Annotated in this window: 50 protein-coding genes (2 of these 50 cut by a window edge); 13 read left to right on the top strand and 37 right to left on the bottom strand. The window is 64.7% G+C overall.

All coding sequences use genetic code 11. The features are described 5' to 3' along the window. The 8 genes from QU595_RS08280 to QU595_RS08245 all read right to left on the bottom strand — a co-directional run. On the bottom strand, positions 1 to 334 hold the start of the coding sequence (locus tag QU595_RS08280; RefSeq protein WP_315920598.1) for a LysR family transcriptional regulator. The gene continues 548 nt to the left of window position 1, outside the view; 334 of the gene's 882 nt are visible here — the first part of the coding sequence; it begins with the start codon at positions 332 to 334; its stop codon lies off the left edge, out of view. Positions 335 to 336: 2 nt separating this feature from the next. After that, positions 337 to 1,398, bottom strand: a complete 1,062-nt coding sequence (locus tag QU595_RS08275; RefSeq protein ID WP_410000482.1) for a YeiH family protein — start codon at positions 1,396 to 1,398, stop codon at positions 337 to 339. 135 nt (positions 1,399 to 1,533) lie between these two features. Continuing rightward, entirely contained in the window at positions 1,534 to 2,220 is a 687-nt protein-coding gene (locus QU595_RS08270; RefSeq protein ID WP_315920596.1) for a D-lyxose/D-mannose family sugar isomerase, read from the bottom strand. A gap of 14 nt (positions 2,221 to 2,234) precedes the next feature. Beyond that, a complete protein-coding gene (locus QU595_RS08265) occupies positions 2,235 to 2,990 on the bottom strand; it encodes a heme ABC transporter permease (RefSeq protein ID WP_315920594.1) in 756 nt (251 codons plus the stop codon). An 83-nt stretch (positions 2,991 to 3,073) separates the two neighbouring features. Continuing rightward, on the bottom strand, positions 3,074 to 4,849 hold the full coding sequence (locus QU595_RS08260) for a glucan ABC transporter ATP-binding protein/ permease (RefSeq protein WP_315920592.1): 1,776 nt from the start codon (positions 4,847 to 4,849) through the stop codon (positions 3,074 to 3,076). A gap of 223 nt (positions 4,850 to 5,072) precedes the next feature. Then, the gene (locus QU595_RS08255; RefSeq protein WP_315920591.1) at positions 5,073 to 13,631 is read right to left on the bottom strand and encodes a GH36-type glycosyl hydrolase domain-containing protein; all 8,559 of its coding nucleotides are present in this window, start codon (positions 13,629 to 13,631) and stop codon (positions 5,073 to 5,075) included. Positions 13,632 to 14,017: 386 nt separating this feature from the next. Beyond that, the gene (gene hutG / locus QU595_RS08250) at positions 14,018 to 14,839 is read right to left on the bottom strand and encodes an N-formylglutamate deformylase (protein ID WP_315920589.1); all 822 of its coding nucleotides are present in this window, start codon (positions 14,837 to 14,839) and stop codon (positions 14,018 to 14,020) included. A 122-nt stretch (positions 14,840 to 14,961) separates the two neighbouring features. Beyond that, the gene (locus QU595_RS08245) at positions 14,962 to 15,306 is read right to left on the bottom strand and encodes a RidA family protein (protein ID WP_315920587.1); all 345 of its coding nucleotides are present in this window, start codon (positions 15,304 to 15,306) and stop codon (positions 14,962 to 14,964) included. Between the two features lie 195 nt (positions 15,307 to 15,501). Between QU595_RS08245 and aztA the strand changes: the two genes are divergently transcribed. The 4 genes from aztA (at position 15,502) to QU595_RS08225 (ending at position 18,722) form a co-directional block, all read left to right on the top strand. Further along, positions 15,502 to 16,329: a zinc ABC transporter ATP-binding protein AztA gene (gene aztA, locus QU595_RS08240; RefSeq protein ID WP_315920585.1), complete on the top strand. Its 828-nt coding sequence runs from the start codon at positions 15,502 to 15,504 to the stop codon at positions 16,327 to 16,329. Continuing rightward, the gene (gene aztB / locus QU595_RS08235) at positions 16,329 to 17,204 is read left to right on the top strand and encodes a zinc ABC transporter permease AztB (protein WP_315920583.1); all 876 of its coding nucleotides are present in this window, start codon (positions 16,329 to 16,331) and stop codon (positions 17,202 to 17,204) included. Before aztA ends, aztB begins: the two co-directional genes overlap by 1 nt. A gap of 30 nt (positions 17,205 to 17,234) precedes the next feature. Then, complete coding sequence (gene aztC / locus QU595_RS08230; protein ID WP_315920581.1) at positions 17,235 to 18,158, top strand: zinc ABC transporter substrate-binding protein AztC; 924 nt, start codon at positions 17,235 to 17,237, stop codon at positions 18,156 to 18,158. A 225-nt stretch (positions 18,159 to 18,383) separates the two neighbouring features. Beyond that, positions 18,384 to 18,722, top strand: coding sequence for a TIGR01244 family sulfur transferase (locus QU595_RS08225; protein ID WP_315920579.1), 339 nt, complete (start codon positions 18,384 to 18,386; stop codon positions 18,720 to 18,722). A 74-nt stretch (positions 18,723 to 18,796) separates the two neighbouring features. On the opposite strand, the gene QU595_RS08220 is transcribed toward QU595_RS08225, so the two are convergent. Next, complete coding sequence (locus tag QU595_RS08220; protein WP_315920577.1) at positions 18,797 to 19,267, bottom strand: Lrp/AsnC family transcriptional regulator; 471 nt, start codon at positions 19,265 to 19,267, stop codon at positions 18,797 to 18,799. A 115-nt stretch (positions 19,268 to 19,382) separates the two neighbouring features. Here QU595_RS08220 and hppD point away from each other — a divergent pair, with 115 nt between their 5' ends. After that, complete coding sequence (hppD, locus tag QU595_RS08215; protein WP_315920575.1) at positions 19,383 to 20,495, top strand: 4-hydroxyphenylpyruvate dioxygenase; 1,113 nt, start codon at positions 19,383 to 19,385, stop codon at positions 20,493 to 20,495. Between the two features lie 14 nt (positions 20,496 to 20,509). Here hppD and QU595_RS08210 read toward each other — a convergent pair whose 3' ends face one another. The 3 genes from QU595_RS08210 to hmgA form a co-directional block, all read right to left on the bottom strand. After that, positions 20,510 to 21,046, bottom strand: a complete 537-nt coding sequence (locus QU595_RS08210; RefSeq protein WP_315920573.1) for a DinB family protein — start codon at positions 21,044 to 21,046, stop codon at positions 20,510 to 20,512. Positions 21,047 to 21,070: 24 nt separating this feature from the next. Further along, complete coding sequence (locus tag QU595_RS08205; protein WP_315920571.1) at positions 21,071 to 22,084, bottom strand: fumarylacetoacetate hydrolase family protein; 1,014 nt, start codon at positions 22,082 to 22,084, stop codon at positions 21,071 to 21,073. 136 nt (positions 22,085 to 22,220) lie between these two features. Beyond that, positions 22,221 to 23,534 (bottom strand): homogentisate 1,2-dioxygenase, encoded by a 1,314-nt coding sequence (gene hmgA / locus QU595_RS08200; RefSeq protein WP_315920569.1) that lies wholly within the window; start codon positions 23,532 to 23,534, stop codon positions 22,221 to 22,223. A 103-nt stretch (positions 23,535 to 23,637) separates the two neighbouring features. Here hmgA and QU595_RS08195 point away from each other — a divergent pair, with 103 nt between their 5' ends. Continuing rightward, a complete protein-coding gene (locus QU595_RS08195; RefSeq protein WP_315920567.1) occupies positions 23,638 to 24,084 on the top strand; it encodes a MarR family transcriptional regulator in 447 nt (148 codons plus the stop codon). Here QU595_RS08195 and QU595_RS08190 read toward each other — a convergent pair. From QU595_RS08190 to QU595_RS08175, 4 genes are all read right to left on the bottom strand, one after another. Then, positions 24,037 to 24,591, bottom strand: a complete 555-nt coding sequence (locus QU595_RS08190) for an HPP family protein (RefSeq protein WP_315920565.1) — start codon at positions 24,589 to 24,591, stop codon at positions 24,037 to 24,039. The two genes, QU595_RS08195 and QU595_RS08190, sit on opposite strands and share 48 nt — an antisense overlap. A gap of 119 nt (positions 24,592 to 24,710) precedes the next feature. Next, entirely contained in the window at positions 24,711 to 25,745 is a 1,035-nt protein-coding gene (tdh, locus tag QU595_RS08185; RefSeq protein WP_315920563.1) for an L-threonine 3-dehydrogenase, read from the bottom strand. Positions 25,746 to 25,755: 10 nt separating this feature from the next. Then, positions 25,756 to 26,946 (bottom strand): glycine C-acetyltransferase, encoded by a 1,191-nt coding sequence (locus QU595_RS08180; protein ID WP_315920561.1) that lies wholly within the window; start codon positions 26,944 to 26,946, stop codon positions 25,756 to 25,758. Positions 26,947 to 27,067: 121 nt separating this feature from the next. After that, positions 27,068 to 27,496, bottom strand: coding sequence for a MarR family winged helix-turn-helix transcriptional regulator (locus QU595_RS08175; RefSeq protein WP_315920559.1), 429 nt, complete (start codon positions 27,494 to 27,496; stop codon positions 27,068 to 27,070). A 91-nt stretch (positions 27,497 to 27,587) separates the two neighbouring features. Between QU595_RS08175 and QU595_RS08170 the strand changes: the two genes are divergently transcribed. Continuing rightward, the gene (locus QU595_RS08170) at positions 27,588 to 27,995 is read left to right on the top strand and encodes a hypothetical protein (RefSeq protein ID WP_315920557.1); all 408 of its coding nucleotides are present in this window, start codon (positions 27,588 to 27,590) and stop codon (positions 27,993 to 27,995) included. A 25-nt stretch (positions 27,996 to 28,020) separates the two neighbouring features. On the opposite strand, the gene QU595_RS08165 is transcribed toward QU595_RS08170, so the two are convergent. Beyond that, entirely contained in the window at positions 28,021 to 30,066 is a 2,046-nt protein-coding gene (locus QU595_RS08165) for an NADH:flavin oxidoreductase (RefSeq protein ID WP_315920555.1), read from the bottom strand. Positions 30,067 to 30,131: 65 nt separating this feature from the next. On the opposite strand from QU595_RS08165, the gene queF reads away from it, so the two are divergent. After that, positions 30,132 to 30,593, top strand: a complete 462-nt coding sequence (queF, locus tag QU595_RS08160; RefSeq protein WP_315920553.1) for a preQ(1) synthase — start codon at positions 30,132 to 30,134, stop codon at positions 30,591 to 30,593. Between the two features lie 10 nt (positions 30,594 to 30,603). Here queF and QU595_RS08155 read toward each other — a convergent pair whose 3' ends face one another. After that, the gene (locus QU595_RS08155; RefSeq protein WP_315920551.1) at positions 30,604 to 31,137 is read right to left on the bottom strand and encodes a hypothetical protein; all 534 of its coding nucleotides are present in this window, start codon (positions 31,135 to 31,137) and stop codon (positions 30,604 to 30,606) included. A 4-nt stretch (positions 31,138 to 31,141) separates the two neighbouring features. Beyond that, on the bottom strand, positions 31,142 to 31,612 hold the full coding sequence (locus QU595_RS08150) for a DUF3828 domain-containing protein (RefSeq protein WP_315920549.1): 471 nt from the start codon (positions 31,610 to 31,612) through the stop codon (positions 31,142 to 31,144). 132 nt (positions 31,613 to 31,744) lie between these two features. On the opposite strand from QU595_RS08150, the gene mutL reads away from it, so the two are divergent. Together mutL and QU595_RS08140 are read left to right on the top strand one after the other, a co-directional pair. After that, on the top strand, positions 31,745 to 33,592 hold the full coding sequence (gene mutL / locus QU595_RS08145) for a DNA mismatch repair endonuclease MutL (RefSeq protein ID WP_315920548.1): 1,848 nt from the start codon (positions 31,745 to 31,747) through the stop codon (positions 33,590 to 33,592). Positions 33,593 to 33,672: 80 nt separating this feature from the next. Continuing rightward, positions 33,673 to 33,906: a DUF2093 domain-containing protein gene (locus QU595_RS08140; protein ID WP_315920547.1), complete on the top strand. Its 234-nt coding sequence runs from the start codon at positions 33,673 to 33,675 to the stop codon at positions 33,904 to 33,906. 16 nt (positions 33,907 to 33,922) lie between these two features. Here QU595_RS08140 and lpxK read toward each other — a convergent pair whose 3' ends face one another. From lpxK to QU595_RS08085, 11 genes are all read right to left on the bottom strand, one after another. Further along, positions 33,923 to 34,948 (bottom strand): tetraacyldisaccharide 4'-kinase, encoded by a 1,026-nt coding sequence (gene lpxK, locus QU595_RS08135; RefSeq protein WP_315920545.1) that lies wholly within the window; start codon positions 34,946 to 34,948, stop codon positions 33,923 to 33,925. After that, positions 34,945 to 36,261, bottom strand: coding sequence for a lipid IV(A) 3-deoxy-D-manno-octulosonic acid transferase (gene waaA / locus QU595_RS08130; protein ID WP_315920543.1), 1,317 nt, complete (start codon positions 36,259 to 36,261; stop codon positions 34,945 to 34,947). Before waaA ends, lpxK begins: the two co-directional genes overlap by 4 nt. Continuing rightward, positions 36,258 to 37,049, bottom strand: coding sequence for a lysophospholipid acyltransferase family protein (locus QU595_RS08125; RefSeq protein ID WP_315920541.1), 792 nt, complete (start codon positions 37,047 to 37,049; stop codon positions 36,258 to 36,260). The genes waaA and QU595_RS08125 overlap by 4 nt, the downstream gene beginning before the upstream one ends. A gap of 2 nt (positions 37,050 to 37,051) precedes the next feature. Continuing rightward, on the bottom strand, positions 37,052 to 37,297 hold the full coding sequence (locus QU595_RS08120; RefSeq protein WP_315920539.1) for a DUF4170 domain-containing protein: 246 nt from the start codon (positions 37,295 to 37,297) through the stop codon (positions 37,052 to 37,054). A gap of 75 nt (positions 37,298 to 37,372) precedes the next feature. Next, positions 37,373 to 38,170: a 3'(2'),5'-bisphosphate nucleotidase CysQ gene (locus tag QU595_RS08115; protein WP_315920537.1), complete on the bottom strand. Its 798-nt coding sequence runs from the start codon at positions 38,168 to 38,170 to the stop codon at positions 37,373 to 37,375. Further along, positions 38,157 to 39,500 (bottom strand): TldD/PmbA family protein, encoded by a 1,344-nt coding sequence (locus QU595_RS08110; protein ID WP_315920535.1) that lies wholly within the window; start codon positions 39,498 to 39,500, stop codon positions 38,157 to 38,159. The genes QU595_RS08115 and QU595_RS08110 overlap by 14 nt, the downstream gene beginning before the upstream one ends. Before the next feature lie 103 nt (positions 39,501 to 39,603). Continuing rightward, on the bottom strand, positions 39,604 to 40,446 hold the full coding sequence (locus QU595_RS08105) for a patatin-like phospholipase family protein (RefSeq protein WP_315920533.1): 843 nt from the start codon (positions 40,444 to 40,446) through the stop codon (positions 39,604 to 39,606). Further along, positions 40,443 to 41,834 (bottom strand): pitrilysin family protein, encoded by a 1,392-nt coding sequence (locus QU595_RS08100; protein WP_315920531.1) that lies wholly within the window; start codon positions 41,832 to 41,834, stop codon positions 40,443 to 40,445. The genes QU595_RS08105 and QU595_RS08100 overlap by 4 nt, the downstream gene beginning before the upstream one ends. A 275-nt stretch (positions 41,835 to 42,109) precedes the next feature. Next, positions 42,110 to 43,465 carry a pitrilysin family protein gene (locus QU595_RS08095; RefSeq protein ID WP_315920529.1) on the bottom strand — a complete coding sequence of 452 codons (1,356 nt, stop codon included), beginning with the start codon at positions 43,463 to 43,465 and terminating at the stop codon, positions 42,110 to 42,112. A gap of 91 nt (positions 43,466 to 43,556) precedes the next feature. Further along, a complete protein-coding gene (rsmD, locus tag QU595_RS08090; RefSeq protein WP_315920527.1) occupies positions 43,557 to 44,111 on the bottom strand; it encodes a 16S rRNA (guanine(966)-N(2))-methyltransferase RsmD in 555 nt (184 codons plus the stop codon). Continuing rightward, a complete protein-coding gene (locus QU595_RS08085) occupies positions 44,112 to 45,899 on the bottom strand; it encodes a pseudouridine synthase (RefSeq protein ID WP_315920525.1) in 1,788 nt (595 codons plus the stop codon). A gap of 177 nt (positions 45,900 to 46,076) precedes the next feature. On the opposite strand from QU595_RS08085, the gene QU595_RS08080 reads away from it, so the two are divergent. Continuing rightward, positions 46,077 to 46,523 carry a nucleoside deaminase gene (locus QU595_RS08080; RefSeq protein ID WP_315920523.1) on the top strand — a complete coding sequence of 149 codons (447 nt, stop codon included), beginning with the start codon at positions 46,077 to 46,079 and terminating at the stop codon, positions 46,521 to 46,523. A gap of 12 nt (positions 46,524 to 46,535) precedes the next feature. Here the strand turns inward: QU595_RS08080 and QU595_RS08075 are convergent, their stop codons facing one another. The 3 genes from QU595_RS08075 to QU595_RS08065 form a co-directional block, all read right to left on the bottom strand. Then, positions 46,536 to 47,240 (bottom strand): hypothetical protein, encoded by a 705-nt coding sequence (locus tag QU595_RS08075; protein WP_315920521.1) that lies wholly within the window; start codon positions 47,238 to 47,240, stop codon positions 46,536 to 46,538. Positions 47,241 to 47,421: 181 nt separating this feature from the next. Further along, positions 47,422 to 50,403, bottom strand: a complete 2,982-nt coding sequence (gene ileS, locus QU595_RS08070) for an isoleucine--tRNA ligase (RefSeq protein WP_315920519.1) — start codon at positions 50,401 to 50,403, stop codon at positions 47,422 to 47,424. 246 nt (positions 50,404 to 50,649) lie between these two features. Then, on the bottom strand, positions 50,650 to 51,459 hold the full coding sequence (locus QU595_RS08065) for a MipA/OmpV family protein (protein WP_315920518.1): 810 nt from the start codon (positions 51,457 to 51,459) through the stop codon (positions 50,650 to 50,652). Positions 51,460 to 51,644: 185 nt separating this feature from the next. On the opposite strand from QU595_RS08065, the gene QU595_RS08060 reads away from it, so the two are divergent. Next, a complete protein-coding gene (locus tag QU595_RS08060; RefSeq protein WP_315920516.1) occupies positions 51,645 to 52,217 on the top strand; it encodes an HdeD family acid-resistance protein in 573 nt (190 codons plus the stop codon). On the opposite strand, the gene QU595_RS08055 is transcribed toward QU595_RS08060, so the two are convergent. Next, positions 52,214 to 53,197, bottom strand: coding sequence for a bifunctional riboflavin kinase/FAD synthetase (locus tag QU595_RS08055; protein WP_315920514.1), 984 nt, complete (start codon positions 53,195 to 53,197; stop codon positions 52,214 to 52,216). The two genes, QU595_RS08060 and QU595_RS08055, sit on opposite strands and share 4 nt — an antisense overlap. Positions 53,198 to 53,203: 6 nt before the next feature. Continuing rightward, positions 53,204 to 54,064, bottom strand: a complete 861-nt coding sequence (locus QU595_RS08050) for a TIGR01459 family HAD-type hydrolase (protein ID WP_315920512.1) — start codon at positions 54,062 to 54,064, stop codon at positions 53,204 to 53,206. Between the two features lie 288 nt (positions 54,065 to 54,352). Between QU595_RS08050 and QU595_RS08045 the strand changes: the two genes are divergently transcribed. Continuing rightward, positions 54,353 to 54,871, top strand: coding sequence for a CAP domain-containing protein (locus QU595_RS08045; protein WP_315920510.1), 519 nt, complete (start codon positions 54,353 to 54,355; stop codon positions 54,869 to 54,871). 50 nt (positions 54,872 to 54,921) lie between these two features. Here the strand turns inward: QU595_RS08045 and QU595_RS08040 are convergent, their stop codons facing one another. Then, complete coding sequence (locus tag QU595_RS08040; protein WP_315920508.1) at positions 54,922 to 56,454, bottom strand: DHA2 family efflux MFS transporter permease subunit; 1,533 nt, start codon at positions 56,452 to 56,454, stop codon at positions 54,922 to 54,924. A 249-nt stretch (positions 56,455 to 56,703) separates the two neighbouring features. Continuing rightward, positions 56,704 to 57,552, bottom strand: partial view of an HlyD family secretion protein gene (locus QU595_RS08035; protein ID WP_315920506.1) — the 3' portion only. The gene runs 366 nt beyond the window's last position; 849 of the gene's 1,215 nt are visible here — the last part of the coding sequence; its start codon lies off the right edge, out of view; the stop codon is at positions 56,704 to 56,706.

Raw genomic sequence — 57,552 nt, 5'->3', positions numbered from 1 at the left:
CGCGGATGAATTTCGGCAGCCAATAATTGCCGACGGTCTGGCTGGCGGCTAGGCCGAGGGAGCCGACCTTCATTCCGGCGAGATCGGCCAGAACCAGTTCAGCGGAAGCCGCACGCGCCAGCACGGCCTTGGCTTCCGCCAGAAACAAACGACCCGCGTCGGTCAGCGCGATGCGCCGACCGACGCGGTCGAACAGTTTGGTGGCATAGCGGGCTTCAAGAGCGGCCACCGCTGCACTGGTGGCCGATTGCGTCAGGTTGAGGTCGCGCGCCGCGCGGGTCACATGCTCACGTTCGGCGACCGCAACGAAGATCCGCAATTGCTCCAGCGTCATCCTTATCCCGCGAGCTTCACCAGCATTAGGCTGAAGCAAGCGATAAAGATAAATGCCGAAAGAGCAAGCAGCAAAGGCCGCAGGCCGCGCGAGCGGATGGCCGAGACGTTGGTTTGCAGGCCCATGGCGGCCAGACCGACCGACAGCATGAAGGTGGTCAGCAGCACGATTACCTGCTTCACTTCCGCCGGGATCGTGACGAAGCTGTTGATGATGACGACGCCGACGAAGGCGACGACGAACCAGGGCATCGGCGGCTTGGCGGCAGATTCGCTCTTGCGGCTGCGGGCGGCCAGGATGCCGAGCGTGATGACCACAGGCGCCAGCATGGTGACGCGGGCGAGCTTGGCGATGGTGCCGATCTCGCCGGACTGCGGGCCGACCTGGAAGCTGGCGCCGATGACCTGCGCGATCTCGTGGATCGAGGCACCGGACCACAGGCCGAACTGATGCTGGCTGAAGCCGAGGAACGGCTCGAGCAGCGGGTAGCCGAGCATGGCGATGGTGCCGAACACGGTCACTGCTGCGACGGCGTAGGCCACGTCCTCGTCATTGGCGGAAGTGACCGCATTGGTCGCAACGACGGCGGAGGCGCCGCAGATCGACGTACCGGCCGCGATGAGCTGCGCCAGCTTGCTGTCCACGCCCAGCGTGCGGCCGAGCCAGACGGTAAAGCAGAAGGTCGCGCCCAGCGTCAGCGCAACGATGCCGACGCCCGACACGCCGATCGAGGTCAACTGGGTCACCGTCAGCTGGAAGCCGAGCAGGACGATGGCGTAGCGCAGAATGTTGCGCTGGCAAAAAGCGATGCCGGGCTTTGCGTGGGCGGGAGCGCCGACCAGGTTGCAGACGACCATGCCGACAAGCACCGCAAGGATCATCGGGCTGAAGATGCCGAGACCCGGAAGATTGCGGATGGAGAAGGCGGAAGCGGCGACGACGCAGGCGAGCACGATACCGGCCCAGACGGTCTGCTTGCCGAAACCGGCCGCCATGGCCTGGTTCTTGTGCGAACGATGGATGTTCGGCCGCGTGTCGTCGGCAGTTGGCGAGATTGAGGACATTGCGATACTCCAAAGCTGTTGGCCTTGGAATCGCATTCTTCCAATCAATATTCCAACGCATTATAAGTGTCGAAACGTTCGCTTTAACCGAACGATCACGCGAAAACTCCGTTTGGGCGGAGGCAGAAAAACGCCCTATCCTACCCAGCGCTCGTAGTCCGAAACGAGCAGATGAAGCGGCGCCACATCTTCTTCCACATCCGCGAAGCGGCCGATCGGTTCGCGGAAGATGTTGTCGGTGAGATCGTCGTTGACGGTGGAGACTTCACCGATCAGCACATCCTTGCCTTCCGCCCAGAAGGCATGCCAGACGCCCGGCAGCAGGGTCACGCTCTCGCCCGGATCGAGCTTCAGCAGGCCGCCGGCCGGCAGCTTGCGGATGGTGCCGTCCACGGGCACGGACACTTCCGCCGAGGGATCGATGCCGCCATCGGCGTCGGGCATGAAAAGCTCCAGCACCAGCTTGCCGCCGCCGCGGTTGATGATGTCTTCGGCCTTGATGACATGGCGATGCATCGGCGAAAGCTGGTCCTTGCGCGAGATCATGATCTTCTCGGCATAGAGCATGCCCGCGCCCTTCTTCATGTCCTCGAAGCGGCCGTTGCGGACGGTGAACAGGAACAAGCCAAGCTCATCGAATTTGCCCTGTCCGTAGTCGGTGATGTCCCAACCGAGCCTTGCATCGAAAATGCCGGCAGAGCTTTGCCGGCGCGCCTTCATCTCGTCCGGGGTCCAATAGGCGAAGGGCGGCATGACATAGCCGAAGGACCGGATGAAGCTGTCTGCTTCGCGAATGACCGTGTTGATTTCGGAGCGTTTCATGACGGGCTTCCCTGTCAGGATTCAGCGCGGCGGGCAGCCAGCCGCCGCATGGCCGCGACACGGCGCCGGTTGATTTCCGTGCGTATCGCCATCAGGTGCAGGGTAAAGAAGAGCATCGTAAAGCCCAAGGCCATCACCAGAAGCGGCCGCAGCAGGCTGGGATCGATGGTGGGACCGTCGAGCCGGAACACCGAAGCCGGCTGATGCAGCGTGTTCCACCATTCGACAGAGAACTTGATGATGGGAACGTTGATGAAGCCAACCAGGGTTATGATGGCGGCCCCCCATGCCGCGCGGCCCGGATCGTCGATCGCGCGGGTCAGCGCGATGATGCCGAGATACATCAGGAAAAGCACGAAGACCGAGGTCAGCCGCGCATCCCAGACCCACCAGGTGCCCCACATCGGCTTGCCCCAGATCGAGCCGGTAATCAGCGCAAGGGCGGTGAACACCGCACCGATGGGAGCGGCCGATTTCAGCGCGACATCGGCCAGCGGATGGCGCCATACCAGCGTGCCGAGCGCCGAAAAGGCCATCAGCGTGTAGCACATCATGGCAAGCCACGCGAAGGGCACGTGGATATACATGATGCGTACGGTGCTGCCCTGCTGGTAGTCTTCCGGGGAGGCGAAGCTCATATAGAGCCCGGCCGCCAGAAGCAGCGTCGAGACCACCGCAAGCCATGGCACCAGCCGATCGGCCAGCGCGACGAATCGCGTGGGGTTGGCAAAGTCCGCCCAGCTCGACGGGCGCGCGCTCATATCGCTCATGCGCCGTTACATAGACCGCCGCCGCGCCGGCGGCAATCACGGCAATCGGATGCGACGGTGAAGTATTGCCGCACAGGGGCCGATCAGGCGGCCTCGTCGCGGATCGATACGCTGGACAGGCGACGAACCTCGTCGTCGTTGAGCAGGCCGCCGGCGCGCAGCAACGAAGCGAAGCGGCCGTTGCGCATGGAGAGTTCCGTGAAGCCGCCCATCTCGACCACCCTGCCCTTGTCCATGAACACGACGAGGTCGGCGTCGCGCACGGTGGTCAGGCGGTGGGCGATGATGAAGGTCGTGCGATTGCGGCGCAGATCGTCGATGGCTTCCTTGACGCGCCCCTCGGTTTCGACGTCGAGCGCGCTGGTGGCTTCGTCCAGAACCAGGATCGGAGCGTCCTTCAGAACGGCGCGCGCGATGGCGATGCGCTGACGCTCGCCGCCGGAAAGCTGCCCGCCGCGCTCGCCCACGATGGTGTCGTAGCCGCCGCTCTTGGAGAGGATGAATTCCTGCGCGACGGCAGCTTCGGCCGCGGCGTGGACATCCTCATAGCTGGCATCGGAGCGACCGATGCGGATGTTGTCCTCGATCGAGCGATTGAGCAGGCCCGCATCCTGGAACACGGTGGCGATCGAGTGGCGCAGCGAAGCCCGCGTGACCGTGCGCGTGTCGATGCCGTCGATCAGGATACGGCCGCGCTCGGGAGCGTAGACGCGCTGCAGGAGATTGATGAGCGTGGTCTTGCCGGCGCCCGTCGGTCCGACGATGGCCACGGTCTGCCCGGCGTTGACTTCGAACGACACATCGTCCAGGCCCTGACCCGAATTGGGGAACTCGAAGCCGACATTCTCGAAGCGGATATGACCGGTGACCGCGCCAAGCTCGCGCAGGCCCTCGGGCTCGGCTTCCTCGATCGCCGAGTCCTCCATCTTGTAGAAGTCGACCAGCTTGGCGCGGGCTTCGGAAATCTGGTTCACGAAGGCCGACACCTGGTCCAGCCGCGCGATCAGGAGCGTGGCGAAGCCGGTGAAGGCGATGACGTCGCCGATACGCAGTTCGCCATGGCTGACGAGATAAGCGCCGATCATCAGCACCACCATCATCGAAATGGTCGAGGACAGGCGATGCAGCGCGCTGGCCAGCGCCCACCAGTCGAGAACCGGGTACTGGGCGTTGAGCAGATCCTTGATGTGCTTGCGCAGCGTCTCAGCCTCGTGGCCGATGCGGTTATAGCTCTGGAGGACGGCAACGTTGTTCACCGAGTCCGTCACATGGGCAAAGACGGTGTGGTAGTGCCGCTCGACGTTCGCCTGACCTACCTTGGTCTTGCGCATGACGAGGCGACCCACGGCGAAATAGACGACGCCGAGCACCAGCAGCACCGCCGACATGCGCAGGTCCATCGTCAGCGCGGTCGGCACCAGCAGCAACAGCGCGACGGCCGTGGACAGGTGCTGGCGCATGAATTCCAGCCACAGGGTGAAAAGGGCTTCCACCGCACGGATCAGCGTGTGCAGCGAATTGGAGGTGCCGCGTATATGGTGCCAGGCCAGCGGCATGGTGATGACGCGCTCGAAGGACGAGCACAGCACTTCGCAGCGGCGCTGGTGCGCGAAACGGTCGGCGCCACGTGCCACGAGCACGAAGGCAACGATGTTGAAGGCACCCAGCCCGGCCCACATTGCCAGGGGCGGCACGGCATCGATGCGGTTGGAAATGGCATCGATCACCCGGCCGAACATAATCGGCTCCAGGATAGTAACTGCTGCCAGGGTGACGTTAGCCGCACAAAGGAACGCTACACGCTTCTTCTCGGAAGCAAGATAAGCGAGCGCTCTCCAGTAGATTTGCAGAAGGGACACTCGACTACTCCGCGAAACTATCCGTTTTGCACCGTATCATCGGTGTGGATACGTATATTCAGTCGGATGACAAAACAATGCTCCCGCACCCCGTCCGTTCCGATTCCGCGAACAAAACATGACAACGGATCGAAATTTGGCGTGATCGGTTAACGGTTTGAGATAAAAGGTGAAATGCCAGTCCTGCGGCAAAATTGCGGCAGCGGCGCGCGCTGCCGCAATTTTAGTCATCGGACCTGACGCCCGCCGGTATCTTGACGACGATCTCGAGCTTCGAACCGGATTTCGGCTCAAAGGACAGGCCCTTGACCTTGTTTCCATTGACCTCGAGCGTGATGGACCTGGCGCCCTTCGCGCGCACGACCCGGATCGAGCAATCGGCGTTCGCCAGCTTCAGCCTGGCGGAATAGCCGTCCCAATGGGAAGGCAGCCTGGGATCGATTTCGATGCGCTTGCCGCGCCGGTTTATGCCGAGAATGCCCTCCACGGCCGCGCGGTAGAGCCAGCCTGCCGAGCCCGTGTACCAGGTCCAGCCGCCGCGCCCGGCCTTGTCGCCGGAATAGATGTCCGCGGCCACCACATATGGTTCGACGCGGTAGTGTTCGGCCGCGGCCTCGTCCGCCGCGTGGTTCACCGGATTGAGCATGGAAAGGCAGCGATAGGCTTCGTCGACCTGTCCCATCCTGGCCAGCGCGATCACGAACCAGGTCGCAGCGTGGGTGTACTGACCGCCGTTCTCGCGCACGCCCGGCGGGTAGCTCTTGATATAGCCCGGATTCTTCTCCGTCTTCGAGAAGGGTGGCGTGAAGAGCTTCACGATTTTGGCATCGTCATCGACCAGCATCTTCACGGCACTGCCCATGGCCGTGCGGGACCGTGCCGGATCGCCCTCGCCCGAGAGCACGCTCCATGACTGGGCGATGGAGTCGATCTTGCATTCGTCGGAACTGCGCGAACCCAGCGGCGTGCCGTCGTCGTAGCTGCCGCGCCTATACCACTCGCCGTCCCAGGCGCTGTTTTCCAGCGCCCGCTTCAACGAGGCGACGTGGGCTTCCCAGGCGTCGGCGCGCTTGTCGTCGCCCTCCGCCTTTGCGACCGCGATGAAGTCCACCAGCGTGCTGAGCAGGAACCAGCCGAGCCAGACGCTCTCGCCCTTGCCTCCCTCGCCCACGCGGTTCATGCCGTCGTTCCAGTCGCCGCCAAGGATCAGCGGCAGGCCGGCGGGGCTGCTGCGCTTGATGGCAAGCTCGAGCGCCTTCGCGCAGTGCTCGTAAAGCGAGGCGGTCTTCTTCGAGGATTCGGGCGTGAAGAACGCGTCGTGCTCCCCCGGCTCCAGTTCCGGCCCGTCTATGAAGTGCAGTTTCTCCTTCAGGATCGTCTTGTCGCCCGTCGCTTCGAGATAGCGAGCGGTGCCATAGGCCAGCCAGACGACGTCGTCCGAGATCATGGTCCGCACGCCTGCCCCGCTGCGCGGCAACCACCAGTGCTGGACGTCACCCTGAGGGAACTGCCGTTGCGCGGCGTTCAGGATCTGCTCGCGCGCCAGCGCGGGATCGTGCGCCATCAGCGCCAGCGTGTCCTGCAACTGGTCGCGGAAGCCGAAAGCCCCGCTGGCCTGGTAGAACGCCGAACGGGCCCGGATGCGGCAGGCCAGAGCCTGATAGGGCAGCCAGTGATTGACCATGGCGTTGAGGCCGTCATCCGGCGTCTCGACCTGGATCGTGTCCAGGAACTGGCGCCAGTCCTTCTCGTTGTCGGCGAGCCGCTGGTCGAAGTTCTTGGCGCGGTGCGTCTTGATCAGGGCCGTGGCCTCCGCGGCGGAACCTGCATCGCCCAGCAGCCAGAGCAAGGTGACGTTGCCGCCCGCCGCGACCTCGATGTCGCGGGCGATGGCCGCGCAGGGATCGTCGCCCGCCTCGACCCTGCCGGACAGCGCCGCTCCGGCGAGAGCGGCCTGTGGCCTGCGGCTGTCGCCATGGCGCCCGATGAACTCCTGCCGATCGGCCGTCACCGAGTCCGGTGCGCGATCGGAAGCCAGGAAGGCGAACCGGTCGCCGAAATCCAGTCCGTAGGGGTTCTGCGCGAACAGCGCCCCCGTCGCCTTGTCCAGCGAGGGGATGATGGTTGCGGCGGTTTTCGACCTGTGGCTGCCCAGGACCCATTCCGCATAGGCATATATGCGCAGCCTTGCCGGTTTCGCGCCTTCATTCTGGATGCGCAGCCGCGTGATCCTGACGGGGTCCGCGGGATCGACGACATGGGTCAAGTCCATCGACAAGGTGTCGCGCCGGGTGCGGAAGGTGGAGAAGCCCTGCCCGTGCCAGATCTCATATGTCATCGCAGGATCGCGAACCACGGTGGCGAGCGGCGAGAACGTGTCGCCGCTGTCCAGGTCATGAACGTAGATGCCCTCTCCCGGCCGGTTCGTCACCGGATCGTTCGACCAGGGCGTGATCTGATAGTCGCGGCTGTTGCGGCTCCAGGTGAAGGCGGCTCCCTCCGCCGAGACATGGAAGCCGAAGCCTTCGTTGGCGATGACGTTGATCCAGGGCTGCGGCGTCGTGCGCCTTCCATTCAAGCGCGTGACATAATGGCGGCCGTCGCCGGCGAAGCCGCCGAAGCCGTTCCAGCGGTTCAGGCCGTCCCCGCCCGAACCGAGCGTCTCCAGCTGCCTCGATCCGCCATGGGAGGAATCCGGCCGATCCTTGCGCGCCAGGGCACCGCCGGGCTGCGCTGCATCGCGGGCCTGGATGGCTGCGGTGTCGGCGCGTTCGATCTGGTCGAAGATGGTGCCGTTGCGGGTGTGCAGCACCACGCGGGCCACGGCCAGCAACGTCCTGTAGGTCGGCTCGTCCATCAGGTCGCGGCGCACCGTGAAGATGTGCTGGCGCGGCCCCAGTTCGCCGCCGCGCAGGCGGCTGTTCTCGGCCAGCGACTCGATGGCGTGCTGAAGGTCCTGGACGTAGGACGACGCCTGCTCGTTGACGATGACCAGGTCGGCGGTCATGCCGCGCGAACGCATATATTCCTGGAAACGCAGCGCCTGGGCGACGATCTCGATGTCGGCGATATCGCCGATCCGCACCGCGAAAATCGGAAAATCGCCGGAAATACTGGTCGGCCACAGGCTGGACTGCTTGCCGAGCCCCGATGCGATGACTTCCGACGGCACCCGCAGGAACGGATCGGGATAGATCAGGTAGCGGGCGAGTTTCTGCACGTTTGCCGCGTCGGTCAGGCTGAGGCCGAGGTGGCGGGTCTGCACCTGCGAACGGGTCCACGCCAGCATCGACTGGCGGGCGAAGCTCTCGGCATGGTCGAGACGCCCCCGGGCTTCCTCCAGCTCCTCGCGATTGGTGCCGAAGGTGGTCCAGTAGGTCAGGGCGATCTTCTTGTTGGCCGGAACACGCACCCGCCGGCGCAGGGAGACGATCGGGTCAAGGGTGAAACCGGCATGTCCGCCCAGGCGTGCACCGCTGTCGAAGGCTGCCGCCTCTGCAAGGGTTCGTCCCCGGCCGATGAACGCACGGCGGTCCGTCTCCGCCTCCGTGTCGCGCGCGAGGCCCGACGGGTCGGTGACGAAATGCGCCAGCGCTACATCGGGTTCGCTGGCTTCCCTTTTGCGGCGGGTGGCGAAGATGGCGTTGTTGTCGGGCGAAATCTCCGTTTCCACGAACATCTTCGAAAAGGCCGGATGCGCGTTGTCGGCGTCCTCGGAGCCCAGCACCAGTTCCGCGAAGGAAGTCACCTCGATATGGCGATCGGTTGAACCGTCATTGTAGAGCGTGACGCGCCTGCCCTCGCCGTTGCCCTCGGACACGACGATGCATTCGACCTCCGAACGCAACGTGCCGACCGTTTTGACGAAGCTTGCCTTGTCGTCGGAAAAGAGCGTCTGCGCGACTTCGTTCGGCGCCCGCTTCGGCTCGGTCGTCGCCGACCACCAGTCGCCGGTGTCGACGTCGCGCAGGAAGATGTAGGAGCCGAGCTTGTCCTCGGTGGGATCGGGCTGCCAACGGGTGATGGCGGTGTCGCCGCAGCGCGAATAGCCGGAACCCGTCGCCGTGACCATCACCGAATAGCGGCCGTTGGAAATCAGATTGGTCGCCGGAAGCGCCCATGCCGGGTCCAGGATGATGCGCGAATCCGGGCTTTGCACCTCGGTATCGTCCTTGGAAGACCGTTCCTCGGCCTCGGTGCGGACCGTGTCGGCCGGGATTTCGCGCGGCGCCTTTTCCTGCAAAAGCAGTTCCGCCGATTCAATGACCGGGTCGCTGTGGAAGCGGTCGCGCAGCCGGCCCTCGAACACGGCGTCCGCTATGGCGGCGATAGACATGCCGGAATGGTGCGCAAAATAGTTCAGCACTACCGCGCAGCGGGCTCCCTCGGGCACGCGCTGGGGGGTAAAGTCCACCGCGTCGTAGTAGCCGTGGCGGCCCAGTGCGCCGATGCCTTTCAGGCGCCGCAGGTTCTCGACCGCCTCATGCGGCATGAACTGCGCCGCCAGGATCGTCGCATATGGCGCGATGACCGTGTTCTGGCCAAGACCGCGCTTGAGACCGAGGCCCGGCACGCCGAAATTGGTGTATTGGTAGTTCATTTCCCGGTCGCGGGCGTTGTAGGCCGCTTCCGAAATGCCCCACGGCACGTTCTTTTCACGGCCGTACTGGATCTGGCGCTTGATGATGAGCTTGCTTGTCTGGTTGAGCAGGCTGCCCTGCGGTTCCTTCATGACGAGCGGCGGCATCAGATATTCGAACATCGAGCCGGACCACGACATCAGAGCGCCGCGGAAGCCGATCTCGACGATGGGACGGCCGAGCTTGAACCAGTGCTCGGTCGGCAGGTCGCCCTTGGCGATAGCGAACAGGCTAGTCAGCCGGGCCTCGGACGCCAGCAGGTCGTAGCAGGCTTCGTCAAGCTGGTGCTCCTCGACCCGGTAGCCGATGGACAGGAGTTTGCGCTCCGGGCGCATCAGGAACGAGAAGTCCATCTCGAACGCGAAACGGCGCGTGCGCTCGCGCAGTTCGAGCAGCTTGGCGCGCAACGCCTCGACCGCCTTGTCGTCGCTGTGCGCGTCGCGGACATGGGCTTCGCAGGTCGCTTCCAGCCGTGCGGCCCAATCGGTCAGCACCTCGCTGCTGGACGATGCCGCTTCGGTATGGATGGCGGCGGCAAGCTTGCGGATCTCGCCAGCCAGCACGGCCAGGTTGATCGTGCGGATCGAAGCCATTTCGGGCTGGGCCTTGATCGTGCGCACGGCGCGCCGCATGCCGTCGAGACGGTCGGCAAGGCGCTGCCTCAGCGGCCGCAACTGCCGGCGGTCGTCGGGGAGTTCGTCAAGGCTTTCGTCGAGAATGGCGACCGTGTCGAGGATGCCCTCGAAATCGCCCTGGAGGTGGACGGACGGCGCCTCGGCCCATTCGGCACAGGCGGCGGCCACCGCTACCAGGTGACCGGCCAGATTGCCGCTGTCGACCGCCGAGATGTAGAGCGGATAGAGCGGCTTCAGCGTGTGGGTGTCGTACCAGTTGTAGAGATGGCCGCGGCTGCGCGGCATGTTCTCCATGGTCGCAAGCGTGGCGTCGATGCGGGTAACGGCATCGGACAGGCTGATCCAGCCGAAATCGCGGGCCGACACCACCGACAGCAGATAGACGCCGATATTGGTCGGCGAGGTGCGCGGTGCCACCACGGGCACCGGGCTTTCCTGGAAGTTGTCGGGCGGCAGGTGGTGGTGTTCCTCCACCACGAAACTCTCGAAATAGTGCCAAGTCCGCCGCGCCGCGATGCGAAGCGCGAACACGTCGCGCGGCAGGATGTGCAGCCGGTCCTCGGTTTCGGCCGAACGGCTGATGAGCCAGGCGAAGGCCGGCGAGCCGATCCAGAACACGGCAAAGAAGAAGGCGACGAAGGCACCGGTGGAATCGGCAAGCACCGGGATGGCCAGGCCGACCAGGCCGATGATGACCGCGCCGAACATGAGGCCGTAATAATAGCCGAGGCCGTCGCCGGAGCCCCGATGGGCCTGGGAAGCCGTGCGCCATTCCAGCAGGCTCTTGCGCGAGACGAAAAGCCGGTAGAGCGTGCGGCCGATGGCGTCGCACATCATCCAGGCCAGATGCGCCATCAGGACGATTTTCAGCGCGACCATGGCGGTGCCGAAGGCGATGTCGCGCGCGAGCGCCGAAAAATGGCCGCGCGGCGTGGAATCACGGCTCTTCGGGAGCAGCGAATTCACGATGTCGAAGGTCGGCGCCATGAACAGCGACAGGATCAGCAGCGCCTGCCATTGGGCGGCCTGGGTGAAGGGCAGCAGCGTCCAACCGGCGATCGACGCCAGCACCCAGAATATGGGCGTGAGCGAACGGCGCAGATTGTCCACCATCTTCCAGCGCGACAAGGCCGGCACGCCGGAGCGCGGATCGAGGATGAAATTGAGAAGCTGCCAGTCGCCTCGCGCCCAGCGATGATGGCGCGAAGCGTCCACCGAATAGCGGGTCGGGTAATCCTCGACCAGCTCCACGTCGGTGACCAGCGCCGAGCGCGCCAGGGCGCCTTCGAGCAGGTCATGGCTGAGGATGGTGTTCTCCTCGATGCGGTCCTTCAACGCCGCTTCGAAGGCATCGACGTGATAAAGCCCCTTGCCCGTGAAGGAGCCGTCGCCGAACACGTCCTGGTAAAGGTCCGATACGGCAAAGACATAGGGATCGAGGCCGCGATTGGCCGAGAAGACGCGCTGGAAGAACGAAGCGTCGTCGCCCGTGGTCAGCGAGGGCGTGATGCGCGGCTGGAGGATGGTGTATCCGGACGTCACGACCCGCCTGGCGGCATCGAAATGCGGACGGTTGAGCGGATGGTACATCTTGCCGACGAGCTTGGCGACCGCGCCGCGCGTGGTGCGTGTGTCGGCGTCCAGCGTCATGACGTAGACGACATTTTCGGGCAGCGGGGATTCCAGCGGCAGGAAGGTGGTGTCGCTGTCGCCGCGCAGGAGCAGGTTCAACTCGTGGAGCTTGCCGCGCTTGCGTTCCCAGCCCATCCAGCAGCCCTGCGAGGGATTGTAGAGGCGCCTGCGATGCAGGAGATAGAAGCGCGGAAGCCCTTCGGTCGGGTAGCGCGCATTCAACCGCGCGATCTGGGTGCGGGCGAAGTCAAGGATCTCGGTGTCGGTGGCGCTGAGTTCCTGCTGGCTGTCGGGCCAGTCCGAAAGCAGGGCGAAATAGAGTTCGTCCGACATGTTGGCGAGGTAGTGCACCTCGATGTTGCGGATGTTTTCCTCGACGTCGTCGCGTGAGCCGATCAACGAGGGCACCACGACCAGCGTGCGCGCTTCCGCCGGGATGCCGTCCTTGTATTCGTAGCCGATCAGCCGGGTCGGCTTCAGGAACAGCAGAACCACGGTGTTGAAGAAGGCCAGCGCGCCCTCGCTGGCCGGAACGGAGAACAGCACGAGCATCAGCGCGATGGCCGCCGGCGACAGGCCGAGGACGACCAGCGCGGACCCGGTCGCCCACAGAAGCAGGATCGTCAGCGCGAAGACGGGCACCACCAGACCGAGCCAGCCGCTCTGGCGGAAGGAGCGCTTGAAGTGCTCGGCAAGGCTCGGCCGGTAGCCGATTGCCCGCTCCAGTTCCGGACGGCGCGGTCCGACCACGAAGAAGCCGACATCGGCAGGCTCGGCCGATCCGCTTGTGGCGCGCTCGCCCCCGGCCATTTCGGTGGCTCTTTCGGCGACGGAATATTCGGACTGCTCGGAGCGCCGCGCCAGTTGCTCGATCTCGCGCCGGTACTGGTCGCGGGAGGCGAAGTCGAGCGCATTGAAATTCGTCCGCTCGCGCAGGAGCGCGTCGATGCGGCTGACCTCCTCGAACCAGACCGTCCAGTCGACGTCGTTGATGAGGCGCAGGCCGCGGATGATGTTGCCGGTGGTCACATTGCCGCTTGAGAGCGTCTGGTGCTCGGCAATGGTGATTTCCTCGGCGTCGGTTCCGGACTTCTCAAGCTCGTCTTCGAGCCATTCCAAGGCTTTGCCGGCATTTTGCGAACCGTCCCGCAAACGGTAGAGCAATTGCGTGGCGAAGGTGGTGTCGCGGGCATGCGACGCGTAGGGCGCCAGGATGGACTTGTCGTCGTCCTCGGTCAAAGCGAGCACGCGGTCCGCGACCTCGTTGGCGATCATCCGCATGTCGCGGGTCCGGTGGACCCTGACTGCCAGGCGGCGCAAATTCTCGATCAGCACGAAGCGCAACAGCGACGGCAGCGCCCAGATTTCGCCGATGCGCATCGGTTCGACGGACTGGAAACCTTCGACGATCGCCTTGAACATATGGGCCGAGACGGAGCTGTCGGAATGCTCCACATAGGCCCATGCCACCGCAAGAGCGCGGGGTATGGTCGTTCCGTCGGGCAGTTTGAGGGTAGGAAGCTGGCGATAGAAGCGCTGAGGCAGGTCGCGCTTGATCTGGTAGATCGTTTCCTCGACCAGATAGTTGTTGTCCAAGAGCCACTGCGCGGCCGGCGTGATCGTCTCGCCACGCCCCTGCGCCGCATTGGTCAGCCGGTAGACCTCGAGGATTTTCTTGGCGTTCTCGCGGATGCGGGCCTGGAAGTCGAAGGGCAACAGTCCGGCCAGTTTGACGACCTCGCTCTTGGCGAGGTTTTCGCCCAGGTTGCGCAGGCGGTCTTCGGGCAGGAATTGCGAGCGGATGGGCTCTTCCAGCGTTGTCGGAACATGCGCGCCTGTCTTTTCGATCTGCGCGGGGCTGGTCTGTATGTTCATTAATCAATCCATGCGGCGGGGGCGCCCCGGCAATAGCGCGGAACGCGTTCCTGTAACCGATTTAAACATAATTGGTTGCATCGCAACAAAAGTCGGCGAGACCGTCTTTTCGTCCCGAACTCACAATAGCAGGCGTTGTCCCCCCGGCAACCTTCGAGCGTTCGCTTTTGCGTGCGCCGGGCGGATGGAGAGGCAAGGATTCAGGCTTTTTCGTGTTCCGGCCCCTTGACCCCGCGTTATTTGACGGGCTCGGCGATAACGCTTGGAAACAGGTTTTAACGGTCGGCCGCATGTCGCCGCAGCGGATCGGCATCAGCGCCGCCCGACGCCTTTCCGGGGCGGCATCGCTTGGCCGCAACAGAAGCCCTGTGAACGGCCGAAGGATTTCAGCCGTTTGCCCAGGCAATCGCAGACTGAAGGATGGTCAGGAGCTTTTCGCGGATGGGAGTGGCAAAAGCGGCTTCATATTCGCTTGGCCAGTTCTCGGGGCTTGCCTTGTCGCCCGGCTCGCGCATGTAGCCGCGGCAGGCCAGTTCCATCTGCAGGGCGTGCACGCCCTTGTCCGGCTGGCCGTAGCGGCGGGTGATCCAGCCACCCTTGAAGCGGCCGTTGACCACGTAGCTCACACCGGTGTCGGCCAGTATGCCGCGCACCTTTTCCTGCAATGCCGGATCGGTGCTTCTGCCGTCATTGGTTCCGAGATTGAAAACCGGCAGCGTGCCTTCGAACAAGCGGGGCAGAACCGAACGTATCGAATGGCAGTCATAGAGCACGATCCGGTCATGCGTTGCCCGCAGCCGGTCGATTTCCGCCTGCAGGGCGGCGTGGTACGGATCGAAATAGGTCCGTCGCCGCTCCTCGATCTCGGCGGCGTCGGGCTTGTCCTCCTCGTGGCGGTAGAGATCGTCACCGTCGAAGGTTTCGGTCGGGCAAAGGCCGGTCGTCGTCTGGCCGGGATAGAGCGAGGCGCCGGAGGGATCGCGATTGAGATCGATCACCGTGCGGGAAATGCCGGTGCGCACGACCGTTGCGCCCAGTCCGGAGGCGAAGTCGTAGAGCTTCTCGATCCACCAGTCGGTGTCGCAACGCGCGGTCCACGGTGAACTGAGCCGGCTCTCGAGGTCCGCCAGTTCTGTCCCAGTGTGCGGAATGGACAGCAAAAGCGGAGCCGTTCCGCGAACAACCGTGAGCCAGGGTGTATCCGTCATGCCAATCCTCCGGAAATGTCGGGAGAGGCATAGGCGGCCTTCACCGACGAGGTGATGCCGCCGTCTGCCGTCCCCTCTCCTTCACGGATGGCGGCGCGCTGCACGCCTTCCGCCTCGGCTGCTTAGATAGCGGCCGTGACGATGATTTCGACGTTGTATTCGGGACCGGCCAGCTTGGCCTCGCCGGTGGCGCGCGCGGGCGTGTGGCCCTGCGGCACCCATGCGTCCCATTCCTTGTTCATTTCGGCGAAATTGGCCATGTCGTCCAGCCAGATGATCGCCTGGAGGATCTTGGTCTTGTCGGTGCCGGCCTTGGCAAGCAGTCCGTCGATCGCGGCCAGGATGCTGCGGGTCTGGACGGCGACGCTCTGGTTCGGCGTGCCGACCTGCCCGGCCAGATAAACCGTGTTGCCGTGAACGACGGCCTGGCTCATGCGCGGCCCGACATCGATGCGACGAATGCTCATTGCAGCTTCCTTCCTGCTGAATTCCTGCGATGCGCCTGTTTAGGTTCGCACAGGCCCAGGGGCAAGCAGCATGGGAAAAAATCCGATGCGACAGCGGCGATGCTCCCCAGCAAAATTGGCATCGGTCGATTGACTAATGTAATAACATCACATATCCAACCTGGACGCTCCCACGCATGGGCCTGGAAACGTTCGATGCCGCAATCCTGCCTGACATTTCGCGACCTGACGCTCGGCTACAACAGCCATCCGGCCGTGCATCACCTGAGCGGGTCAGTGAAGAAGGGATCGCTGACCGCGGTCGTCGGCGCCAACGGATCCGGCAAGTCCACGCTCATGAAAGGCATCGTCGGCGTGTTGAAGCCGATGTCCGGCGGTATCGAGCGTAAACCGGACATTCGCGTCGCCTATCTTCCGCAGCAATCGGAACTCGACCGGACTTTTCCGGCGCGCGTCGTCGATCTCGTGTCGCTGGGCCTGTGGCCCCGGCGCGGTCTTCTCGGGCGCCACACTGCCGAGGATCGCCACTCCGTTCGCGAGGCGCTGATGGCTGTCGGGCTGGAGGGATTTGAAAAGCGCGGCCTGGACACCTTGTCCGGCGGCCAGTTGCAGCGGGCCCTGTTTGCGCGCGTTCTGGTGCAGGATGCCGACCTGATCCTGCTCGACGAACCGTTCAATGCCGTCGATGCCAAGACCGTCGTCGACCTCGTGGCGCTGATCAGGCAGTGGCACGACGAACAGCGCACGGTCATGGTGGTCGTGCACGACATGGACCTGGTGCGCAGGAATTTTCCGGAGGCGCTTCTGCTCGCGCGCCGCCCGGTGGCCTGGGGAGAAACGATCGAGACGTTGCGGCCGGAGAACCTGCTGCAGGCGCGGCACTTCCATGAAGCCTGGGAAGACGAGGCGCCATGGTGCGAGCCTGTCGCGCACGATCATGCGCATTCGCACGCATCCGATCGTTCGGAACACGATCATTCCAGCCATGATCATGGCAAGGACGCAGGTTCGAGGGCCGCGTGATGGTCGGTGCCTATGACCTGCTGATTGCACCATTCGCGGATTTCGGCTTCATGCAGCGCGCCTTGTTCGGCTCGCTGATGCTGTCGCTGGGCGCCTGCCCGGTCGGCGTCTTCCTGATGTTGCGGCGCATGAGCCTTTCCGGTGACGCCATGGCGCATGCCATTCTACCCGGCGCGGCGGTCGGCTTCCTGTTCTACGGGCTCGAAATCCTGCCCATGACCGTTGGCGGGCTTGTGGCCGGCGTGGTCGTAGCGCTTGGCGCGGGCGCGGTTTCCCGCTTCACCGTGCAGCGGGAGGACGCTTCCATGGCGGCCTTCTATCTCATCTCTTTGGCCATCGGCGTGCTGATGGTGTCTATCAGGGGGTCCAGCGTCGATCTCATGCATGTACTGTTCGGCACGGTGCTGGCGCTGAACGACGAGGCACTGATCCTGATCGGCGGCATCGTGGTCGTGACGCTCGCCGCCCTTGCCGTGTTCTGGCGCGCGCTGGTCGCCGAATGCCTGGACCCTTTGTTCCTGCGCTCGGTGAGCCGCCTGGGCAGCCCGGTCCATTTCATTTTCCTCGGTCTCGTCGTGCTCAATCTCGTCGGCGGGTTCCAGGCGCTCGGCACGCTGCTTTCCGTCGGCCTGATGATCCTGCCCGCCGCCGCAGCGCGCTTCTGGACGGCACGGGTCGAGACCATGTGCGCGCTGGCAGTGGCGATCGGCTTGGCCGCCAGCATCGCCGGACTTCTGCTTTCCTATCACCTGTCGCTGCCTTCGGGGCCGGCGATCATCCTGTCCGCCGGCGTCGTCTATCTCGCGTCGACGCTGTTCGGCACGCGTGGCGCGCTGCGTACCCGCATCGTGCGGCATCGCCATCGTACGGCTTGATTTCCCAGGAACGTTCTAGGAGGACTTCGAATGCTGAAGGCCGTTGCACTCGCTCTCGCCGTGAGCGTTATAACATTAAGCAGCTCAGCTTTCGCCGCGCCGCTCAAGGTGGTGGCGAGTTTCACCGTGATCGCCGACTTCGCCAGGAATGTCGGCGGAGATCGCGTCGACATCACCACGATCGTCGGGCCGGACGGCGACGCGCATGTCTACGAGCCCAAGCCGGCCGATGCCGTGGCGATGGCAAAGGCCGATGTGGTGCTGGTGAACGGCCTGCATTTCGAGGGATTTCTGAAGCGCCTGGTCGACACCAGCGCCACCAAGGCCCGGATCGCGGAGCTGACCAAGGGCGTGAAGCCAATAGAGTTCAAGCCAGAATTCGCCGATTCCGCCGACCATGACCACGCGGAAACCGGCCACGAAGCCATCGACCCGCACGCCTTCCAGTCCATCCCGAACGCGAAGATCTATGTGAAGAACATAGCCGATGCCTTCTGCGCGGCCGACGAGGCCGGGTGCGGCACCTACAGGGCCAATGCCCAGGCCTATACGGAGAAACTGGACGAGATGGACGCCGAGGTGCGCTCCGCCATCGCATCGATCCCGCAGGACAAGCGCGTGGTGATCAGTTCCCACGACGCCTTCGGCTATTTCGAGCACGAGTACGGACTTACCTTCCTCGCGCCGCAGGGCATTTCCACCGACGCGGAACCCTCCGCCGCCGACGTCGCCAAGCTGATCGAGCAGATCAGGAAGGATAAGGCCGCGGCAATCTTCGTGGAAAACGTCACCAATCCACGTCTGATCGAGCAGATATCATCCGAGACGGGCATCAAAGTGGGCGGCACGCTCTTTTCCGATGCGCTGTCCGGTCCGGACAGGCCGGCATCGACCTATGTCGACATGATGCGCAACAACATGAAGCAGATCAAAGGCGCCATTCTGGGAAGCTGACCGGGGCCTAGATCGAAGAAGCGAGAGGCGCCGTGCCTCCCGCCTCTCGCACTGCGATATCCCGCGCACTACATTGTTGTCGCGGCCCTTCAGAAGGCTCGTGCGGCCATTGCGGCGTTAGGCCGCTGCCCGCGGCTTTCGGCGTTGCGCGAAGCGGCCCGGAGTGGCATGACTGCCGCCCCGCCGGGCGCGTCCGGGCAGACCACAACAGATTGCGAGGATCGCATGGAATTCCGTCAGATCACCGACAACTATTCGGTTTCGGGTCAGATCACTCCCGGCGATGTCGCGGCCATCAAGGCCGCCGGCTTCAAGAGCGTCATTTGCAACCGGCCGGACGACGAGCAGCCGGGCCAGCCGTCGCACGGAAACATCCAGACGGCGGTCGAGGCGGCGGGGCTGGCCTTCCGCTTCATCCCGGTCGTCAGCGGGCACATCACGACCGACAACGTCGAGGACCAGGCGCACGCGCTGGAAGAACTCGAAGGACCGATCCTGGCGTTTTGCCGCTCGGGCGGGCGCTGCAGCAACCTCTATGCGCTGATCCAGCAGGCCAAGGGATAAGCCTGTCCGCTGAAAACCCAAACGGTGCAGGAATCCGGCGGCGCGTCTCTCCGAGGCGCGCCGTTTCGATTCGGTTAGATCGGCAACGCGCCCGTTTCTTTCAGCGTTTCCAGGACGATCGCCGTCTTGACGTGCTGGACCGATTCATGCGGCAGCAGCACGCCGTTGACGAAGGCGGACAGCGACTTCAGGTCGGGGGTCACCACTTTCAATATGTAGTCCATCTCGCCGGTCAGCGCGTGCGCTTCCTGCACCTCGGGCAGACGCGCGACCAGTTCGCCGAACCGGCGCGCATTGTCGCGGTTATGCGTGGCCAGCGTCACCGAAATCATGTTGACGAGCGGAAAACCCAGCCTGTCGCGGTCCAGCACGGCCCGATAGCCATGGATATAGCCATCCTCTTCCAGGCGCTGGCGGCGGCGTGAGCATTGCGAGGCGGACAGGTTCACCCGTTCCGACAGGTCGTTGTTGGTGAGCCGCGCATCCTTCTGCAGTAGCGCCAGTATCTTGCGATCGAACTGGTCAACCCGTTCATCCGAGGCCATTTCACCCTCATTGATGCATGAACCATGCGAAGTTTGAGCATCCGAGGCACGCGAATGCAAGCATCATGCGGGCTGCGGCGCGTAGAATGATCCGAACCGATGAGGAGGATCGATCATGGGCCCCTTCCCGCACGACGCGCCGCCGGCAAAGATCAGCGCCGCAAATCCCGCCGGCACGGACGGTTTCGAATTCGTCGAATTCGCGCATCCCGAACCGCAGAAATTGGCGCAGCTTTTCACCTGCATGGGCTATGTCGCGGTGGCCAGGCACCGAACGAAGGCCATCACCGTCTGGCGGCAGGGCGACATCAACTATGTCGTCAACGCCGAACCCGGTTCCCACGCGATGAAGTTCGTGGAGAAGCACGGGCCATGTGCCGCATCAATGGCCTGGCGCGTGGTCGATGCCCGGCATGCCTTCGATCATGCCGTTTCGAAAGGCGCAACGCCGTATGAAGGCAAGGACAAGGCGCTGGACGTGCCGGCAATCGTCGGCATCGGCGGCTCGCTGCTCTATTTCGTCGAGACCTATGGCGAGAAGGGATCGGCCTACGACGCCGAGTTCGAATGGTTGGGCGAACGCGACCCGAAGCCGGAAGGCGTCGGCTTCTATTATCTCGACCACCTCACCCACAATGTCTATCGCGGCAACATGGACAAGTGGTGGGACTTCTACCGCGAACTGTTCGGCTTCAAGCAGATCCATTATTTCGACATCGACGGGCGCATCACCGGGCTGGTCAGCCGGGCCATCACCTCACCCTGCGGCAAGATCCGCATTCCGCTCAACGAGTCCAAGGACGAGACCAGCCAGATCGTCGAATATCTGAAGAAATACAAGGGCGAAGGCATCCAGCACATCGCCGTGGGCACGGAGAACATCTACGATGCCACCGACCGGCTGGCCGGCAACGGGCTGAAGTTCATGCCCGGTCCTCCGGACGCCTATTACGAGAGAAGCCACGACCGCGTGCATGGCCACGACGAACCGGTCGAGCGCATGAAAAAGCACGGCATCCTGATCGACGGCGAAGGCGTGGTCGATGGCGGCACCACGAAAATCCTGCTGCAGATATTCTCCAGGACCGTGATGGGCCCGATCTTCTTCGAATTCATCCAGCGCAAGGGTGACGAGGGATTCGGCGAAGGCAATTTCCGTGCGCTGTTCGAATCGATCGAGGAAGACCAGATCCGGCGTGGCGTGCTGAAGGTACAGGCGGCCGAATAAGGCCGGTCGAGCGGTTAGAGACCGAGCCGCTCGATCTCCGTCTTCCTCAGTTTCAGATCGTAGCCGAGGAAGAACTCGTCCAGTTGCGGCGGCTTGACGGACGTGCCCGAAAGCATCGCATGCACCTGGCCGCGATGGTGTATCTGGTGGATGAAAAGATGCGCCAGCAGATCGCCGATCCGCTCCGGGACCTGCCCGTCCTCGCGCCGATCCGTGACCACCCGCCGCTCGAGATCGCCGGTGGAGATACGGCTACAAAACGCCGCCAGCCGCCAGTCGGCAGCCGATTGCGCCCGAGACAGTTCCTGCGGGTCAGCCAGCGGGACGAAATCGTCATGGGCGGCAGCTCCCAGCCCGCCTTCCTCCAGGAAGTCCAGATAAAGCAGATCGACCGCCAATAGATGATTCAGCGTCTCCCTTATCGAGGGGAAGAAGCTGACGCGCATGGCTTCGAATTCGCCCGGTTCCAACGCGAGCACCGCGCGGTAGAGACGGTCATTGGACCAGCGGTTGTTGCCCGCCATCCTGCGGAAATGCCCGACGAGATCCATGTTTCGGCCTTTGCGACGGACCGCTCAGCGTTCGTATTTCTCTACTTTCTGCTCGATGGCGCCGAAGATCGAATGACCCGCGCGATCCTTCATTTCGATACGCACCGTGTCTCCGAAGCGCAGGAACGGCGTCGCGGGCGCACCGCTTTCGATCGTTTCGACCACGCGCATCTCGGCGATGCAGGAATAGCCGGCACCGCCCTCGTCGACCGGTTTCCCCGGACCGCCGTTCAGCTTGTTCGAAACGGTTCCGGAGCCGACGATGGTGCCGGCAGCCAGCGGGCGGGTCTTCGCCGCATGGGCGATCAGGGTCGGAAAATCGAAGGTCATATCCACGCCGGCATTCGCCCGGCCGAACGGCCTGCCATTGAGATCGACGTTCAAGGGCAGGTGCAGCTTGCCGCCGTCCCACGCCTCGCCCAGTTCGTCCGGCGTCACCGCCACGGGCGAGAACGCCGAGGGCGGCTTGCCCTGGAAGAAGCCGAAGCCCTTGGCCAGTTCGGCCGGGATGAGCCCGCGCAGCGAGACGTCGTTCACCAGCATGACGAGGCGGATCGCGTCACGCGTCTGATCGACGCTCGCGCCCATTTCCACATCGTCCACGACGACGGCGACCTCGGCCTCCATGTCGATCCCCCAGGCCTCGTCGGCAAGGCGGATAGGATCGCGTGGGCCGATAAAGGTGTCCGAGCCGCCCTGGTACATCAGCGGATCGGTCCAGAAGCTTGCGGGCATTTCGGCGCCCCGCGCCTTGCGGACCAGTTCCACGTGATTCACATAGGCTGAACCGTCCGCCCATTGATAGGCCCGCGGCAGCGGCGAATGGGCGTCGTGCTCATGGAAGCGCTGCGCCGGCACCGCCCCGTGCTCGAGGGATTCGCCGAGCGCCGCAAGGTGCGGCGAAATCCTCGACCAGTCGTCCAGCGCCGCTTGCAATGTGCGCGCCAGGAAGGAGGCGTCGGTACAGCGCGTGAGATCGCGGGAAACAACGGCCAGCTTTCCATCGCGCGTGCCGTCCTTCAACGTTGCCAGCTTCATGTGTCTCCCTCTCGCACGGTGCCTTCTGCACCGGTCCCTACAACAAAGCCGCCGCGTGCGATCGTCAAGTCGCTTCCACTATTTCCGGAGGGAGGCGGTCCATTCGCCTCGCCACCGGAGCGAAGGCGCGGGGCGCTCAGGACCAGTCACCCTCCGGCGTGCCGTTGAACCGCTTCTTCAGCCCCTTCCAGCAGTCGATATAGTTCCGCTGCAGCGTGGGAGCCTCCGCGGCATAACGGGTCAGCATCTGCGGGAAGCGGGTTTCGAACATGAAGGCCATCGTATGGTCGAGCTTATGCGGTTTCAGCTCGGCCTTCGAGGCCTTTTCGAAGCCGGACGTATCGGGGCCGTGCGCCAGCATCATGTTGTGCAGGCTGATGCCGCCCCGGACGAAGCCCTCTTCCTTGGCGTCGTACTGGCCGTGGACCAGGCCCATGAACTCGCTCATGATGTTGCGATGGTACCAGGGCGGGCGAAACGTGTCTTCCGCCACCAGCCAGCGCGGCGGGAAGATGACGAAATCGACATTCGCCGTGCCCTCCTCGCCGCTGGGCGCCGTCAGCACGGTGAAGATCGATGGATCGGGGTGATCGAACAGGATCGCTCCGACCGGCGAAAAGGTCGATAGATCATATTTGTAGGGCGCGTAGTTGCCGTGCCATGCCACCACGTCCAATGGCGAATGGTCGAGTTCGGCGACGTGAAAAGCCCCGCACCACTTCACGACCAACCGGCACGGCGTTTCCTTGTCCTCGAACCATGCGCATGGCGTCTTGAAATCGCGCGGGTTGGCGAGACAGTTCGCGCCGATCGGACCCCGGTCGGGCATGGTGAATTTGGCGCCGTAATTCTCGCAGACATAACCGCGCGCCTCGGGATCGAGCAGTTCCACCTTGAAAACCAATCCGCGCGGCAGCACCGCGATCTCGCCGGGCCGCAATTCCATCACGCCCATTTCGGTGACGAAGTTCAGCCGCCCGACTTGAGGAACGACCAGCATCTCCCCGTCGGCATTGAAGAAATGATCGTCCACCATCGATCGGTTGGCGACATAGACATGCGCCGCCATGCCGCTTTGGCCGAGCGCGTCGCCCGCCGTGGTCATCGTCCGGACACCGGCGAGGAAATCGGTCGGCTCGGATGGCACTGGCAGCGGGTTCCAGCGATACTGGCCGAGCGCCAGCTCGTGATCTTCGAGGTTCGGCGCCGTCTTCCAAAAAGGATAGGCGGTGCTCCGGAAGCGGCCGGTATGCTTGACGCTGGGGCGAATGCGGTAGAGCCACGACCGCTCGTTGGTGCCGCGCGGCGCGGTGAAGGGCGAACCCGAAAGCTGTTCTGCGTAGAGACCGTAGGCGGGACGCTGCGGCGAGTTCCTGCCTTGCGGCAGCGAACCCGGCAAGGTTTCCGTTTCGAAATCATTGCCGAAACCCGGCATGTAGGAAAAGGCCATAGCCACCTCCCGTGGACGAAGTAACCAAATCGGTTACATTCGTAACCATTGAAAATGTAACTATCAAACGACGCGTTCCGGGCCTCGCCGGCCGGAGGGATCAATGGACAGGGAAACGCTCGAGCTCGGAAAGTTCCTGCCTTATCGGCTGTATCACCTTGCCGACCTGGTCAGCCGCGAGTTCGCCAGGATCTACAAGGACCGGCTCGGGTTGACCCGTCCGGAATGGCGCACGCTCGCCGGCCTTGGCGAACATGGCACGATGACGGCCACCGCGCTCGGCGAGCAGTCGGCGATGCACAAGACGAAGGTGTCACGGGCCGTCGCCAAACTGGAGCGGCGGCATTGGCTGACCCGGAAGGTGGACGAGCAGGATCGCCGCATCGAGCACCTGACGCTGACGAAAGCCGGGATGGTGGCCTATCGCGAGATGGTGCCGCTGGCACGGGCGTTCGAGACGCGCTTCCTCGAACACCTGGCGCCCGAGGAGCAGGCGGCGCTCCTAAACGCGCTCACCCGCCTTGAGGTCGTTTTCGGAAACGGGCGTTGAGCCCGGTTCCGGCCGGCGGGGATAGTGAGCGCGCGGCGGAAGCCGATGGTGCATCACCGCGAGCCCGATCAGGCTGCAGCAGCCGATCAGGATGGTGCCGAACAGCGAAGCGCTTTGCAGCGGCGCGCCCAGGGCCACGAGCGGCACGGCGCCCGCCGGCGGATGCGTCACCCTGAAGATCGACATCAACGCAATCGCGCAACCTACCGCAACGGCAGACATTTCCCACTGTCCCGGAAACAGAAGGGCTGCGGTTACGCCCATCAGCGTCGCCAGCAAATAACCGCCGAAAACATTTGCCGGCTGCGCCAGCGGGCTTCCGGGCTGACCGAACACCAGGACCGCGGTGGCGCCCAGCGGGGCGACCAGCAGCGGCAGGCCGGTCAGCGAGGCGAGGCCGCCGACTGCGCCAATCCCGATAAATGCGCCAAGTCCGGACTTTGCATGGGCGAGAACCGGCCCGGTAGGTTCGTGTCGCGCGGTGAGGGTTCGAATATGACGGCGCATATGTGGAATCCAGCGGCAAGGGAGCGACTGTCTACCACTACGCTACGTCGGTTTTCAACGCGCCGACGTGTGAATTTCTACACCCTGAGTGAAATAATTTTCCTCTTATGGCGCTAAAATCACCAATCCATTACTACTTTTCCGGCGTCGCCGCTTTTCATGGCCTCGAAGCCGGAAATGTAGTCGTCGGCGCCGATCCGATGCGTGATCAGACCGCTCACGTCAAGCGGCCCCTGCACCAGTGCGATCATCTTGTACCAGGTTTCGAACATTTCCCTGCCGTAGATGCCCTTCAGCGTCAGCATCTTGAAGATGACCTTGTTCCAGTCGATCTCGAAGCCGGTCGGCGCGATGCCGAGGATGGCGATCTTGCCGCCGTTGTTCATGGTGTCGATCATGTCGCGGAAGGCCGCCGCCGAGCCGGACATTTCGAGCCCGACGTCGAACCCCTCGGTCATGCCTTCTTCACGCATGACGTCGCGCAGCTTCTCCTGCGACGCATCGACCACGTGATGCACGCCGAGCTTCCCTGCCAGCGCCAACCGGGTCGGATTGATATCGGTGATGACCACCTTGCGGGCGCCGACGCATTGCGCCACCAGCGCGCCCATGATGCCGATCGGCCCTGCGCCGGTCACCAGCACGTCCTCGCCGACGAGATCGAAGGACAGCGCCGTGTGCACCGCGTTGCCAAGCGGGTCGAAGATCGCGGCCACCTCGTCCGGGATGTCGTCGGGGATCGGCACGACGTTGTGCTGGGGGATGGCGACATATTCGCCGAAAGCGCCGGGGCGGTTGACGCCGACGCCCTGCGTGTTGCGGCACAGGTGCCCCCTGCCCGCGCGGCAATTGCGGCAATGGCCGCAGACGATATGGCCTTCGCCCGATACCCGCTGCCCCACCTTGTACTCGGTGACGGCCGAGCCGACCTCCGCGACCGTACCGACGAATTCGTGGCCGGTCACCATCGGCACGGGCACGGTTTTCTGCGCCCACTGGTCCCAATTGTAGATGTGAACATCGGTGCCGCAGATCGCCGTCTTCCTGACCTTGATCAGCACGTCGTTGGGGCCGATCTCGGGAACCGGAACCCGCTCCATCCAAATGCCCGGCTCGGCCTTGGCCTTCACCAGCGCGCGCATCATGTTGGACATTCTTCGCTCCTTACGAAATCACGCCCAGTTCGCGGCCGACGTCGCCGAATGCCTGCACCGCCCGGTCGATATCCGTGCTGGAATGCGCGGCCGACATCTGCGTGCGGATGCGGGCCTGGCCCTTCGGCACCACCGGAAAGGAAAAACCGATCACATAGATGCCGCGCTTGAGCATCCTGGCCGCCATTTCCTGCGCGAGCGTGGCATCGCCCAACATCACCGGAATGATGGGATGGCCTTCGCCCGCAAGCGTGAAGCCGAGTTTCGTCATCGATGACCTGAACCGTTCCGCATTGGCATATAGGCGCGCGCGCAGGCCGTCGCCATTCTCGACCAGGTCGAAGACCTTCAGGGACGCGGCGGCGATGGCGGGCATCAGCGTATTGGAGAACAGATAAGGCCGCGAGCGCTGCCGCAGCCAGTCCACCACCTGCCGTTTGCCCGAGGTGTAGCCTCCCGAGGCGCCGCCAAGAGCCTTGCCCAGCGTGCCGGTGATGATGTCCACCCTGCCCTCGACCCCGCAATGCTCGGCCGAGCCGCGCCCATGTTTGCCGACAAAGCCCACCGCATGGCTGTCGTCCACCATCACCATCGCTCCGTATCTTTCGGCCAGATCGCATACGCCCTTCAGGTTGGCGATGATGCCGTCCATGGAGAACACGCCATCCGTGGCGATCAGCTTGAAGCGGCTGCCTTCGGCCTTCCTCAGCTCTTCCTCGAGGGCCGCCATGTCGTTGTTGGCGTAGCGGAACCGCTTCGCCTTCGACAGCCGCACGCCGTCGATGATGGAGGCATGGTTCAGCGCATCGGAGATGATGGCGTCTTCTTCGCCGAGCAGTGTCTCGAACAGGCCGCCATTGGCGTCGAAGCAGGAGGAATAGAGGATGGTATCCTCCAGGCCGAGGAAGGCGGAAATCCGCGCTTCGAGCTGCTTGTGCTCCTCCTGCGTGCCGCAGATGAAACGCACCGAGGCCATGCCGTAGCCATAACGATCGAGCGCGACCTTGGCGGCGTCGCGCAGATCCGCGCTGTCAGCGAGGCCGAGATAGTTGTTGGCGCAGAAATTCAGGACTTTTTCGCCGCCGGCCACCTCGATCTCGGCCGATTGCATGGAGGTGATGACGCGCTCGGACTTGTAAAGGCCTGCCTTTTTCAGCGCATCGAGCTCGGCATCGATATGGGAAAGGAAATCTGCGGTCATGGTGATCCTTTCGAGGCGCTGCGGCTTTTCAGAACGGTCCCCCTCGCCGACCTGACTCTTGATCGCGTGGCTGAAAAAATCCACCGTAAAACGAGGCTTCAATCCGGATGCCGCGCAATCCTCAATCCCCGACATTCGCCCGCATGGCCGAAAGCACTGCTGCGAACTCGGCCAGTCTCGCCTCGTCCAAGCCGGCGCGAAGCCTTTTGTCGAAGGCGATCGCGGTGCCGCGCAGCTTCATGAACAGCGCTTCTCCCGCCGGTGTCAGTTCCACCTGATGGATGCGCCGGTTGTCCGGGGCGCGACGGCGGGTCAGCAGTCCCTGGCTCTCCATCGCGTTGAGATGATGGGTCAGCGTGGCACCCTGAATGCCGATGACGCCCGCCATTTCGCGCTGGTTCGCCGAACCCCGCGTCTTGACCGCGAGAAGCGTCAGCCAGACCGGCAGGCTGGCCCCCGCTTCCGCCATCGCGGCATCGAAAGCCTGCGACACCGCGCGGGCGGAGCGATGCAGTTCCAATCCTATCGGTGGGCGCAGGGGCGTCGTCATATGGCGACCGTAGCATACAATCGTCGTCAAACCAATTGACATCAAACAATTTGATATCTAATGTTATGCGAACGAACAGAGGAGACGGACAATGCAATATGTCTACATCGTCGTCCTTGGCCTTCACGTCATGGCCGGCGTTTTCTGGGCCGGCACCACGATCACCCTCGCGCGTGATCCGGACATCAGGGTGGAGCGGTTCTTCGGGCCGCAGATGAGCTCAGCCGTGGTCGTTTTCATAACCGGCGCGCTGCTTTGGTACTTCTTCCATGGCGCTTATTTCGGCGGCATGGAAACGGTTCTCGCCATCGGCATTGCCTCGGCGATCGCGGCGGCCGGTGTTCTCGGCGCCGTCGTCGGCCCGGCGAGGCGGCAGCTCGCCGGGGCCGATACGCAAACGGAAGCTCAGCTCCGCGCGCGCATGATCCGCGGCGAGCGGATCGCGGCACCGCTGCTCGGGCTCACCGTGCTGTGCATGGCGGTGGCGCGGCTGTTCTGATCGCAGTTCCTGAGCGCCGCCCTTTCTAGATCCTGATGCCATAGCGTATGCCGTCATAGATCGCGGCATGGATGTTGCGAGACGCCACCGCATCGCCGATCCGGAACACCACGAAGACGCCTTCCGGATTGCGGGCCGGGAAGATATCGCCGCCATTGACGAGTTTCTCGTAGTCGATCGCACCGGCATTCCGCGAGAGCGGTTTCAGCGCCAGATAAAGATCGTCCAGCGGCAGCGTGCCGTGCTCGACCACGACCTGATCGACATGGCGTTCGGCTTGCCAGCCTTCGGCGAAGTCAGAGCCCAGCGTGGCGACCAGCCGGTTGCCCTCGCGGCGAACCGCCTTCAGCCGGGTGTTGATGGTGACGGTCACGCCCTTTTCGTGGAAGGCGCGCATATAGGGCACATGGTTCATGCCGCCCATTTCCGGCGCGAAGAAGCGCTCGGGCGAAACCAGTTCCAGCTTCGAGCCGGCATCGGCGATCAGTTCGGCCGCACCCATGCCCTGGTGGCCGCCATTGTCGTCATAGAGCAGCACCGTCTCGCCAGGCTTGACGCTGCCGGCCATGATGTCCCAGCTCGAGGTGACGAGTTCGTCGCCCGTTTGCAGCGGCGGGTTCTGCGGCAGGCCGCCGGTCGCCACCACCACGACATCCGGCGACAATGCGAGCACGTCGTCCTTCTCGGCCCAGGTATCGTAGCGGATTTCGACGCCCAGCCGCTCCAGTTCCTCCAGCCGCCAGTCGATGATGCCGATCAGCTCCTTGCGGCGGGGATTTTGCGTGGCCAGCCGTACCTGCCCGCCTGCCTGTCCGGACGCTTCCAGCACGGTCACGTCATGTCCGCGTTCGGCCGCCACGCGGGCCATTTCCAACCCGGCCGCCCCAGCTCCGACCACGACCACCTTCCTGGCCGGCCCGTCGGTCTTGCGCAGGACATGCGGGATGGATGCCTCCCGCCCGGTCGCGGCATTGTGGACGCACAGCGCCTCGCCGCCCTCATAGATGCGGTCGAGACAATAAGTGGCGCCGACGCAGGGACGGATGCGGTGCTCCTGCCCTTCCATCACCTTCCTGACGATGTGGGGGTCGGCAATATGCGCGCGCGTCATGCCGACCATGTCCAGCTTGCCGGTCGCGATCGCGTGGCGCGCGGTCGCCACGTCGGAAATGCGCGCGGCGTGGAAGGTCGGGAACTTGGTGGCCGCCCTCACCTCGCCGGCGAAGTCGAGATGCGGCGACGAGCGCATGCCCGTCACCGGGATGACCTTGGTCAGCGCGGCGTCGGTCTCGATCGTGCCGCGGATGATGTTGAGGAAATCGACCTTGCCGGAATTGGCCAGAAGCCGGGCGATCTCGATGCCCTCCTCCTTCGACAGGCCGGTCGCCATATCCTCGTCCGCCACCATGCGGATCCCGACCACGAAGTCCGGGCCGACGGCGGCGCGAACGGCATCCAGGACCATATGCGTGAAACGCAGCCGGTTTTCGAGCGAGCCGCCATATTCGTCGTCGCGATGGTTGGTGGCGGGCGACCAGAAGCCGTCCATCAAATGGCCGTAGGATTCGAACTCGATCCCGTCCAGGCCGGCAGCCTGGCAGCGCTGGACGGCGGACGCGTAGTCCTGGACGATGCGCTCGATGTCCCAGTCTTCCGCCGTCTTCGGGAAGGCGCGATGCGCCGGCTCGCGTACCGGCGAGGCGGAAAGAACCGGCAGCCAGTCGGCCTTGTTCCAGCCAGTGCGGCGGCCCAGATGCGTGATCTGGATCATCACCTTGCAGTCGTGCTCGTGACAGGCATCGGCAAGCTCGGCCAACCAGGGCACGATGCGGTCATCGTAGAGATGCAGGTTGCCGAAGGCCGGAGGGCTGTCGCGGGAGACGACGGCCGAACCGGCCGTCATGGTCAGCGCCATGCCGCCCTTGGCCTTTTCGGCGTGATAGAGCCGATAGCGCTCCTTCGGCATGCCGTCTTCCGAATAGGCCGGCTCATGGCTCGTCGACATGACCCGATTCTTCAATGTCAGGTGCTTCAACTGATATGGTTGCAGAAGCGGATCGTTGCTGGCCATCGTAATCCTATCTATATCGATGCTGGCTGCGCAGCCCGGAATTCGCCCCAACCGGAGCCCATCCCATGACCGCGACGAAAGACCTTACCCAACTCGGCGCGCACGTCGAGACGCCAGACAGCCCGGATCGTGCGGTCCTGGAAACCGTGCCGTTCGCGCGTGGCGACGGGCCGCCGGCAATCGTGCGCTTCACCTGCCCGGAGTTCACGTCGTTGTGCCCGGTGACCGGACAGCCGGATTTCGCGCATATCGTCATCGACTATGCGCCCGACGCGTTGCTGGTGGAATCGAAATCGCTCAAGCTTTTCCTGACCTCCTTCCGCAACCATGGCGGCTTCCACGAGGAATGCACCATCATGATCGGCCGCCGCATCGTGGCGGCGACGAAGCCTTTGTGGCTGCGCGTGGGCGGCTATTGGTATCCTCGCGGCGGCATTCCGATCGATGTCTTCTGGCAGACCGGCGCGCCGCCGAAGGATGTCTGGCTTCCGGATACGGGCGTGGCGCCCTATCGCGGACGCGGCTGAAGCCGTCCGCTCACTGGCACTGGTACTGGCTGAGAGCCCATTCGCCCGTGACGGAAAGCAGGTCGGAAATCTTCCACTCGTCGCCGACCTTCGCCAGCTTCCATTCCAGCCGGTGCGGCGCGCCGGCCTCGATGAACTGGACCACCACTATGGCCCGGTCGCCATTCACGGATTGCAGCATCCGGAAGGTCTTTTCGATCTCGGTCCGGTCGGCGACCGCATTGTCCAAGCTCATGTTCTGATCGAGACAATCGCCCTGTCCCGACTTCTTGAGCGCATCGTTGCCGTCGAGCACTTTCCTGGCCGGATCGATGAAATGGTCGCGTTGCGTGGGGTCGAGCTCAAGACCGTAACGATCGTAGAACGGTTTGATGACGGCGCTGGGCGATCCCGGTTCGGGCAAGGACGAAGGCCGATCGGCATCGCCCTGGGCTTTATTCGGAGCCGGGGTCGCCCCAAGAAGCCCGTCCGCCGCAGCCGGTGGAAGGGCGACATTCAGCAGGCATGCGCAGATGATGAAATGACCGAAACCAGCCCGTCGCAAGGCGCTACTCCTGATCCGGCAGGCATCCCAATTCGCTGAGCTTCCAGCCACTCGTCCTGGAGGCGATATCGGCAATTTTCCACTTGCCGTCGATCTTCTTCAGCGACCAGACCATTTCGCGCCTGGACCCGTCGGCCTGCGGAAAAAGATCGAAGCTGGCAGTCACCTCGCCATTGTCGCCGTCGATTTTTTCGGAGAGCTTGAGGGACCTTGCGACCGTCTTTTCATCGTAGTCCTGCGCATCGAGGCCGGGGCCGAAATCGATGCAGCCGATCTGGCCGGCGTCCTTGGTCGCCTTGTCGTTCAATTCGAACAGCTTCCTGACCGGTTCCGTGAAGCGGCTGCGGTATTTGGCATCCGCCTCGTAGCGCACCGGCGCGTAGAAGAATTTCACCGCATCGGAAGCCGGTCCCGCGAGGCTGGCCGCCGGCGCCGGAAACGACAGGACGGCGGCAAACAGAAGTGTCGATCTCATTCTTGTCCCCCAAGAATCGCCCTGTCCCTCAAGAACCGGCAGCACGATTGATAGCATGTATCCCGGCTTTTTTGCGACCGGGCGACGGCCCGATCCTTCCTTCGCAATGGCGAATCCTCCTATAATTCCGGGATGCCCATCCGCCAGCTTTCCGAGACGATGATCAACCAGATCGCCGCTGGCGAAGTGATCGAACGCCCGGCAAGCGTGGTCAAGGAACTGGTCGAAAACGCGCTCGACGCTGGCGCCACCCGCATCGAGGTGGTTACCGGAGGCGGCGGGCTCTCGCTGATCCGGATCACCGACGACGGCAGCGGCATCCCCGAACGGGAACTGCCTCTTGCGGTGGCCCGCCATTGCACCTCCAAGCTGGCCGACGACATCCACGACATCCGCTCGCTCGGCTTCCGTGGCGAGGCGCTGCCTTCCATCGGCTCCGTGGCGCGGCTCGCCATCCGCTCGCGCGTCGCCGGCAGCGACAGCGCCGCCGAGATCGGCGTGGAAGGCGGTCGGCTGACGCCGCTGCGCCCAGCCGCCGCCAATCGCGGCACCACCGTCGAAGTGCGCGACCTGTTCTTCGCGACCCCCGCCCGGCTGAAATTCATGAAAGGCGAGCGGGCGGAAACCGCGGCCATCAGCGATGTGGTCAAGCGCATCGCCATCGCCTTCCCGGTCGTGCGCTTCACGCTTGCCGGCTCCGACCGGTCGACGCTGGAATTCCCAGCCACAGCCGGCGACGCCGACGGACAACTCGAGCGCATCGCGCAGGTGATGGGTTCGGAATTCCCCGACAACGCCATCCCGATCGATGCCGAACGCGAAGGCGTGCGGCTCTCGGGCCATGTGTCGATCCCGTCCTTCACCCGCGCCAATGCGCTCCAGCAATATGCCTATGTCAACGGCAGGCCGGTGCGCGACCGGCTGATAGCCGGCGCCATTCGCGGTGCCTATGCCGACGTCCTGCCGCGCGACCGCCATGCCGTGACGGTGCTGTTCCTGTCGCTCGATCCTGCCCTGGTGGACGTGAACGTGCACCCGGCAAAGGCCGACGTCCGCTTCCGCGCCCCCGGCCTCGTGCGCGGCCTGATCGTCGGCGCCATCCGCCAGGCGCTTGCAGGCGCCGGAATCCGGCCGGCAACCACGGGGGCGGCCGGCATGATGGCGGCCTTCCGGCCGGGCGGAACCTCCTACGACCGCATGGCAGCGGGCGGCGGCCATGCGCACGGCGCTTCGGCGCACCGCTCCTCCATGCCGCTGAACGGATTCGACGCGGTGCGCTCTGCCTATCGCCCGCTGGAGGCGGAATTCGGCGAAGCGATCCAGTCGGGCTTCGATGCCGGGCCGCTTCACAGCGCCGACGCCCGCGCCGGCCTCGGCGAGCCGCCCGAAGCGTGGCTGCAGGCCGAGCTGGGCGCCGCCCGCGCGCAGGTGCACGAAAACTACATCGTCGCCCAGACGAAGGATTCGCTGGTCATCGTGGACCAGCACGCCGCGCACGAGCGGCTGGTCTACGAGGCTTTGAAGCAGGCGCTGCATTCTCGGCCCATGCCGGCCCAGATGCTGCTTCTGCCCGAGATCGTAGACCTGCCGCAGGAAGACGCCGAACGGCTGGCTCTGCATGCGGAAACGTTGACCCGTTTCGGCCTGCGGCTGGAGCGTTTCGGCCCGGGCGCGGTGGCGGTGCGGGAAACCCCGGCGATGCTCGGCGAAACGGATGTCGCAAAACTCGTGCGCGACCTCGCCGACGAGATCGCGGACAACGACACGGTGGACACGCTGAAGGACCGCCTGCACCAGATCGCGGCCACCATGGCGTGCCACGGCTCGGTGCGGTCGGGCCGCCGGCTCAGGCCGGAGGAGATGAACGCCCTGCTTCGCCAGATGGAGGCGACGCCGGGCTCCGGCACCTGCAACCACGGCCGCCCGACCTATATCGAGTTGAAGCTGGCAGACATAGAACGGCTGTTCGGGCGGCGCTGACGCGGGACGCCCACCAAGCGACACGCTTGACCTGACCGATGATTTATGCGGAAACCACCGATGAAAATTGGCACATATCGATGATGAACCGTTTTGAAGGTCCCGGCGGCCGCGAAGCCCGCATCCGCTATCTCGACGGCGATTTCCAGGTCGTCAGTCCCGGCTCGTTCGTGCGCTGCGCAGTGACCGGCGAATCCATTCCGCTGGACGAACTGAAATATTGGAACGTCGCGCGGCAGGAAGCCTATGTCAGCGCCGCGGCTTCGCTGCGCCGCGAGATCGAGGTCTATCCGGAGTTGCGCAGCCGGCGCTGAACCGGTCGTCAGAACCTCAGCTTTCGAGACGCCGCCTGCGCCACCCTTCCACCGCCTGCGCGATGATACGCTCCGCCGTATGCGGCAGGTCGAAGGTCGTTTCGATTTCCAGGACTTCGAGGTTCTGCTGGAACCCGGCGGGCGCCTCATGGCGCAGACGCGCGGCATCCTTGGAGGTCGTCACCAGCCGGAGCCCATCGGCGTCGGCCATGGCGGCCAGCTCGGCCAGCTCGTCTTCCGCGTAGAAATGGTGGTCGGGAAAAGCCTTGGCCAGTTCCACCTTGCCTCCGGCCGCCGCCACGCTGTCGAAGAACTTGTCGGGGTGGCCGATGCCGGCGAAAGCGAGAAAGCGCCTGCCAGCCCATGGCTTGCCGTCGAACGGCCGCGTGTGAGCCTGGTAGATCGGCTTGCCGGCGCGCGCGGAGCGGCGCACGATCGCGTCGGCGGCAGTGCCCTCTCCCACCTTCAGGATGGCGTCGGCGAACAGCAGCTGGTCCCTGATGCCTGCTCGCAAGGGGCCGGCGGGAATAACGCAGCCATTGCCCAGCCCATAGCGCGCATCGACCACCAGCAGGGCGAAATCCATATGGACGCGCGCGCTCTGGAAGCCGTCGTCCATGATGAGGAAGTCGCAGCCCTTGTCCCCGATCAGGCGCTTTGCGCCGGCGATCCTGTCGCGCGAAACGGCGGTCGGCGCATGGCGCGCGAGCAGCAGCGGCTCGTCGCCGACATGACGGGCGCTGTCATGATCGACATCCACGATATGGACGCCGGAGAAGCTGCCGCCGTGGCCGCGCGAGAGAAAGCCGGGGACCAGCCCCATGCGGGCCGCTTCCCGGGCGAGCGCTATGGCAACGGGCGTCTTGCCCGATCCGCCGACGGTGAAATTGCCGACGCACAGGACCGGCGCGTCGATCCTCGCGCGGCGCGCGGTTTTCATGCGGCGGCCGGCGATGAAGCCGTATGTCAGGGACAGCGGCGACAAGGCATAGGCGCGCCAGTCCGGCCGCTCCCACCAGAAGGGCGGCGCTTCCGACGTCAACGGCCGCTTGCGCCTTTCAGGCGCGCCTTGACGATCAGGGGTTGGATGAAAGGCTCCAGCGACTTCAACGTCCGCGCCAGCGCGCCGCGCATTTCCGTGACCGCTTCCGCGCCGGCCGCGATCATGTTGCGGCGGGCGGTCTCGTTCGAAAGCAGGAAATTGACCGCGCCGGCCAGCATGTTGCGGTCCCGCACCAGCTTGGCGCCGCCGCGGTCGAGCAGTTTCTGGTAGGCGTCGCGGAAGTTCTGGACGTTTCGTCCTGCCAGGACCGCGGTGTCGAGCATGGCCGGTTCCAGCGGGTTCTGCCCGCCTTCCGACGTCAGCGAACGGCCTACGAAAGCGATTTCGGTCAGGCGCAGGTACAGCCCCATCTCGCCGATGGTGTCGCCTAGCAATATGTCGACATCCGGCTCGATCGCGTCCTCGGTGCTGCGGCGCGCCACCTTCAGACCCATGCCGGCAAACTGCTCCATGAGAGCGTCTGCCCGCTCGGGGTGGCGCGGAACGACGATCGTCAGCAACCCGGCGTGGCGCTTGCGCAATATCATATGTACTTCCGCCGCGACGGTTTCCTCGCCGTCATGCGTGGATACGGCGGCCCAGGTGGGGCGCGTGCCGATCTGCCGTTTCAGCACGCTGAGAGCCCGCTCGTCCACCGGCGGCGGCGCCGTGTCGACCTTCAGGTTTCCCGATACAGTGACCGGCCGCGCGCCAAGCGCCCTGAAGCGCTCCCCGTCCAGTTCGGACTGGGCGACGACATGGGCGAGGTTCTCGAACAGCGCCTCGGCGATATTGGAGCGCTTCTTCCATGAGGAGAACGAACGATCCGAGAGGCGCCCGTTGACCAGGACCTGGGGCACATGCCGCGCTCCCAGTTCCAGGATCGTCATTGGCCAGATCTCGGATTCCGCTATGACCGCGAGGTCCGGTCTCCAATGGTCGAGGAAACGGCTGACGGCCGGCTTCAGGTCGAGCGGCACATATTGATGCACGACACGGCCGGACAGCCGTTCCTCCACCACCTTGGCGGACGTCACCGTGCCGGTCGTCAGCACGATGTTGACGCCGTATGACAGTATGTTCTCAACCAGGGGCACGACGGCGATGGTTTCGCCGACGCTGGCCGCGTGGACCCAGATCAAGGGGCCATGCGGGCGCTCGCGACCGGCCACCCCATAGCGTTCGCGGCTGCGGGCGCGGTCTTCCTTGCCCTTGGACGTGCGCCAGGCCACATAGGGGCCCATCAACGGATAGGCCGCCGCCCCGGCGAAGCGGTAAAGCGACAGCACCGTGCGCGCCCAGCGTTCGCTCATCGTGGGCTGTCCACGAGACGGTAGGCGTCGGCGGTCGCCGCATTGAGCTGGTCGGTGAGTTCCTGCCGCTTGCGCTCCATCTCCGCATCATCGGCATCGGACGCGACATGAACCGGCTGGCCCACCGCTATGGCCAGGCGTCCGAACGGCAGGTTGATGGTCGTCTTGTCCCAGCTTTTCTCCAGCACCTTGCGGCGGCTGGTGGCCAATGCCGCCGGAAATATCGGCCTGCCCGACAGCTTCGCCAGCAGGACGATCCCCATGCCGGCTTCGCGCGGAGTGCCATGGGGAATGTCGGCGATCATGCAGACATTCTTGCCGGCTACGAGCGACTTCTTCAAGGCGATCAGGGCCTTGGCCCCACCCTTGTCGAGATGGCGGGCGGAATCGCGCCCGCCCGACCCGCGCACGGCCTCTATGCCGAATTTTTCGATCACCTGCGCGTTGAGCTCGGCGTCCGCGCTGCGCGAAACCATGGCCACGAGATCGCGCTTGCTTGGGTAGACCGCCGGCATCAGCAGGTGCTGGCCGTGCCAGAGCGCGACGATGCCAGGCTCCAGGTCCTGATATGAGCTGCCCTCGAAGCGGATCGAGCCCGGAACGACGCGATTCGTCATGCGTATGAAGCGCATCGCCTGCACGAAAAGGTGGACGATGGCACCCTTGACGAAGCGCGAGTCGGCCAGCGGCTTGCGGACCTTCTTCCACAAGCCTTTGACCGGCCGGTTCCCGTTCTTGCGCTTGATCGCCGGCTCGCTTGCCTGCGACGGTGCAACCCTCTGCTCCATCGTCACGTTCCGGACTTGGCTTCCGGATCGAGCAGCCTGTGCAAGTGGACCACGAAGTAGCGCATGTGGGCGTTGTCGACACTCGCCTGCGCCTTGGCTTTCCACGCCGCATGGGCGGACTTGTAGTCCGGATAGACGCCGACGATGTCGAGCGCGTCGAGGTCGCGGAATTCGGTGCCGCCCAGATTCTTCAGCTCGCCTCCGAACACAAGGTGCAGAAGCTGCTTGCTGGAGTCGTTTCCGACCATGTTCGTCCTTCATATTCCGTGATTTGCTGCATGGTCTAAACCAAAGCAGGCGTTTTTGAAACTGCTCAAATCCAATCAGGCATCCAGCCGAGCGACCATGGCGTCCAGCAATTCGCCGCTGCCGGCGGCGAGCGCGCCATGGCGAATATCCTCGCCTGCGAAGGCGGGAATGCGGCCGAACCGGTCCAGGAGCCGCCCGCCGGCCTCGATGAGGATGAGTTCGGCGGCCGCGATATCCCAATCATGCGCATTCGGCTTGACGAAGGATGCGTCCAGTTCGCCGCCGGCGATCAGCGCCAGGCGAACGGCAAGGGACGGGCTGTAGGCCACCCGGCGGAAGCGGCTCTGCCACGGCTCCGGCATGCGGTCGAACATCGGTTTTGGGCCCGCGACATCGAGGATTTCGCCGGGTGCGCGAACGCGGATCGGCTCATCGTTGCGGAATGCGCCGCCGCCTGCCGTCGCCCAATAGGTTTCGCCGCGGGCCGGGCATTCGAGCACACCGGCAACCGACCGGCCGTCTTCGACGATCGCGACGCTGACGCACCACGCATCGCTGCCCGCAAGGAAGCCGCGCGTGCCGTCGATCGGGTCCACGACGAAGGTCCGGCGTGCCGACAGGCGGGCGGGATGGTCCGCCGTCTCTTCGGAGAGCCAGCCATAGGCCGGCCGCGCGGCCAGCAGCGTTTCGCGCAGATAGGTGTCGGCTGCATAGTCCGCTTCGCTGACCGGCGAGGTGCCGGCCTTCATCCAGACTTGCGGCTCCTTGCCGAAGTAGCGCATCGCGATCGCGCCGGCCGCGCGGCCGGCCTCGCGCAGCAGGGAAAGCTCCTCGGCGTCGGCGACCGGCGCGCCTGCATCAACTTCCGGCAAGGGTCATACCTTCGATCAGAAGCGTGGGCGCGGCCGTGCCATAGTTGCGGTCCAGGTCGCTGGCGGGCACCATGTTGAGGAACATCGTCTTCAGGTTCGAGGCGATGGTGACCTCGGAGACCGGATAGGAGATCTGGCCATTCTCGATCCAGAAACCGGAAGCGCCGCGGCTGTATTCGCCGGTCACCATGTTGACGCCCTGCCCGAACACTTCCGTGACATAGAAGCCGTTCTTCAGCGCGCCGATCAGTTCCGCGGGCGTCTTGTCGCCGGGCTCGATGGCGAGGTTCGTGGAAGACGGCGACACGGAGGATCCGCCGCGCACGCCGCGGCCATTGGTTTGCAGGCCGAGTTCCCTGGCGGCCGAAGTCGAGAGGAACCAGTGGTTCAACACCCCCTTCTCGACCATCAGCAGCTTCTCTCCCTCGACGCCTTCGCCATCGAAGGGCCGCGAAGACTGCCCCCTCATGCGCAGCGGCTCGTCGGTCACGGTGATGGCGGCGGACGCAACCTGCTTGCCCATCATATCGCGCAGGAAGCTCGTCTTGCGCGCCACGGCCGCGCCGTTGATGGCACCGGCCAGGTGGCCGGCTATGCCGCGCGCGACCCGGGGATCGAAAACCACATCGACGGTGCCGGTCGCGGCCTTGCGCGCACCCAGACGCTTGACGGCGCGTTCCCCCGCATTTCGGCCGATCATTTCCGGCGCATCGAGATCGGCAAAATGCAGTCGCGACGAATAGTCGTAGTCGCGCTCCATGCCGGTCCCTTCGCCCGCGATCACGCTGGCCGAGCGTGAAAAGCGCGTGGCGACGTACTGGCCGAGAAAACCATGCGAGGTCGCGAGCACCAGCCCGCCCATGCCCGCGCTGGCGCCGCTGCCCGAGGAATTGGTCACGCCCTTGACCGCAAGCGCCGCCTCCTCGGCGGCGAGCGCGTCTTCCTTCAGCCGTTCCGCCGAAACCTGGGTGGCGTCGAAAAGGTCGAGGTCGCGCTGGGTCCCGGCCAGCAGCGCCGGATCGGCAAGTCCCTGAAAAGGATCTTCAGGCGAGACTTTCGCCATGGCCACGGCGCGCTCGGCCAGTTCGCCGGCATCCGAGCCCGTGTTGGCCGAGACGCTGGCGACCCGCTTGCCGACGAACACGCGCAGCGAGACGTCCTCGCTTTCAGCCGATTCGATATCCTCGACCTTGCCCAGCCGCACCGAAACGCCTGTCGAGCGGCCGCGGACGACAACCGCGTCGGCTGCATCGGCCCCGGCTTTCCGCGCAGCCTCGACAAGGGCCGCGACGCGATCGGTGAGCCTGGCCGTGTCCAGCGTATCGCTCATGTTTTCCATCCTGTCAGGTGGCCGCCGGAACGGGCAGCCGGTCGATGCACCATCTATTGTCCGGACCGGCATCATGCAATGGCGCAGACCGGATTCACGCCGTTCAGTGCTTTCGCGGCAGGTATTGCGCCTTCAATGTCTCTTCGACGGCACGCTTCAGTTCGTCCTTGACCGAGGCCGTTTCGGCCATCACCGCCTCGATCTTCAGGAAATCGAGCACCCGGAAACGCGACACGGGCGGTCTGATCAATATGTCCGGGCGGCATTGGGTCAGCTTGTTGGCTATGATCGACTGCATCATGAGCTGGGTGGCGCCGAACATGAGATCGACCGATGTGGGCTGGCGTTCGCCTTCCTCCGGCGCGCCCACGACGTCGACGGCGATGACGATATCGGCCGCGTGCTCGATCAGATCGAAGGGCACGGGATTATAAATGCCTCCATCGATGAGGGTCAGTCCATCCCGCAGCACCGGACGGAACACCGCCGGTATGGCGCAGGAGGCCGCCAGCGCCGACGGCAGATCGCCATCCTCGAACACGGCGAGCTTGTGGCCGTAATAGTCTGTCGCCGTGACCTTGAGCGGGATCTCAAGCTCGCCGAAGGTTCCCGGCACCATGTCGGGCAGGAACGCCTTCAGGATCCGCTCGACATTGAACTGGCTCACGCGCAGGCCGCCGGCAACCGCTTCGGCCAGCGAACCGGGCCTCGCCCGCCACATGCGGCTGGCGACCTGCGCACGCGTAGCCAGGATGGTCTGGGCGTATTCCCTGATCTCACGGCCCGTCATGCCGGATGCCATTCCGGCTCCGACGAGCGCACCGATCGACGACCCGGCGATCGCCACCGGTCGGATTCCCATCTCGTCCAGCGCTTCAACGACATGGATATGCGCAAGGCCGCGCGCGCCGCCGCCGCCCAACGCCAGGCCGAAAGTCGGGCTCACCCCTTGCCTCCGCCGTCGGTCCCAGGCTTATGGCCTTCCGCTTTCGGCGTGCCGGGCATGACCGGCCCCACGATCATGACGGCCGGGGCTGCCGACAGCAGCTTGCTTGCCGCCGCCTTCACCTGCTCCAGCGTGACATTCCTGATGTAATCCGTGCGGCGCTGGATGTAGTCGATGCCGAGGTGATCGAGCTGCAATTCGACCAGTGTCGCGGCGATCGAACTGGACGAGTCCAGATTGTTGATGGCGTAGGCTCCGACCATGTAGTCCTTCGCGGCCGTCAGTTCCGCTTCGGTCGGTCCCTGCTCGGCCATGCGTTTCACCACGTCCCGCACGACTGCGAGCGTCTCGCCGGCGCGATCGGAACGCGTGGCCGTGGTGATGACGAGCGCGCTGGCGTGATCGTAGTTCACCAGCCCCGAATTCACGCCATAGGCCAGTCCACGCTTTTCCCGCACCTGGTCGAACAGACGCGAGGTGAAATTGCTGCCGCCGAGAATCTGGTTCATGAGGGCCGCCGCATAGAAATCCGGCGCATCCCGCCTCACGCCCGGATAGGCGAGTTGCAGCGCGGTCTGCGGCAGGTCATATTCGACCTGCAATTGCTGGCCGAGCCTCAATTGCACATCGGGAACAGGCCGCAGCGACTGGTCCTGCGGGAGGTCGCCGAACACGCGATCCAATTGACGTTTCAACGTCTCGGCGTCGATGGCGCCGACCACCGCGACATGCAGGCCGCCGCGGGCGAACATGGCGTTGTGGGCGGCGTGCAGGTCGGTGGCCGTGATCCTGGCGAGGCTTTCCTTGGTGCCGTCCTCGGGTCGGGCATATGGATGGTTGCCGTAAAGGGCGGCCAGCCATTTCTTCTGCGCCACGGTGTTCGGGTCCCGCTCGTTCGAAACGATACCCGAAACGATCTGCCCCCGGATGCGGTCGATCGGCACCTGATCGAAGCGCGGCTTGTCCACTGCCAGGCGCAGCAGATCGAAAGCGTCGTCCTTGTTCTGCGCCAGCATGCGCATGGAGCCATAGATGCCGTCGCGGGTTTCCTCGAAGCTCATTTCCGCGCCGACGTCGTCCAGGCGTTTCTGGAAGGCTGCGCTGTCCAGATCGCCGGCACCCTCGTCGAACAGGCCGGTCATGAGGTTGGCCAATCCCTCCTTGCCGTCCGGATCCTGCGAAGAACCGCCGTCGAAAACGAAGCGCACGGCGACGATCGGCACCGTATAGTCTTCCACCAGCCAGGCGGTGATGCCCTTGTCGGATTTCACGTCCTGGATGCTGGTCGCGGCGTGCCCGGAAACCGCCGGAAGAAGGCAAAGAAGCGCGAGCAGCACGACGGCGAGCGGTTGGACGAGGCGGCCGCGGGGTGCGAATGAGTTTGGCATGGGCTAGAGCCTGTTATGGGACTTCGGATCGCGTTGCGCTGCAGCCGATTTCGGCTACTCCGGGAGGAGCCGGTCGCGGACCGGTATCGGGAATACCGGCAAGGCCGTCGACGAGCCGGTGGACCGAAAGCGGCGCAGCCCGAAGGGTTGGGCGGCGAAGGCCATCTGCGACGTCGAAAAGCTCGCCGGTACGTCCCTGTAACGGCTTCGCTTTTCTCCTAACACCTGTCTCTTCGCCCCTCAACGCAACCTCCATCCCAAGTCCATAACAGGCTCTAGTTCCCCGCCTGCTGTTCCGGCAGCAGGTAGCCGGTCACGGAGCGGTTTTGCCGGAGGTAGCGGGCGGCGACGGCTTTCACTTCTTCGGCGCTCACCTTGCGGATGCGGTCCGGCCACTCCTCGACATCCTGCAAGGTGCCGCCGGTGGTCAGTGTCGTACCGTAGATGGTCGCCATCGATTCCTGCTTGTCGCGGGCAAAGATCATGGAGCGGACGAACCGGTTCTTCGCGGCTTCCAGTTCCTCATCGGTCACGCCGTCGCGGGAAATGCGCGCGATCTCGGCGGCCACCGCAGCCTCCAGCTCGGGCAGCTTCGTGTCGCCGTTCGGCGTCGCATAGACTAAGAAATTGGTGTCGTCGAGCATGCGCCCCTGGAACTGGGCGCCTACGCTGGAGGCAATGCCCTTGTTGACGATCAATTCCTGATAAAGACGGCTGCGCGTGCCGCCCCCCAGGATCTCGGCCAGCAGGTTGAGCGCTTCGGCCTCGCGTGGCTTGGCCGTGTGATAGGAGGGCACGACCCATTGGGTGGAAAAGCTTGGTACGCTGACGCGCGGATCCGAAAGGGTTACGGTGCGCCGCGCGTTCTGCTCCGGCTCCACGGGCCGAATGCGCGGCGGCAGGTCCTGGCCGCGCGGGATCTTGCCGAAGGTCTTTTCGGCCAAGGCCTTGACGGTTTCCGGCGTCACGTCCCCCGCCACAACCAGAACGGCATTGTTCGGCGCGTAATAGCGGTCGTAGAAGGCCTTTGCGTCGTTCCGGTTGAGCGCTGCTATCTCCTGCATCCAGCCGATCACCGGGATCCGGTAGGGCTGGTTCTGCCACAAAGTGGCGTCGACTTCCTCGTCCAGCAGCGCCTCCGGATCATTGTCGACGCGAGCACGCCGCTCCTCCATGATGACGTCGCGCTCTGTCGCGACGGTTTCGTCGGTGAGCACGAGGTTGCGCATGCGATCCGCCTCGAAGCCCATCATCTGTTCCAGTGCCTGGGGCGGCACCGTCTCATGGAAGCAGGTGTAGTCGTAGGAGGTGAAAGCGTTGTCGCTGCCGCCGATCGCCGCGACGGCGCTGTCGAATTCGCCGGCGGGATGATTGGCGGTCGCCTTGAACATCAGGTGCTCGAAGAAATGCGCGATGCCGGATTTGCCCGGCGGCTCGTCGGCGCTGCCGGCCTTGTACCAGACCATATGGGTGACGATCGGCGCGCGGTGATCTGGAATGACCACCACCTCCATGCCGTTGCCGAGCTTGAAATCCGCAGCTTTCCAGCCGTCCTGCGCGAAGGCCGGCGTCGCGGAAACCAACAGGAGAGAAAGCAGGGAGCCGCGCAACCGATCAGCGGGAAGGTTCATGGGCGGCTCCGATCATCCGGCGACGATACGCAGAGTTTTTCCCGGCGTTAAGTGAATTGTTCGTCATCTGGGCGGCAAAAGACGGCCGAAGTCAGGCGGCTTCTAGAAAGCGGACAACGGTATCGCCGTAGCTTCGCTCGTCCAGTACGACGAAGCCGGGACCGGCTTCGAAAGGCGCCGAGGCGGCCTCCTCCACCACGCAAAGCGCCTTGGCCGCCAGCCACCCGCCGGCTTTCGCAGCGCGCAAGGCCCGCTCCCCGAGCCCCCTGCCGTAAGGCGGATCGGCCAGAACCAGCCCGAACGAGCCGAGCGTGCCGGCCTCGCCGAGCGCCGTGGCGTCGCGCCGGAATATCTTGGTGCGGCCGGTCAACCCGAAAGCCTCGACATTGCCGCGAATGAGGCCGCGCCCTTCCGCCGATTCCTCGATGAAAACCGCATATGCCGCGCCGCGCGACAGCGCTTCCAGCCCCAGTGCTCCCGTGCCGGCGAAAAGGTCCAGCACCCGCGCACCTTCCAGGCGTTCGGGAAAGCGGTGCGACAGGACGTTGAACACCGCCTCGCGCGCCCGGTCCGTCGTGGGCCGGATCGCGTTGGTGCGCGGCGTCGCCAGCGGGCGGCCACGGAACTCGCCGCCGACGATCCGCATCTAGCGCCCCTTCGGGCCCTTGCCCGGGCCGGTGCGGGGCGGACCTCCGCGCGGCCGATCGGCCCGGGGTTTTCCCGAGAACGGCTTCTTCGGTCCGCCCTCGCGTCCTTTGTGCGTATCGGCATCCGGCTTCCGGCCTTGCGGCCTCGCCCCCGGGGCCATCCAGACATTCGCCTTGCGCTGGCTGTGCGGCTCGGGCCGCGGGTCATCTTCCTTGCGGTCGCGGCGGACCGGCTTGCCGGTGCGTTCCCCGAAAGACGAGCGCTCCGGCCGCGTGGAGAGCTTGCCCAGAGCCGTGTCGCGCTCATCCTCGCGGCGCTTGCGGTTCTTGATGAGCCCGCCTTCGCCGATGGGCCGGCGGTCGCCCTCGCGTGAAATCCGGGGTTGCGACGGCCTCTCGCGCTGATCGTGGTCGCGACGCACCGGCCTGTTGGAGAACGGCTTGGCGATATCGGCTTCGAAGTTCGCGCCCGACTCCTCGATCAGCCGTTCGCCCAGCTGCTCGCGCAAAGTGCGGCCCTTGATTTCCATCACATGGCCTTCCGGCAATTCGCCGAGCTGGAAAGGCCCGTAGGACACGCGGATCAGCCGCGTCACCTCCAGCCCGAGCGCGCCGAGGATGTTCTTCACCTCGCGGTTCTTGCCTTCCCGCAGACCGATGGTGAGCCAGGCATTCGTGCCCTGTGTGCGCTCCAGCGTGGCCTCGACGGCGCCATAGAAAACGCCGCCCACGGCGATGCCGTCCTTCAGGTCGGCCAGCGCCTTCTCCTCCACTTTTCCATGGACGCGCACGCGATAGCGGCGCAGCCAGCCCGTCGCCGGCAGTTCGAGAACGCGCGACAGGCCGCCGTCATTGGTCAGAAGCAGCAGGCCCTCGGTGTTGATATCCAGCCGTCCGATCGTCATGAGCCGGGGCAGCTCCGCCGGCAGCACGTCGAACACGGTCTTGCGCCCCTCGGGATCGCGATTGGTGGTGACCACCCCCGCCGGCTTGTGGAACAGGAAGAGGCGGGTCCGCTCGATCGCAGGGATCTCAGTGTCGTCGAGGTGGATCACGTCGCTGGGCGACACGTTGAAGGCCGGCGACGCCAGCACCTTGCCGTTGACCTTCACGCGGCCGGCGGCGATCAGATCCTCGGCATCGCGGCGCGAAGCGATGCCTGCGCGCGCCAGCCGCTTGGCGATGCGCTCGCCCTCCTCCACCTCGGCTGCCACGGGACGCGGGCGCGGCTTGAACCCCGCGGGCTTCTTCCCGGTCGGGTCGAAATCGCGCCTGGGCCGATCGGAACTGCGTTCACCGCCCCTGACGCCGTCTGCGAACGGACGCTGTGGGCGCTTGCCGAAGGGGCGATCGCCGGATTCCCTGTCGCGCCACGGCGCCTTTTCCCGGCGCTCCTGATTGCCCTGAACACGGTCCCCGCGCTCGCTGGATTCGGCACGTTCCGCCCGTCCCGGACGAGCGGCGGCTGCGCCTTCCCGCTTGGCATAGGGCCGCTTTTCAAAGGGCTTGTCGAAGGCGGGCTTGTCGAAAGCGCGGTCCTTGCGGAAAGGCCTGTCGCCGCGGCTTTCCTGGGCGCGGTCGTCGCGCCTGAAATCGCGCTTCGGCCGTTCGTCGCCCGTCGGTTTCTCGTCGGAACGAGCCGTGTACGGCTTCTTCGCGAAAGGCTTCTTCGCGAATGGCTTGCGCTCGCCCGGGCCTGGCTTGCCGTCCTTGCCGCCATGGCGGGCACGCGCGTCGAATTGCTTGGGACCACGCTTGCGCGGCGGTTTCTTGTCGTTGTCGTCCATGTGGCCTTCGCCCGTTTGCGCGGCCAGACCGAGATGGCTTCACCCGGAATTGCCGTCTCGTTCCAAGCCTTTGTTTTTGGAGCATGATCCTGTCCGAAAAGTCTGCAACTTTTCGGGATCTTGCTCTAGATAACAGGAACGCCCGTTGGTGGCGAGGCGAATTCGGAGTCGAATGGTTTGAAGCGGCCGGATTTCATGGGACTGGCATTAAGGCAAGCGGAATCGGCGGCGGCGCGCGGCGAAGTGCCGGTGGGCGCGGTCGTGGCGAGCGGCGACACGATCGTGGCGGCGGCCGGCAACCGCACGCGCGAACTCGCCGATCCCACCGCCCATGCCGAAATGCTTGCGATCCGGGAAGCCTGCCGTGCCCTCGCCAGCGAGCGCCTCAGCGGATGCGACCTTTATGTCACGCTGGAGCCCTGCGCGATGTGTGCCGGCGCCATTTCCTTCGCACGGCTGCGGCGCCTCTATTATGGCGCCGAGGATGAGAAGGGCGGCGCGGTGGCCAACGGCGTGCGCTTCTTCGCCGCGCCGACCTGTCACCACGTGCCGGAAATCTATGCGGGCCTGGGTGAAGTTCAGGCCGCAACGATGCTGAAGGACTTCTTCAGGGACCGGCGCTGAACGAGCGTTCCCTTACCAGGGAAGCCAGTCGGACCAGCTTTTCTTGCCGCCCTTGGCGGCCGCCTCCCGCTTGAGGCGGCGCTCCTTCTTGTACTCGTCCTCGCCGATATCGTTCTGCGGCGCGGTCGCGGCCGGCGCCCGATAAGCCAGCGGCGGCTCGCTCAGATATTTGCGATTCGTCGGGTCGCCCTGGTTCTGTTCCTGCAGCCGCTTCTGGATCTCCGCGCGCCGCTTCGCCGTACCCGCGGAAGAATCTTCCGGCGTCCATGCGGGAGCCCGGTCGTGCCCGAGCTGCGGCACGCCGTTCTTGCTGCCATTGTCCGCCACCGGCACGGCATTCGGATCGTCGTCGACGATCTGGGCCTGGAAATTGGTGTCGTTGATATGCTTCGTCGCCTCATCGCGCAGCCGGGCGCGGCGCTGCTCAGGCGATTCCGGCCACTGGCTGCTCGCGGTCTGAGTGATGCTGTCCTGCGGAGCCGGCAGGCTTTCCTTCTCGCCGGGCGCGGGTTTCACCAGCGCGGGGCGTGGCTTGTAGTCGATCTTTTCCTTCTTCGGCGGCATCAGGGAGAAGGCGTTGCTGAGATCGCCGACGAGCTGTTCGTTCGCGGTCTTGTCGGTGCCGTAGGTGGGGGAACTCATGCAGCCGGACAGCGCCAGCCCGGACGCGACAAGCGGCGCCAGCAGCGCCACACGCGCGTGAAGTCTTTCTGTCATGCCCAAAGTCCCACTGTTAAAGCCTCTATCGGCCACCGACCCGCCGGTGCTCCACCGATCGCTGTTCAACGGAAATCCGGCGACAATTTGTCGTCGCAAGTTTCGCGCTTTTATCTCAACCGCTCGTTAAGGGCAACGCACGGCCGGTTACGAACCGGCCGCCGTTGCATTTGTGCACCGTTCAGATGGTGCCGAGCGCTTGCAACTCGTGCAGCACCGCCGCGTCGCGCGCCGAAACGTCGGGGAATTCCGGATCACTGCCCACGTCCGCGGTGTAGCGCCAGGAGCGGGCGCATTTCCTGAGCCCCCTCGCCTCGGCCTGCTCGATCTTCACCGCGATGCCCTTGACGTCGTCGAGCCGGAACGCATCCGCGGGCGCCTTGTCATAGGAAAACTCCAGCCCGCTGGTGATGCAGATCTCGGCCATGTCCACGCCTGCGACATCGCGCTCCAGCGCCGCGTCTTCCAGATAGACCACCGGCACCGCCTCCAGCGAAGAGCCGATGACCTTGCCGGCTCGCGCGATCTCGAGCGCCCCGGTGACCACGCGGCGCATCTGGCGCACCTTGCGCCATTTTTCGGCCAGCGCCGGAGCGTGCCAGTCGGCGGGAACGTCCGGCATCTGCTCGAGATGCAGGGACTGGGCCTGCGGATTGCGGTCCAGCCACGCCTCTTCCGTGGTGAAGGGCAGCATCGGCGCCAGCCACTTCACCAGACAGTCGAAGAGGTGTCGCACGACCTGGATCGACGCCTTGCGCTTCATGCTGGACGGCGCCTCGCAGTAGAGCGCGTCCTTGCGGATGTCGAAATAGAAGGCCGACAGTTCCACCACCATGAAGTCGAGCAAGGCGCGGGCGATGCGCTTGAAGTCGAAGGTGTCGTAGCCCGAGCGCACGATCTGGTCGAGCTCGTGCAGCCGGTGCAGCATCAGGCGCTCCAGCTCGGGCATCTCGGCCAGCGGCACATCCTCGCCCTTGTCGTGCGCGAGCGTGCCGAGCATCCAGCGGATGGTGTTGCGCAGCTTGCGGTAGGCGTCGATGTTGGTCTGCAGGATCGTCTTGCCGAGACGCTGGTCTTCCCAATAGTCCGTCGTCACCACCCACAGGCGCAGGATGTCGGCGCCCGACTGCTTGATGACGTCCTGCGGGACGACCGTGTTGCCGAGCGACTTCGACATCTTGCGGCCTTCCTCGTCCATGGTGAAACCATGGGTGATGACAGCCTCGTAGGGCGCGCGGCCGCGCGTGCCGCAGCTTTCCAGCAGCGAGGAATGGAACCAGCCGCGATGCTGGTCCGATCCTTCCAGATAGACGTCCGCCGGCCATTTCAGGTCCGGACGATCCTCCAGCGTGAAGGTGTGGGTGGAACCGGAATCGAACCACACGTCCAGAATGTCGGTGACCATCGTCCACGGCTCGTTGGCGCGGCTGCCGAGGAAGCGCTCGCGCGCGCCTTGCGCGAACCAGGCGTCGGCGCCCTCCTTCTCGAAAGCCTCGATGATGCGCGCATTGACCGCCTCGTCCTTCAGCACATTGCCGTCGGCGTCTGCGAACACGGCGATCGGCACGCCCCAGGCGCGCTGGCGCGAAAGCACCCAGTCGGGGCGCTCCTCGATCATCGAACGCAGCCGCGTCTGGCCTGCCGCCGGCACGAAGCGGGTGGCATCGATCGCCTTCAGGGCTCGCGAGCGCAGCGTGGTGCCGTCACCGAGCTGCTTGTCCATGTGGACGAACCACTGCGGCGTGTTGCGGAAGATCACCGGCTTCTTGGACCGCCAGGAATGCGGATAGCTGTGCTTCAGGCGTCCGCGCGCAAACAGCATGTTCCCTTTGATCAGTTCCTCGATGACGGCCTTGTTGGCGTCGCCCTTCTTGCCGTTGTCGTCGATGACGCGCGCTGCACCACCCTCGCGGTCCGGGCCGAAACCGGGAGCGTCCTTGGTGAAGAAACCGGCATCGTCCACCGTAAAGGGCAGCCTCGTCTCGATGCCGCGCCTTTCCAGATCGGCGGCGGCATCCATCCAGGCGTCGAAGTCCTCGCGGCCATGGCCGGGAGCCGTATGCACGAAACCCGTACCGGCATCATCGGTCACATGATCGCCGGCCAGCATCGGCACCGGAAAGGCATAGCCGCCGCCAAGGCCTTTCAGGGGATGCGAAAGCGCAAGACTTTCAAGCTCTTCCGCGCTGACGTCGCGAATACGGTTGAACGTCACCTTGGCCTTCGCCGCGGCGTCCTCGGCCAGGGCGTCGGCGAAGATGAGCTTTTCGCCGGGTTGCGGGCCATAGCTGTTTTCCGCCGTGGCCACTTCGTAGAGCCCGTAGGCGATGCGCGGCGAGTAGCTCACCGCGCGGTTGCCGGGGATGGTCCAGGGCGTCGTCGTCCAGATGACCACGAAAGCATCGTAGAGGTCCGGACTCAGGATACGGCCGGCCACGTCCTTAATAGGCTCGTCGGTGGCGGCGAGGTCCAGGCTCTGCGACTGGACCGGGAACTTCACCCAGATCGTGTCGCTCTCGTAGTCCTGGTATTCGACCTCGGCTTCCGCCAGCGCGGTGCGCTCGACCACGGACCACATCACCGGCTTGGAGCCGCGATAAAGCTGGTCGCTCATGGCGAACTTCATCAGTTCGCCGGCGATCCGCGCCTCGGCGTGGAAATTCATCGTGGTGTAGGGGTTGTCGAAATCGCCGATCACGCCGAGCCGAAGGAACTCGCCCGTCTGCACCTTGATCCAGTGCGCGGCGAAATCACGGCATTCCTGGCGGAATTCGTTGACCGGTACTTCGTCCTTGTTCTTGCCCTTGGCGCGATACTGCTCCTCGATCTTCCATTCGATCGGCAGCCCGTGGCAGTCCCAGCCCGGCACGTAATTGGCGTCGTAGCCGCGCATCTGGAAGGAGCGGTTGATGACGTCCTTGAGGATCTTGTTCAGCGCATGGCCGATATGGATGTTGCCGTTGGCATAGGGCGGGCCGTCATGCAGCACATAGAGCGGACGCCCGGCCGAGGTTTCGCGCAGGCGCTTGTAAAGGTCCATGTCCTGCCAGCGCTTGACCAGGGCAGGCTCCTTTTCAGGCAGGCCGGCGCGCATGGGGAAATCCGTCTGCGGCAGGAAAAGCGTCTTGGAATAATCGATCGTTTGCTGTTCGGTGTCGGTCATTGATTTGCCATATCGCATCGCCCGGCGGGCAGCCTTGGGCGTTCAACTATCATGTTCTGGAAAAAGCGCGAGGGGCGCGCACGAGAATCCCGGCGGCTCCGGCAGCCGAGCAAAGCTCATGCCGCCCGGAACACCGGGCCGGTAATTCGTATCGCCGACGCGAACAGATGCGGAAAGCTCGCCATGCCCGCGCTTCTAGCCGAAGACGACCGGGGAATAAAGTGGCGGAATCGGGCGCCGCGCCGCCTACATCGAAAAATCGAAACGGTAGGTGCCGGAGATGCCGACGGTAAACTGATCGCGGTCGCCGCGCTCGCGCACCAGGCTGGACTCCGCGGCCGGGCCGGTCAGGCGCGAATATTCGCCGAACAGGCTGGCGGTGACGGGATCGGTGATCTTCCAGGTAACCGCGCCGCCGACGCCGAGCGACTTCAGGCCTCCGCCGGGATGATATTCGGACACGCCCGACGCCGCCGCTTCCCTCGCGTCGACACCGTAATAGGCCTCGAAATATTTCGACGAGGCGAAGGACAGGCGCGGGCCGCCGGAAATGCGGATGTCCGGGGTCACGTCGTAGAAGGCGTCCGCCGCGACATCGCCGGCAAAGCCGTTATGCGCGCGAATGCCGTGGCGCAATTCGGCGCGCACCCGCATCCAGTCCAGCGGATAGAACTCGAAAAAGCCGCCGGCCTCCCCTCCCCAGCGCACCGGGTCAAGACCCCTCAGCTCGGCGGTATCGCTGCCGCGCGACCACAGGAACTTGCCGACCAGACCCGCGCGCACGCTGCCGCTGTCGACCAGCGCGAACGAGATGTTGTCGTTGCGCGACGAGAAGCGCGCTTCGGGACCGGCCTTGCCCAGCGAGACCAGCGGCACCGCGCTCAGCATATATTTGCTGCTGCCTTCGAACTTCGGCGCCACAAGCCCCGTGGCGCCGACCGTCAGGTACCAGTTGCCGGACATCCAGCCGAAGGCGCCGTCGCCCGCGAGCGCCTCGCCCGGCACCGAAAGCGCGGCGCTGGCCAGCAGGGCGGACAGGGTTCGACGAAGACTCATTGCGACACCATACCTACAACTCACCGTTGACTGAACCCATTGGCGCAAGTTCGGTAAAATTTGCATTAAATACGGCTGTTCAAGCGCGGTGCCGGCCGATGCAGTCGCGCGGCGTTGCTGGACGGATGCAACCTGCGGGGTTACTTTCGGTGGCCTACACCCGATGCTTTCAAGGAGGGACGACAATGACCCTGAGCAACGATGCTTTCAGACAGGCAATCAGCGAGACGCGAGCGAAATGGGGGTGGTTTCTGGCGCTCGGCGTGCTTCTGCTCATCTTCGGCGTGATCGCCTTCGGCAATCTCGTCATCGCCACCGTGGCGTCCGTCTATCTTGTCGGCTGGCTGATGCTGATGGCGGGGATCATCGAGATCATCCACGCCTTCGGCGTGAAGAGCTGGGGACGTTTCTTCTACTGGCTGCTTTCCGGCCTGCTTTATGCCGTCGCTGGCTTCTTCGCCTTCTACAACCCTCTGCTGGCGTCGGCCGTGCTGACCTTCATGCTGGCCATCGCCCTGGTCGCCTCGGGCCTGCTCAGATTGTGGGTCGGCTGGGAACACCGCGCCGAGAGCGGGTCCGGCTGGATCATCGCGGCCGGCATCGTGACCCTGCTGGTCGGCATACTGATCGCCATGCGCTGGCCGGCCAACAGCCTTTGGGTGCTCGGCCTGTTCCTGGCCATCGACCTGATCTTCCAGGGCTGGACCTTCATCGCCTTCGGCCTTGGCCTGAAAGCCAGCGGCCGCGCCTCAAGCTAGAAGGCGATCTTGCCGTCGAGGCCCGAGAGCGGTCTTACACCGGCAAGCAGCGCCCTCGCCTCCGCCTCGTCGCGCTTCATCTGCGCGACGAGCGCATCCAGTCCGTCGAATTTCTCCTCGCCGCGCAGGTAACCGAAGAAGGAAACCTGGCAGACTTCCCCGTAGAGATCGCCGGAAAAGTCGAACAGGAAGGTTTCCAGAAGCGGAGCCCCGTTGTCGTCCACGGTCGGCCGCCGGCCAAAGCTCGCGACGCCGTCGTGCAGGGTGCCGTCCGCGCGACGGAACCGCACGGCATAGATGCCCTCTTTCAGGCCGGTTTCCGGCGACATCTTCATGTTGGCGGTGGGGAAACCGAGCGTGCGGCCTAGCTGCTGGCCTCCGATCACCTCGCTTTCGACGGTGAAGCGATAGCCGAGCAATCCCGCGGCCTCCGCGGGGTCGCCAGCCTCCAGCAATGTGCGGATGCGGCTGGATGACACCACTTCCGAGCCTTCATCGCAGAAGGCGTCCACCAGCAGAACGCCGAAGCCGTGCCGCTCGCCGGCAGCCATCAGATAGGTCGGACCGCCCCGCCGATCCTTGCCGAAATGGAAATCGAAGCCGGTCACCGCGCAGCTTATGCCGAGCGCGCCCTCGAGAATATCGATGATAAAGGATTCTGCCGACCGCGAAGCGAATTCCCGGGTGAAGGCCCGTTCGACCACGGCATCGAAGCCCAGTTCCCTGAGCAGGCGCGCCTTCATGGACGGCGGCGTCAGCACGAACAGAGGCGTTTCCGGCTTGAACACCTTGCGCGGATGCGGATCGAAGGTCAGCACCAGCGCCGGCTTTCCCCGCCGGTGTGCCTCGTCCAGCGCCTGCCGCAGAACGGCCTGATGACCGCGATGCACGCCATCGAAATTGCCGATGGCGACCACGCCGCCGCGCAGATGCGACGGCAGCGGCCGATCGCCCGAGATGCGCTCGAACGGCGACGCCATCCAGCCCTACCGCAGCCTTGGAATCACGGCGACCGGACTGTAGCCGTGCTTTTCGAGGAAGGCGGCGAGCCGCGCCGGGTCGGGCGCCATCGGTTCGCCATAGTCGCGCGCGTGGATGCCGCCCGTCACATAAAGGACGCCGAAGCCGTTGTCGGCGGCGCCCTTCACGTCCGTCATCACGCCGTCGCCGATGGCCAGCACCTGGCTGCGGTCCACCTCCGCGCCGAGCACCTCGCATGCCGCCTTCAGCGCCACCTTGTAGATCGGCGCGTGCGGCTTGCCGGCGATCAGCGTACGCCCGCCCATCTGCGCATAGTCGCGCGCCAGTGCGCCGGCGCACCAGATCAGCCTCTCGCCGCGCTCGACGATGATGTCGGGGTTGGCGCATATGAACGGCAGGTTCCTGGCGCGCAGGCGCCGCAAGAGCTGCGCGTAGTCTTCCGGCGTCTCGACCTCGTCGTCCACCAGGCCGGTGCAGACGACCGCCTGCGCCTCGAACTCTTCCACCAGATCGACGTCCAGCCCGTCATAGATGGTGTAGTCGCGCTCGGGGCCGAGATGAAAGATCTTGCGCGGGCTTTCGGCGATCAGGTCGCGGGTCACGTCGCCCGACGTCACGACCCTGTCGTAGACGCCTTCCGGCACGCCGATGACACGCATCTGGGCTATCACGTCGGCACTGCGGCGCGGCGAATTGGTGATCAGGACGACGGCAAGCCCCGCCTCGCGCGCCCGCTTGAGCGCGGCCGCGGCATGCGGAAAATGCGTCTCACCATTGTGCACGACGCCCCAGACGTCGCACAGCAGGGCGGAATAACGCCCCGTCACCACGTCCAGCGAAGCGATGTTTTCTGGCAGTTCGGTCATGCCGTAGTCCACGGTCGTCGGCGCCTCATGGGAAAGATCCGGCCGGTCGCCGGACCGGTTCCGATTAGCCGAAGCGCTTCGCCGTGTCACCAGCTTTCGCCGGACAGCGGGAAAACAGGGGCCGCGAGAGCGCTATGAGGGGCATGCGCGGCATTGCTGCAATACCGCGCGTGGAAGCCAGTGAAGACCGACAGGGTCTACATCGGCCGCCTGACCGGTTCCTGACTGCATGCCGGCTTTTCGCGACGCTGCCCGGCAAAAGCCACGATCTGCGTTATTGAGGCAGCCATGCCCGATCATTGCGCGAACGAATCAGCTCTCCAACTCGACCTTTCCAGGCGGAAACTTCTGAAGGTCGCGACGGCGGGCGGACTGCTGTCGCTGTTGTCGGCCTGCGCAACGATGCGGCCGACCGGAGAAGGTGCCGGCGCCTCGTCGTCGGCGGCGGGCATCCTGGGCGGCATCCGCACAGCGCAGGGGCTGCCCGCGCTGTATCCTGACAGGCAGCTCGAACAGACCGCTCTCCAGCAGGCCGGCTACATGGCGGGCGCCGGGCGCATGACCCATACCACGGGCTGGGGGAAGGATTTCTCGTCGCGCGTGAAGGGCAACGACATCGATGGCGCCGCCGCCGAGAACATCGCGGAGGGCCGCATGGACCTGACCCGGCTGTTCGACATGTGGATGAATTCGCCGCCTCACCGCCGCAACATGCTCGACCCGCGCTTCACCCGTTTCGGCCTTGCCTACACGCGCGATGCACAGAAGACCGACTGGCGCTACTGGGCGCTGGTGCTGGGCAGGTAGCCGGCAAGGCCACCTCCCCGGCGTCGCCTGCCCGCCCGCAATGCCGGCGCTCAGTCCATGTGAGCGGCCGGGGCTCCGCCGGCCGGCGCATATTTCGGCCGTCGCAGCAGGAAGACCAAGGGCAGTGCGCACAGCGTCACGATCATCATCAGCTTGAAGTCGTTGACGTAGGAGATCATCAGCGCCTGGATGTTCACGAGCCCGTCGATCTGCGCCAACGCGGTCGGATCGCCCTGGGCGGCCGCGGGTGAAGCCGCCCATAGATTCGGGTTGTAGGGGTTGATGAAGGCCCCGAGTTCGGCGTGGTTGATCTGCGTGTTCCGCGTCAACATGACCGTGACCACCGAGATGCCGATCGAGGAGCCGATGTTGCGCACGAGGCTGAACAAGGCCGTCGCATCGGTGCGGAAACGGGCATCGAGCGTGGCGAAGGCCACCGTGGACAGCGGCACGAAGACAAGGCCGAGCCCCAGTCCCTGGATCACGCCGGTGGTCAGGATGAGCCAGTCGTCCATCTCGGGCGAGAAACCGGACATGTCGTAGAGCGAATAGGCCGTCAGCAGCAGACCGACCACGACGAGCAGGCGCGCATCGACGACGCGCACGAGGCGGCCGACGATCAGCATCGAGATCATGGTGCCCACGCCGCGCGGCGCCATGACCATGCCGGTGGTGATGGTGGGATAGCTGAAGATGGTCGAGAGCATCGGCGGCAGCAGCGCCAGACTGGCCAGCAGGATGACGCCGATGACGAAAATGAACACCAGCCCCGTCGCGAAATTGCGGTCGAGGAAGATCTTGGGATCGATGAAGGGATGCTCCGCCGTCAGCGTATGGACGATGAAGACCCAGAAGCCGATGAGCGACAGGCCGAACTCGATCCAGATCTCGAGCGAGGAGAACCAGTCCGCGTCGGCGCCGCGGTCGAGCATGAGCTGCAACGCGCCAACCCCCAGCGAGAGCATCGCGAAGCCGAAGAAATCGAAGCCGCGCACGCGCTTGGCGATGCTGGGCAGGTAGGCGGCCGAGCCGAGGAAGGCCAGTATGCCGACCGGCAGGTTGATGAAGAAGACCCAGCGCCAGTTGAGCGTTTCCGTCAGCCAGCCGCCGAGCGTCGGGCCGATGATGGGCCCGACCATGATGCCGGCGCCCCAGATCGCCATGGCCTGGCCGTGCCTCTCCCTGGGATTGATGTCGAGAAGGAAGGTCTGCGACAGCGGCACGATCGCGGCGCCGAACACGCCCTGCATCAGCCGGAACGCGACCATTGAGGTCAGGCTTCCGGCCAATCCGCAGGCCATGGAGAAGATGACGAAGCCGACCACGGAGGTGAGGAAAAGCTCCTTGCGGCCGAAGCGGTCCGACAGCCAGCCGGTGACGGGCGTCATGATGGCCGCGGCGACGATATAGGAGGTCAGCACCCAGTTGATGGTGTCCTGCGAGGCGCTGAGATCGCCCATCATCGACGGCAGCGCCACGTTCGCGATGGTGGTGTCGAGCACCTGCATGATCGTGCCGAGCATGATCGAGACCGTGATCAGGCCACGGTGCGGCACTTCGCGATGGGTTTCAGGCGTGCTCATGATCGTCAGCTTCCGCGGCCCGATGTCCGCAATGCAGAAGCGGCCATATGGCCGCACTCTCTACTGGTTTTCCGGGCGGCAGGGCGGACCATGAGGTCCGCCGGTCGGCTGGGGGTTTGACGACCGGCGTCCGCAAGATCGCCCTGTCGCCCGGAAACTCTTCAGGCGGCGCGCCTTCTTGGCCAGACGGGGGAGACCGGCCCGCAGGCCCTGTGGTCTCACCGCTATGGCCGGCGCGTCCCGCCCGCTTCAGTTCTTCTTCGGCTGCGCGGCTGCCTGACCCGTCTCGTTCGAATAGGCATGTCCGAACAGCGCGCCGAAACCGCGCGAAACCCCGGTATCCACGGTCACGTCGGCGCTCATGCCGGTGCGCAGGGCCAGGTTCTTGTCGGGGTCGTCCAGCTTCAGGTAGACGGGGATGCGCTGCGTGACCTTGACCCAGTTGCCGGTGGCGTTCTGCGCCGGCAGCAGCGAGAATTCCGCGCCGGTGCCCGCGCCGACCGCCTGGATCGTCGCCTTGAAGGTCTTGCCCGGATAGGTGTCGAGCTCGACGTCGGCCTCCTGGCCGGGCTTCATGTGGGTGAGCTGCGTTTCCTTGAAATTGGCCTCGATCCAGGTGTCGCCGGTTTCGACCAGCGCGAAAAGCGGCGTACCGACGGTGACGTACTGGCCCGGCTTGAACGATGACGCCTGATAGACGATGCCGTCGCCCGGAGCACGAACCGTGGTCTGGCTCAGATCGTATGCGGCCTTGTCGCGCTGAGCGAGCGCCGCAAGCACCGTCGGATGCTGGTCGGTCTGGATATCGGGATTGCCGCCGAGCGCGGCCTTGGCGCTGACGATGCCCTGCTCCGCCACGGCCAGCTGCTGCCTGGCCTTGTCGAGGTCCGTACGGGCCTGGTCCAGTGCCGACTTGGCATTTATGCCCTTCTGGGCGAGATCGGAAGCGCGATTGAACTGCGCCTGTGCATAGTCGACCTGGGCCTGGTCCGAACGCTCCTGCGCAATGGCCTGGCTGTAGGCGGCGCGAAGCTGCTCGACATTGAGGCGCGCGGTCGCGACGGCGGCATCGGCCTGTGCGAGGGCGATGCGGTAGGG

It is taken from the genome of Mesorhizobium sp. SP-1A, assembly GCF_032460275.1.
Classification (GTDB): domain Bacteria; phylum Pseudomonadota; class Alphaproteobacteria; order Rhizobiales; family Rhizobiaceae; genus Mesorhizobium.
Note: the sequence above shows the minus strand (reverse complement) of the source record. Positions and strands in the feature narration are given on the sequence as shown.

Coding starts and splice junctions, on each gene's coding strand:
- aztA (WP_315920585.1), top strand. CDS start 15,502: ATGCCGCAATCCTGCCTGACATTTCGCGACCTGACGCTCGGCTACAAC.
- QU595_RS08075 (WP_315920521.1), bottom strand. CDS start 47,240: ATGACAGAAAGACTTCACGCGCGTGTGGCGCTGCTGGCGCCGCTTGTC.
- QU595_RS08275 (WP_410000482.1), bottom strand. CDS start 1,398: ATGTCCTCAATCTCGCCAACTGCCGACGACACGCGGCCGAACATCCAT.
- waaA (WP_315920543.1), bottom strand. CDS start 36,261: ATGAGCGAACGCTGGGCGCGCACGGTGCTGTCGCTTTACCGCTTCGCC.
- QU595_RS08045 (WP_315920510.1), top strand. CDS start 54,353: ATGCCCGATCATTGCGCGAACGAATCAGCTCTCCAACTCGACCTTTCC.
- QU595_RS08170 (WP_315920557.1), top strand. CDS start 27,588: ATGCAATATGTCTACATCGTCGTCCTTGGCCTTCACGTCATGGCCGGC.
- QU595_RS08165 (WP_315920555.1), bottom strand. CDS start 30,066: ATGGCCAGCAACGATCCGCTTCTGCAACCATATCAGTTGAAGCACCTG.
- tdh (WP_315920563.1), bottom strand. CDS start 25,745: ATGTCCAACATGATGCGCGCGCTGGTGAAGGCCAAGGCCGAGCCGGGC.
- QU595_RS08095 (WP_315920529.1), bottom strand. CDS start 43,465: ATGAACCTTCCCGCTGATCGGTTGCGCGGCTCCCTGCTTTCTCTCCTG.
- QU595_RS08050 (WP_315920512.1), bottom strand. CDS start 54,064: ATGACCGAACTGCCAGAAAACATCGCTTCGCTGGACGTGGTGACGGGG.
- QU595_RS08125 (WP_315920541.1), bottom strand. CDS start 37,049: ATGGAGCAGAGGGTTGCACCGTCGCAGGCAAGCGAGCCGGCGATCAAG.
- hutG (WP_315920589.1), bottom strand. CDS start 14,839: ATGACGGATACACCCTGGCTCACGGTTGTTCGCGGAACGGCTCCGCTT.
- QU595_RS08140 (WP_315920547.1), top strand. CDS start 33,673: ATGATGAACCGTTTTGAAGGTCCCGGCGGCCGCGAAGCCCGCATCCGC.
- rsmD (WP_315920527.1), bottom strand. CDS start 44,111: ATGCGGATCGTCGGCGGCGAGTTCCGTGGCCGCCCGCTGGCGACGCCG.
- QU595_RS08245 (WP_315920587.1), bottom strand. CDS start 15,306: ATGAGCATTCGTCGCATCGATGTCGGGCCGCGCATGAGCCAGGCCGTC.
- QU595_RS08175 (WP_315920559.1), bottom strand. CDS start 27,496: ATGACGACGCCCCTGCGCCCACCGATAGGATTGGAACTGCATCGCTCC.
- QU595_RS08270 (WP_315920596.1), bottom strand. CDS start 2,220: ATGAAACGCTCCGAAATCAACACGGTCATTCGCGAAGCAGACAGCTTC.
- QU595_RS08195 (WP_315920567.1), top strand. CDS start 23,638: ATGGACAGGGAAACGCTCGAGCTCGGAAAGTTCCTGCCTTATCGGCTG.
- QU595_RS08055 (WP_315920514.1), bottom strand. CDS start 53,197: ATGGCGTCGCCGTTCGAGCGCATCTCGGGCGATCGGCCGCTGCCGTCG.
- aztB (WP_315920583.1), top strand. CDS start 16,329: ATGGTCGGTGCCTATGACCTGCTGATTGCACCATTCGCGGATTTCGGC.
- ileS (WP_315920519.1), bottom strand. CDS start 50,403: ATGACCGACACCGAACAGCAAACGATCGATTATTCCAAGACGCTTTTC.
- aztC (WP_315920581.1), top strand. CDS start 17,235: ATGCTGAAGGCCGTTGCACTCGCTCTCGCCGTGAGCGTTATAACATTA.
- hmgA (WP_315920569.1), bottom strand. CDS start 23,534: ATGGCCTTTTCCTACATGCCGGGTTTCGGCAATGATTTCGAAACGGAA.
- QU595_RS08180 (WP_315920561.1), bottom strand. CDS start 26,946: ATGACCGCAGATTTCCTTTCCCATATCGATGCCGAGCTCGATGCGCTG.
- QU595_RS08225 (WP_315920579.1), top strand. CDS start 18,384: ATGGAATTCCGTCAGATCACCGACAACTATTCGGTTTCGGGTCAGATC.
- QU595_RS08065 (WP_315920518.1), bottom strand. CDS start 51,459: ATGAGTCTTCGTCGAACCCTGTCCGCCCTGCTGGCCAGCGCCGCGCTT.
- QU595_RS08255 (WP_315920591.1), bottom strand. CDS start 13,631: ATGAACATACAGACCAGCCCCGCGCAGATCGAAAAGACAGGCGCGCAT.
- QU595_RS08190 (WP_315920565.1), bottom strand. CDS start 24,591: ATGCGCCGTCATATTCGAACCCTCACCGCGCGACACGAACCTACCGGG.
- QU595_RS08110 (WP_315920535.1), bottom strand. CDS start 39,500: ATGAGCGATACGCTGGACACGGCCAGGCTCACCGATCGCGTCGCGGCC.
- QU595_RS08085 (WP_315920525.1), bottom strand. CDS start 45,899: ATGGACGACAACGACAAGAAACCGCCGCGCAAGCGTGGTCCCAAGCAA.
- QU595_RS08150 (WP_315920549.1), bottom strand. CDS start 31,612: ATGAGATCGACACTTCTGTTTGCCGCCGTCCTGTCGTTTCCGGCGCCG.
- hppD (WP_315920575.1), top strand. CDS start 19,383: ATGGGCCCCTTCCCGCACGACGCGCCGCCGGCAAAGATCAGCGCCGCA.
- QU595_RS08060 (WP_315920516.1), top strand. CDS start 51,645: ATGACCCTGAGCAACGATGCTTTCAGACAGGCAATCAGCGAGACGCGA.
- QU595_RS08210 (WP_315920573.1), bottom strand. CDS start 21,046: ATGGATCTCGTCGGGCATTTCCGCAGGATGGCGGGCAACAACCGCTGG.
- QU595_RS08040 (WP_315920508.1), bottom strand. CDS start 56,454: ATGAGCACGCCTGAAACCCATCGCGAAGTGCCGCACCGTGGCCTGATC.
- QU595_RS08100 (WP_315920531.1), bottom strand. CDS start 41,834: ATGCCAAACTCATTCGCACCCCGCGGCCGCCTCGTCCAACCGCTCGCC.
- queF (WP_315920553.1), top strand. CDS start 30,132: ATGACCGCGACGAAAGACCTTACCCAACTCGGCGCGCACGTCGAGACG.
- QU595_RS08120 (WP_315920539.1), bottom strand. CDS start 37,297: ATGGTCGGAAACGACTCCAGCAAGCAGCTTCTGCACCTTGTGTTCGGA.
- QU595_RS08220 (WP_315920577.1), bottom strand. CDS start 19,267: ATGGCCTCGGATGAACGGGTTGACCAGTTCGATCGCAAGATACTGGCG.
- QU595_RS08205 (WP_315920571.1), bottom strand. CDS start 22,084: ATGAAGCTGGCAACGTTGAAGGACGGCACGCGCGATGGAAAGCTGGCC.
- mutL (WP_315920548.1), top strand. CDS start 31,745: ATGCCCATCCGCCAGCTTTCCGAGACGATGATCAACCAGATCGCCGCT.
- QU595_RS08265 (WP_315920594.1), bottom strand. CDS start 2,990: ATGAGCGATATGAGCGCGCGCCCGTCGAGCTGGGCGGACTTTGCCAAC.